The 54640-nt window shown below is 63.2% G+C and carries 65 protein-coding genes (2 of these 65 only partly in view); 15 read left to right on the forward strand and 50 right to left on the reverse strand.

Features of this window, described 5'->3' with window-relative positions; all coding sequences use genetic code 11:
- A protein-coding gene (locus JP75_RS20830; RefSeq protein WP_035086588.1) for an FAD-dependent oxidoreductase crosses the window boundary here: on the forward strand, window positions 1-884 show its end. It extends 1063 nt beyond the left edge of the window; the window shows 884 of its 1947 coding nt (coding positions 1064-1947); the start codon falls outside the window, past its left edge; it ends in the stop codon at window positions 882-884.
- On the opposite strand, the gene JP75_RS20835 is transcribed toward JP75_RS20830, so the two are convergent.
- The 31 genes from JP75_RS20835 to JP75_RS20970 form a co-directional block, all read right to left on the reverse strand.
- The gene (locus JP75_RS20835) at window positions 881-2092 is read right to left on the reverse strand and encodes a hypothetical protein (protein WP_035086589.1); all 1212 of its coding nucleotides are present in this window, start codon (window positions 2090-2092) and stop codon (window positions 881-883) included. The genes JP75_RS20830 and JP75_RS20835 overlap by 4 nt on opposite strands.
- A gap of 121 nt (window positions 2093-2213) precedes the next feature.
- Window positions 2214-2687, reverse strand: a complete 474-nt coding sequence (locus tag JP75_RS25560) for a hypothetical protein (RefSeq protein WP_051961055.1) — start codon at window positions 2685-2687, stop codon at window positions 2214-2216.
- A 59-nt stretch (window positions 2688-2746) separates the two neighbouring features.
- The gene (locus tag JP75_RS20845) at window positions 2747-4177 is read right to left on the reverse strand and encodes an ATP-binding protein (protein WP_051961057.1); all 1431 of its coding nucleotides are present in this window, start codon (window positions 4175-4177) and stop codon (window positions 2747-2749) included.
- A gap of 8 nt (window positions 4178-4185) precedes the next feature.
- A complete protein-coding gene (locus JP75_RS20850) occupies window positions 4186-4842 on the reverse strand; it encodes a response regulator transcription factor (protein WP_035086590.1) in 657 nt (218 codons plus the stop codon).
- Window positions 4843-4864: 22 nt separating this feature from the next.
- Window positions 4865-5164 carry a PepSY domain-containing protein gene (locus tag JP75_RS20855; RefSeq protein ID WP_035086591.1) on the reverse strand — a complete coding sequence of 100 codons (300 nt, stop codon included), beginning with the start codon at window positions 5162-5164 and terminating at the stop codon, window positions 4865-4867.
- 97 nt (window positions 5165-5261) lie between these two features.
- Window positions 5262-5999 carry a glycoside hydrolase family 108 protein gene (locus JP75_RS20860; protein WP_084587840.1) on the reverse strand — a complete coding sequence of 246 codons (738 nt, stop codon included), beginning with the start codon at window positions 5997-5999 and terminating at the stop codon, window positions 5262-5264.
- Window positions 5989-9738: a baseplate multidomain protein megatron gene (locus JP75_RS20865; protein ID WP_035086592.1), complete on the reverse strand. Its 3750-nt coding sequence runs from the start codon at window positions 9736-9738 to the stop codon at window positions 5989-5991. Before JP75_RS20865 ends, JP75_RS20860 begins: the two co-directional genes overlap by 11 nt.
- 204 nt (window positions 9739-9942) lie before the next feature.
- The gene (locus tag JP75_RS20870; RefSeq protein ID WP_035086593.1) at window positions 9943-10359 is read right to left on the reverse strand and encodes an NlpC/P60 family protein; all 417 of its coding nucleotides are present in this window, start codon (window positions 10357-10359) and stop codon (window positions 9943-9945) included.
- On the reverse strand, window positions 10356-11246 hold the full coding sequence (locus JP75_RS20875; protein WP_035086594.1) for a DUF2163 domain-containing protein: 891 nt from the start codon (window positions 11244-11246) through the stop codon (window positions 10356-10358). The genes JP75_RS20870 and JP75_RS20875 overlap by 4 nt, the downstream gene beginning before the upstream one ends.
- Window positions 11243-11863 carry a DUF2460 domain-containing protein gene (locus JP75_RS20880; RefSeq protein WP_035086595.1) on the reverse strand — a complete coding sequence of 207 codons (621 nt, stop codon included), beginning with the start codon at window positions 11861-11863 and terminating at the stop codon, window positions 11243-11245. Before JP75_RS20880 ends, JP75_RS20875 begins: the two co-directional genes overlap by 4 nt.
- 196 nt (window positions 11864-12059) lie before the next feature.
- On the reverse strand, window positions 12060-12599 hold the full coding sequence (locus JP75_RS20885) for a phage tail tape measure protein (protein WP_035086597.1): 540 nt from the start codon (window positions 12597-12599) through the stop codon (window positions 12060-12062).
- Window positions 12589-12780 carry a rcc01693 family protein gene (locus tag JP75_RS20890; RefSeq protein ID WP_035086598.1) on the reverse strand — a complete coding sequence of 64 codons (192 nt, stop codon included), beginning with the start codon at window positions 12778-12780 and terminating at the stop codon, window positions 12589-12591. The genes JP75_RS20885 and JP75_RS20890 overlap by 11 nt, the downstream gene beginning before the upstream one ends.
- Entirely contained in the window at window positions 12777-13091 is a 315-nt protein-coding gene (locus tag JP75_RS20895) for a gene transfer agent family protein (RefSeq protein ID WP_035086599.1), read from the reverse strand. Before JP75_RS20895 ends, JP75_RS20890 begins: the two co-directional genes overlap by 4 nt.
- 7 nt (window positions 13092-13098) lie before the next feature.
- A complete protein-coding gene (locus JP75_RS20900) occupies window positions 13099-13512 on the reverse strand; it encodes a phage major tail protein, TP901-1 family (RefSeq protein WP_035086600.1) in 414 nt (137 codons plus the stop codon).
- An 11-nt stretch (window positions 13513-13523) separates the two neighbouring features.
- Window positions 13524-13919: a DUF3168 domain-containing protein gene (locus JP75_RS20905; RefSeq protein ID WP_035086601.1), complete on the reverse strand. Its 396-nt coding sequence runs from the start codon at window positions 13917-13919 to the stop codon at window positions 13524-13526.
- A complete protein-coding gene (locus JP75_RS20910) occupies window positions 13916-14257 on the reverse strand; it encodes a phage head closure protein (RefSeq protein ID WP_035086602.1) in 342 nt (113 codons plus the stop codon). Before JP75_RS20910 ends, JP75_RS20905 begins: the two co-directional genes overlap by 4 nt.
- Window positions 14254-14820: a head-tail connector protein gene (locus tag JP75_RS20915; RefSeq protein ID WP_035086603.1), complete on the reverse strand. Its 567-nt coding sequence runs from the start codon at window positions 14818-14820 to the stop codon at window positions 14254-14256. The genes JP75_RS20910 and JP75_RS20915 overlap by 4 nt, the downstream gene beginning before the upstream one ends.
- A 156-nt stretch (window positions 14821-14976) precedes the next feature.
- Window positions 14977-16197, reverse strand: coding sequence for a phage major capsid protein (locus JP75_RS20920; RefSeq protein WP_035086604.1), 1221 nt, complete (start codon window positions 16195-16197; stop codon window positions 14977-14979).
- Window positions 16198-16209: 12 nt separating this feature from the next.
- Window positions 16210-16686 carry an HK97 family phage prohead protease gene (locus JP75_RS20925; RefSeq protein WP_051961058.1) on the reverse strand — a complete coding sequence of 159 codons (477 nt, stop codon included), beginning with the start codon at window positions 16684-16686 and terminating at the stop codon, window positions 16210-16212.
- Window positions 16686-16817: a hypothetical protein gene (locus tag JP75_RS27250; protein ID WP_280114008.1), complete on the reverse strand. Its 132-nt coding sequence runs from the start codon at window positions 16815-16817 to the stop codon at window positions 16686-16688. Before JP75_RS27250 ends, JP75_RS20925 begins: the two co-directional genes overlap by 1 nt.
- The gene (locus JP75_RS20930; protein WP_035086605.1) at window positions 16818-17009 is read right to left on the reverse strand and encodes a hypothetical protein; all 192 of its coding nucleotides are present in this window, start codon (window positions 17007-17009) and stop codon (window positions 16818-16820) included. It lies immediately after the preceding gene.
- Between the two features lie 62 nt (window positions 17010-17071).
- Entirely contained in the window at window positions 17072-17491 is a 420-nt protein-coding gene (locus tag JP75_RS20935) for a hypothetical protein (protein WP_035086606.1), read from the reverse strand.
- Window positions 17488-17832, reverse strand: coding sequence for a hypothetical protein (locus tag JP75_RS20940; RefSeq protein ID WP_035086607.1), 345 nt, complete (start codon window positions 17830-17832; stop codon window positions 17488-17490). Before JP75_RS20940 ends, JP75_RS20935 begins: the two co-directional genes overlap by 4 nt.
- A gap of 97 nt (window positions 17833-17929) precedes the next feature.
- Window positions 17930-19090, reverse strand: coding sequence for a phage portal protein (locus tag JP75_RS20945; RefSeq protein ID WP_035086608.1), 1161 nt, complete (start codon window positions 19088-19090; stop codon window positions 17930-17932).
- Between the two features lie 78 nt (window positions 19091-19168).
- On the reverse strand, window positions 19169-19291 hold the full coding sequence (locus JP75_RS27255) for a hypothetical protein (protein ID WP_280114009.1): 123 nt from the start codon (window positions 19289-19291) through the stop codon (window positions 19169-19171).
- Window positions 19288-19518, reverse strand: a complete 231-nt coding sequence (locus JP75_RS26030) for a hypothetical protein (protein ID WP_084587841.1) — start codon at window positions 19516-19518, stop codon at window positions 19288-19290. Before JP75_RS26030 ends, JP75_RS27255 begins: the two co-directional genes overlap by 4 nt.
- A 71-nt stretch (window positions 19519-19589) precedes the next feature.
- Window positions 19590-20831, reverse strand: coding sequence for a DNA-packaging protein (locus JP75_RS20950; protein ID WP_035086609.1), 1242 nt, complete (start codon window positions 20829-20831; stop codon window positions 19590-19592).
- A gap of 45 nt (window positions 20832-20876) precedes the next feature.
- Window positions 20877-21281, reverse strand: a complete 405-nt coding sequence (locus JP75_RS20955) for a hypothetical protein (RefSeq protein WP_035086610.1) — start codon at window positions 21279-21281, stop codon at window positions 20877-20879.
- Window positions 21282-21378: 97 nt separating this feature from the next.
- Entirely contained in the window at window positions 21379-22638 is a 1260-nt protein-coding gene (locus JP75_RS20960) for an Hsp70 family protein (protein ID WP_035086611.1), read from the reverse strand.
- Between the two features lie 359 nt (window positions 22639-22997).
- The gene (locus tag JP75_RS20965; protein ID WP_084587842.1) at window positions 22998-23627 is read right to left on the reverse strand and encodes a diguanylate cyclase domain-containing protein; all 630 of its coding nucleotides are present in this window, start codon (window positions 23625-23627) and stop codon (window positions 22998-23000) included.
- A 174-nt stretch (window positions 23628-23801) separates the two neighbouring features.
- The gene (locus tag JP75_RS20970) at window positions 23802-24257 is read right to left on the reverse strand and encodes a YcgN family cysteine cluster protein (RefSeq protein ID WP_051961060.1); all 456 of its coding nucleotides are present in this window, start codon (window positions 24255-24257) and stop codon (window positions 23802-23804) included.
- A 134-nt stretch (window positions 24258-24391) separates the two neighbouring features.
- Here JP75_RS20970 and JP75_RS20975 point away from each other — a divergent pair, with 134 nt between their 5' ends.
- The 7 genes from JP75_RS20975 (at window position 24392) to JP75_RS25565 (ending at window position 29592) form a co-directional block, all read left to right on the forward strand.
- Window positions 24392-26557, forward strand: a complete 2166-nt coding sequence (locus JP75_RS20975; protein WP_035086614.1) for a transglycosylase domain-containing protein — start codon at window positions 24392-24394, stop codon at window positions 26555-26557.
- Window positions 26558-26682: 125 nt separating this feature from the next.
- Window positions 26683-26934 carry a hypothetical protein gene (locus tag JP75_RS20980; RefSeq protein WP_035086615.1) on the forward strand — a complete coding sequence of 84 codons (252 nt, stop codon included), beginning with the start codon at window positions 26683-26685 and terminating at the stop codon, window positions 26932-26934.
- Window positions 26935-27203: 269 nt separating this feature from the next.
- Window positions 27204-27779, forward strand: a complete 576-nt coding sequence (locus JP75_RS20985; RefSeq protein ID WP_051961062.1) for a DUF1214 domain-containing protein — start codon at window positions 27204-27206, stop codon at window positions 27777-27779.
- Complete coding sequence (locus tag JP75_RS20990) at window positions 27776-28321, forward strand: DUF1254 domain-containing protein (RefSeq protein ID WP_035086616.1); 546 nt, start codon at window positions 27776-27778, stop codon at window positions 28319-28321. Before JP75_RS20985 ends, JP75_RS20990 begins: the two co-directional genes overlap by 4 nt.
- Entirely contained in the window at window positions 28321-28656 is a 336-nt protein-coding gene (locus tag JP75_RS20995; RefSeq protein WP_084587849.1) for a YnfA family protein, read from the forward strand. Before JP75_RS20990 ends, JP75_RS20995 begins: the two co-directional genes overlap by 1 nt.
- Window positions 28657-28660: 4 nt before the next feature.
- Complete coding sequence (locus JP75_RS21000; RefSeq protein WP_035086617.1) at window positions 28661-29017, forward strand: VOC family protein; 357 nt, start codon at window positions 28661-28663, stop codon at window positions 29015-29017.
- Between the two features lie 2 nt (window positions 29018-29019).
- A complete protein-coding gene (locus JP75_RS25565) occupies window positions 29020-29592 on the forward strand; it encodes an NUDIX hydrolase (protein ID WP_051961065.1) in 573 nt (190 codons plus the stop codon).
- Between the two features lie 177 nt (window positions 29593-29769).
- On the opposite strand, the gene chrA is transcribed toward JP75_RS25565, so the two are convergent.
- Both chrA and JP75_RS21015 read right to left on the reverse strand, forming a co-directional pair.
- Window positions 29770-30960: a chromate efflux transporter gene (chrA, locus tag JP75_RS21010; protein ID WP_152565942.1), complete on the reverse strand. Its 1191-nt coding sequence runs from the start codon at window positions 30958-30960 to the stop codon at window positions 29770-29772.
- Between the two features lie 15 nt (window positions 30961-30975).
- Complete coding sequence (locus JP75_RS21015) at window positions 30976-31860, reverse strand: hypothetical protein (RefSeq protein WP_035086619.1); 885 nt, start codon at window positions 31858-31860, stop codon at window positions 30976-30978.
- A 277-nt stretch (window positions 31861-32137) separates the two neighbouring features.
- On the opposite strand from JP75_RS21015, the gene JP75_RS21020 reads away from it, so the two are divergent.
- Complete coding sequence (locus tag JP75_RS21020) at window positions 32138-33304, forward strand: DUF2336 domain-containing protein (RefSeq protein WP_035086620.1); 1167 nt, start codon at window positions 32138-32140, stop codon at window positions 33302-33304.
- 37 nt (window positions 33305-33341) lie between these two features.
- Here the strand turns inward: JP75_RS21020 and JP75_RS26035 are convergent, their stop codons facing one another.
- Genes JP75_RS26035 through JP75_RS25570 form a run of 3 tightly spaced genes read right to left on the reverse strand, consistent with a single transcriptional unit; the run spans window position 33342 to window position 36708 of the window.
- The gene (locus JP75_RS26035; RefSeq protein WP_084587843.1) at window positions 33342-33689 is read right to left on the reverse strand and encodes a DUF1491 family protein; all 348 of its coding nucleotides are present in this window, start codon (window positions 33687-33689) and stop codon (window positions 33342-33344) included.
- Window positions 33689-34903, reverse strand: a complete 1215-nt coding sequence (locus JP75_RS21030) for a peptidoglycan-binding domain-containing protein (protein ID WP_035086621.1) — start codon at window positions 34901-34903, stop codon at window positions 33689-33691. The genes JP75_RS26035 and JP75_RS21030 overlap by 1 nt, the downstream gene beginning before the upstream one ends.
- Window positions 34900-36708 (reverse strand): PAS domain-containing sensor histidine kinase, encoded by a 1809-nt coding sequence (locus JP75_RS25570; protein ID WP_051961067.1) that lies wholly within the window; start codon window positions 36706-36708, stop codon window positions 34900-34902. Before JP75_RS25570 ends, JP75_RS21030 begins: the two co-directional genes overlap by 4 nt.
- A 312-nt stretch (window positions 36709-37020) precedes the next feature.
- Here JP75_RS25570 and JP75_RS21040 point away from each other — a divergent pair, with 312 nt between their 5' ends.
- Both JP75_RS21040 and JP75_RS21045 read left to right on the forward strand, forming a co-directional pair.
- Window positions 37021-37317: a hypothetical protein gene (locus JP75_RS21040; protein ID WP_035086622.1), complete on the forward strand. Its 297-nt coding sequence runs from the start codon at window positions 37021-37023 to the stop codon at window positions 37315-37317.
- 145 nt (window positions 37318-37462) lie between these two features.
- Entirely contained in the window at window positions 37463-37891 is a 429-nt protein-coding gene (locus tag JP75_RS21045) for a SufE family protein (protein WP_035086623.1), read from the forward strand.
- Here the strand turns inward: JP75_RS21045 and JP75_RS21050 are convergent.
- The 11 genes from JP75_RS21050 to mbhE all read right to left on the reverse strand — a co-directional run bounded on the left by JP75_RS21050 (window position 37885) and on the right by mbhE (window position 46549).
- Entirely contained in the window at window positions 37885-38922 is a 1038-nt protein-coding gene (locus tag JP75_RS21050) for an acyltransferase family protein (protein WP_035086625.1), read from the reverse strand. The two genes, JP75_RS21045 and JP75_RS21050, sit on opposite strands and share 7 nt — an antisense overlap.
- Before the next feature lie 73 nt (window positions 38923-38995).
- Window positions 38996-39493 carry a DUF6456 domain-containing protein gene (locus JP75_RS26660; RefSeq protein WP_051961069.1) on the reverse strand — a complete coding sequence of 166 codons (498 nt, stop codon included), beginning with the start codon at window positions 39491-39493 and terminating at the stop codon, window positions 38996-38998.
- Entirely contained in the window at window positions 39486-39845 is a 360-nt protein-coding gene (locus JP75_RS21060) for a helix-turn-helix domain-containing protein (RefSeq protein WP_244446374.1), read from the reverse strand. Before JP75_RS21060 ends, JP75_RS26660 begins: the two co-directional genes overlap by 8 nt.
- A gap of 266 nt (window positions 39846-40111) precedes the next feature.
- A complete protein-coding gene (locus JP75_RS21065) occupies window positions 40112-40534 on the reverse strand; it encodes a Ros/MucR family transcriptional regulator (RefSeq protein WP_035086627.1) in 423 nt (140 codons plus the stop codon).
- Window positions 40535-40663: 129 nt separating this feature from the next.
- Window positions 40664-41017: a monovalent cation/H(+) antiporter subunit G gene (mnhG, locus tag JP75_RS21070; protein ID WP_035086629.1), complete on the reverse strand. Its 354-nt coding sequence runs from the start codon at window positions 41015-41017 to the stop codon at window positions 40664-40666.
- The gene (locus JP75_RS21075) at window positions 41014-41325 is read right to left on the reverse strand and encodes a cation:proton antiporter (RefSeq protein WP_035086630.1); all 312 of its coding nucleotides are present in this window, start codon (window positions 41323-41325) and stop codon (window positions 41014-41016) included. Before JP75_RS21075 ends, mnhG begins: the two co-directional genes overlap by 4 nt.
- Entirely contained in the window at window positions 41322-41801 is a 480-nt protein-coding gene (locus JP75_RS21080) for a Na+/H+ antiporter subunit E (protein ID WP_035086632.1), read from the reverse strand. Before JP75_RS21080 ends, JP75_RS21075 begins: the two co-directional genes overlap by 4 nt.
- Complete coding sequence (locus JP75_RS21085) at window positions 41798-43375, reverse strand: proton-conducting transporter transmembrane domain-containing protein (protein WP_035086633.1); 1578 nt, start codon at window positions 43373-43375, stop codon at window positions 41798-41800. Before JP75_RS21085 ends, JP75_RS21080 begins: the two co-directional genes overlap by 4 nt.
- Window positions 43376-43377: 2 nt before the next feature.
- Window positions 43378-43755, reverse strand: coding sequence for a Na+/H+ antiporter subunit C (locus tag JP75_RS21090; protein WP_035086634.1), 378 nt, complete (start codon window positions 43753-43755; stop codon window positions 43378-43380).
- Complete coding sequence (locus JP75_RS21095) at window positions 43755-44180, reverse strand: MnhB domain-containing protein (protein ID WP_035086635.1); 426 nt, start codon at window positions 44178-44180, stop codon at window positions 43755-43757. The genes JP75_RS21090 and JP75_RS21095 overlap by 1 nt, the downstream gene beginning before the upstream one ends.
- Window positions 44177-46549, reverse strand: coding sequence for a hydrogen gas-evolving membrane-bound hydrogenase subunit E (gene mbhE, locus JP75_RS21100; RefSeq protein ID WP_244446375.1), 2373 nt, complete (start codon window positions 46547-46549; stop codon window positions 44177-44179). The genes JP75_RS21095 and mbhE overlap by 4 nt, the downstream gene beginning before the upstream one ends.
- A 209-nt stretch (window positions 46550-46758) precedes the next feature.
- On the opposite strand from mbhE, the gene JP75_RS21105 reads away from it, so the two are divergent.
- The 3 genes from JP75_RS21105 to JP75_RS21115 all read left to right on the forward strand — a co-directional run bounded on the left by JP75_RS21105 (window position 46759) and on the right by JP75_RS21115 (window position 50252).
- A complete protein-coding gene (locus JP75_RS21105) occupies window positions 46759-48840 on the forward strand; it encodes a S9 family peptidase (RefSeq protein WP_035086636.1) in 2082 nt (693 codons plus the stop codon).
- A gap of 97 nt (window positions 48841-48937) precedes the next feature.
- Entirely contained in the window at window positions 48938-49546 is a 609-nt protein-coding gene (locus tag JP75_RS21110) for a superoxide dismutase (RefSeq protein WP_035086637.1), read from the forward strand.
- Between the two features lie 151 nt (window positions 49547-49697).
- Entirely contained in the window at window positions 49698-50252 is a 555-nt protein-coding gene (locus JP75_RS21115; RefSeq protein ID WP_035086638.1) for a response regulator, read from the forward strand.
- 202 nt (window positions 50253-50454) lie between these two features.
- Here JP75_RS21115 and JP75_RS21120 read toward each other — a convergent pair whose 3' ends face one another.
- Both JP75_RS21120 and JP75_RS21125 read right to left on the reverse strand, forming a co-directional pair.
- Window positions 50455-50997, reverse strand: coding sequence for a hypothetical protein (locus JP75_RS21120; protein WP_035086639.1), 543 nt, complete (start codon window positions 50995-50997; stop codon window positions 50455-50457).
- The gene (locus JP75_RS21125) at window positions 50994-52490 is read right to left on the reverse strand and encodes a helicase HerA-like domain-containing protein (RefSeq protein ID WP_035086640.1); all 1497 of its coding nucleotides are present in this window, start codon (window positions 52488-52490) and stop codon (window positions 50994-50996) included. Before JP75_RS21125 ends, JP75_RS21120 begins: the two co-directional genes overlap by 4 nt.
- Window positions 52491-52598: 108 nt before the next feature.
- On the opposite strand from JP75_RS21125, the gene JP75_RS21130 reads away from it, so the two are divergent.
- On the forward strand, window positions 52599-53882 hold the full coding sequence (locus tag JP75_RS21130) for a TIGR03808 family TAT-translocated repetitive protein (RefSeq protein WP_035086641.1): 1284 nt from the start codon (window positions 52599-52601) through the stop codon (window positions 53880-53882).
- 6 nt (window positions 53883-53888) lie between these two features.
- On the opposite strand, the gene JP75_RS21135 is transcribed toward JP75_RS21130, so the two are convergent.
- Window positions 53889-54640, reverse strand: partial view of an asparaginase gene (locus tag JP75_RS21135; protein WP_035086642.1) — the 3' portion only. The gene runs 247 nt beyond the window's last position; 752 of the gene's 999 nt are visible here — the last part of the coding sequence; its start codon lies off the right edge, out of view — the gene reads right to left on this strand; its stop codon occupies window positions 53889-53891.

Here is a 54640-nt window from a genome sequence, read left to right on the forward strand (position 1 = left end):
CCGGCGCCGGTGGCCGCCTTTCGGTCGAGCTGCCGCATGGCGAGCCGGTTGCCGTCGACCGCCTCGTGCTCTGCGGCGGCTGGCAGCCGGACCTGACGCTCTGGCACCTGGCCGGCGGCGAAAGCCGCTGGAATATGCGCAGGGAACGCCTCGAACCCCTGGGCGAAGTGCCGGGCCTCGTCCTCGCTGGCTCCGCCGCGGGACATTTCACCCGACGCGGCTGCGTCACGAGCGGCATTCATGCCGTCGATCGCCTGCTCGGTCGCCCCGGCCAGGGTGTCGACGATCCCGTCATCGACGCCTTTTATGAAACCCCCGACCGGCAGATGTACGTGGGCGATAGCGAAGACGCGCCCGCGCCCACCTATCTCGATGCCGACAATACCTTGATGCTGCGTCCGGCCCCGCCACCACGACGCCGCTGGACGCAGATTTTTCGTGGCTCCCATACGGGACCGGTGCGAGTCCTGTCGGAAGCACCACAACCGCTCTCCATCGGCGCCATTTGTGCTGGGGTCAGCATCGGCCTCATCCCGCCGGACTCTGCCGGGGTGGTCGCGCAGGAGCGCGTTGCGCTCGTGCCTCTCACAGCCGTCGTCCCGCCGCAGCAAACAACCGCGGAATACAGCATCGGGGCTCCGCCCTATCTCGCGGATCGCTTTGGCCATGATGCCGTTGTGGCGACCCTGCGCCACGACCCGTCGCGCCAGCTTGGCAGCGGCGCCCTGATTTTCGAAGGGGAAGATACGCTTGATCCGCGACGAGCAGTCGGCGTCGTCCTGCGTACTCGCAACGGCAAGACCGAAGCGCTTGTTGCCGCTTCGGTTCGCGATGCCGTGGTACGCGATCTCGGCCAGGCCGTCCCGGCCGAGGTGGAAACCTAGTTCCGCCGCTCTGCCGCCTGCCGCGCACGCTTCAGCGTATCGGCATATTCCGGCGAGAAACGCACCTGCGCCATCTGAATGACGGCATCGAGGCGGGCGATGGTATTGGCGTCGTCCGGATTTTCCTTGAAGAGATCCATATTGCGCTGGATGTGAATTTCGAGCGCCTGTCCCGACTGGTGCCAGGCTTGCTCATAGACCGTGTTGAGCGCCAGGGAATCGCGGCAATCGCGCACGGTAGCGAGGAGATAAATCCCACCCACCGCCGCCAGCAGCTTGTCGGTATCGAGCCGGTCGGTAGTTTCGCGCCGGCGCATGGCCTGGTTGAGGTCGGTGACGACCTCCTTGAGCCGAGGCTCGATGCGGTCCGAGACATGCTTGGTGATGGCCGACAAGACGGCCGTCGCCTGGCTGCCGCGGGAGAATTCGAGGTAGCCGGTCAGGGCGCGCACCAGCCTATGGAAACGCTCGAGCGCCCGGCAGATCAGGTCGACATCGGCGAAGGGCCCAATGGCCTGGAAGTACCGCAACTGGTTCTGCGCATGCGACACACAGGCATCGATCAGCGGCCCCAGGCCCGAACGGCGCACCGAAACTTCGGTGGCGGCGCCGGAAACCTTGATCGCGGCGAGGATGAGTTTGGTGGGCTGCGCCACCTGCCCCATGGCCGCCTGAAAAACCAGTGCGGCGAGCGCCGGGTCCTGCAGCGGCATGGCCTGCATGGCGGTGCCGAGTGCGGTTTCGTCGGAGATCGTATTGGTCGCCTTGCCAAAAGCCTGGGCTTTGCCCAAAAGCGCCCGGTTGCGGAGGGCCAGCATCACGGTCGGCAGGTGATGTCGCGCGTCCTCGCGGCCCAATTGCGCCGAAAGACGCCGCGCGCCTTCGGCATCGGCCTGGCCCTGGGCGAGCCCGGCCTTCATGCGGCCGAGAATTTCGGGCATGGCCGCTTCGACATCGGCAGCCATCAGCGTGCCGCTGCTCAGCTTTTCGGGCGCGAAAATGTCGTTGCAGAGGTCACGCGTCACCCAGACCCATATGGCCTGGGCCGCTTCGGCATTCACCGATCCGGGAAAATTCTCGATCACCGGTTCCTGCACAAGAACGGCATCGATGAGGCCGCAGAAGGGCCCCGAAGCCCTGGTGGCTGCGGCACCCGAGTTTGTCGGGGCCGACGCACTCACGTCCGCGCGGTTGGCAAGCTGTGTCATCAATACTATCGGTCAGAGGGGTGTTTGCCTGCGAGCCTAACGCCCGCAGGTAAACAATCCTTAACTGCCGAGTGCGGACTTATCGCGAAGACCGGCCAGCATCACCAAATGGCTGAGGTTTTCAGGCCGCGCCCTGGACCACGTTCCAGTTGCCGGTCTGCTCGCGGCAGGCGGTGCCCTTCTTCACGTAGTCCTGGCCATTGACCTTGACCGTGTGGGTGAAGTCGCGGCAGTCGAGATTGTTGACGCGAACATAGGGTCCCACGGAAACCGAACCGGTCGTGCCCTTGTCGCCGGCCCACTGGCGCGGGGCGCCCGGGCGGCCGAACTGCAGGGCGTAGAACTGGGCGCTATTGGCTTCGTTCGAATCCTTGGCGGTCATCACGGCGAGGGCTGCCGGATCAACGAAACCGTTCGAGATATTGGTCGTCAGGCGCGCCTGCTGCACGTTCTGGGCCGAACTCGGCACCAGCGGCTGGGCGATGACGGGAGCAGTGACAACCGGCGCCTGGGCCACCTGGCTCGTCCCGGTGCTGGAGCAACCGGCGAGAACCAGAGCAAGAACTGGCGTGGCAAACAAGGCGAAGCGATTCATTGATATGGACCTTTTCAGCATATGGTCGGTACTTGTTGAGCCAATGCGGCGAAAGTGCGTCAGGCCGCAGGGGATCGAACCAAACCGCCCAGCCGTGCCGTGGGCAGGCGGAGTTCGACCAGAAGCCCGCCAAGCGCGGAACGCTTGAGCTCGAGACTTCCGCCGTAGACATCAACCAGTTCCTTGACGATATCCAGCCCAAGTCCGGATCCCGGCGTTTTCTCGTCCAGCCTGACACCGCGGCGCAACACTTTGCGCGCGTCGTCCTCGGAAAGTCCGGGGCCGTTGTCATCAATACGAATCAGCAACTGCGTGCCCTTGGCGTTGCGCTCGCTCGAGAGCCGCACCCCTACCTGCCCCTTGGACCACTTGCAGGCATTGTCGAGCAGGTTCCCCGCCATTTCCTCGAGGTCGGCCTCGTCTCCCCTGAACCAGGGCAGCGAAGCATCCGGCCGCTGGAAAGCCACGGTCACATCGGGATGGATTTTGCGCATCACGCGTGTCAGGCGCAGCATGATCATGGTCGAGTCGGCCTTCTTGCCGACAATGGATGTACGGGCTGCCAGCCGCGCCCGTTCGAGATAGGTCGAGACCATATTGCTCATTTTCTCGGTCTCGGCCTGCACGACGTCAGCCAGCGCACCCTTCTTGGCGCCTGCCTCGTTGCGAAGCACTGCAATCGGCGTCTTCAGCCCATGGGCAAGATTGCCCACCTGATTGCGCGCCCGCTCGATGATCTGCGCATTCGAGCGCAGCAATTCGTTGACCTCTTCGGCCAAAGGCGCGATTTCGGTGGGATATTGCCCGGTGATTTCGGTGCTTTCACCCTCGCGCACGCTTTCAATGGCAGCGCTGAGCTTGTCGATCGGCCGCAGCGCAAAGCGCGCCACGATCACGCTCATGATCGCCAGCATGGCCCCGACCGCGCCGAGCACGATAAAAGTCTGCCCGCGGAAATCTTCGACGAGGCCGAGAATTTCGGTGAGATTGCCCGCCACCTCGATGCGATAGGTTTCGCCATCGAGCGTCACGCTGCGTTCGAGAACGCGGAGCTGGGTGCCGAACGCATCCGCCACGACGCCCGTGCGCCGCCCGAGTTCATCGAGCGACCCGGTCAGTTGCGGCAGGTCGATGCCGACCACCGACGTCGAGAGATTGACGAGCACACCGTCGCCATCGCGAATGATCCAGTACCAGCCCGAACGCGGCCGGTCGAAACGCGGGTCGGCCAGAGCAATATCGGGATCACGCGGATCGCCCACTTCGAGCAGGATGCCGGCAAGGCTTTCGACGTGAAAATCCAGCGTCTGCGACAGCGTCGTATCGAGTGCGCGCGAATAAAGATCGGTGAGCAGAAAGCCAGTCGCGAGCAGCGCTACGACGAGCCACCCCACCGTCAGCCAGAAAAGCGAGGCGGCAATGGAGCCCTTGCGCAGCCAGTTCTTGGCCGCCTGGGGTTGCGGCGCCGGTTTCTCGGCCTCGCTGGACAAGGCCGAACCTACTCGATGATCTGGTAGCCGAGGCCACGCACGGTCTGGATGCAGTCTTCCGGCAGCTTCTTGCGCAGGCGCCCGACAAACACTTCGATCGTGTTGCTATCGCGATCAAAATCCTGGTCGTAGAGATGCTCTGTAAGCTCGGTGCGCGACACCACCTTGCCCTTGTGGTGCATGAGATAGCTGAGGAGCCGCAATTCGTGGCTCGTCAGCTTGATCGCCTGCCCGTCCACGGTCACCCGGCCCGAACGCGCATCGAGCCGCACGGGTCCGGCCGTGATTTCATTGCTGGCATGCCCCGCGGCGCGGCGCACCAGCGCGCGGAGGCGCGCCAGCACTTCTTCCATATGGAACGGCTTTGCCACGTAGTCATCGGCGCCGGCATCGATGCCCTGCACCTTGTCGCTCCAGCGATCGCGCGCCGTCAGCAGCAGCACGGGCAGGGTCTTGCCCGCCCGCCGCCATTCTTCGAGCACGGAAAGGCCATCCATCTGCGGTAGGCCGATATCGAGCACCACCGCGTCATAGGGTTCGGTATCGCCGAGGAAATGTCCCTCTTCCCCGTCAAAGGCCACGTCCACGACATAGCCTGCTTCGGTCAGAGCTTCCTTGAGCTGCCTGTTGAGATTGGTATCGTCTTCGACAACTAGAATACGCATGACTGCCCCCGCCGCTCAGCTGCTATTGCGCGTTCAGAACCAAATTCTGCGCCTGACCGTCAGCCGTCAAGACACCAATGATATAAACCAGTTGCCCGCCCTGGTCACAAACCTGAACGTTCAGGATTTCAGCAGAGGGATCGACCCCGGCCGAGGCCAATACCGCATCGAGCGACATGATCTGGCCGGAGGTGACCGCCTCCTGAATTTCCTGGCGGCCAAGGCAGGCCTGGGCCTGGCTCGTTCCGGTGCCCGCAAGGGCAAGGGCGAGCGCCAGGGCGATGGCAGCAGCAGCGGAAGGTTTTGGGGCTTTGGTTTTCATGAGGCCAAACTAGCGGGGTCTTACTGAATGGGACATGAATAAGGCAATTCATCTTGGCGTCCACAGTTCCCATTATGCGCGGGGCCCCGCGCGCATCTCACGCTGCGTCGCTTTTGAGCCCCTTGCGCAGGAAGATGATGGCCAGGGCTTCCAGAATGAGGCTGCCCGCCGAACCGCCGTCGAGCGCGGGCAGCTCCACCCCCAGCACCTGCGCCAAACCGGCCACCAGCATGAAAGCCGCGACAATATAGGTCCGGTAGCCCGACAACATGGTCATGATTTCTCTCCGTTGCATGGATGAAGGAAGTTTCACATCAATCAGCGCTGCCGCCCTGATTTCGGCCACGCGGCGCGTCCAGCCCCGGCCAAAGACCGCAAAACTGGTCAGCCGCTGGAGAAAGCTCAGGCGCCGGTCGCAGAGCATATTGATAAGTCGCCTTGGATCGGCCGCTTCGACCGCCGCCAGCGTTACCGGCCCGATCTCGCCATCGGCCGCGACGCCAAGCGCCGCCTGCAGCACACGCGCTGCCCGGTCCGGACCCGAATTGACGGCAAAGTCGAACAGCGCCAGGTCGACCCCGCTCGGCATGGAACCGGCCTTAGCCGTGTTCCAATAATTTGCCCGATAGATCAGCGCCGCTTCATTCCGCGTCAGCGCTGCGACTGCCGTCTTGGGCAAACCCGTCCAGGGCGTCACCTTTCGCCAACGCGCCAGCGTCTTGCGGGTAATCCCCATATTGGTGGCCCCGCCGGGATCGCTGGGATGGTCGACATAGCCGCCCTCGTGCCGCAGAATTTCAGTCAGGCAGCGCTCGAACCGCTCGTCATTCGCCATAGATCCCCTCCGCCGCATGACCTGCGCCCAGCGCCGCACTCACCTGCGCCACCGAAAATCCGAAACTGGTAGCAAGGCCGCCGAAATCCGCAGCCTGTTCGGCTGCGCCATAGCTCGCCGAAGCCATCGAAACCTCGATGCTGCGCTTGAGCGTCAAGCCATCAAAAATGGAAAGCCGATAGAGCTCGGGCGTCACTTCCAAAGCCGGCTCCGCCGCCCCCCAGGCATCGTCCTCGGCTCGGCTGCGCCGCATCCAGGAAAAGACAACTGCGTCCGCCCCATTCCTTTCGGCTCGCAGATGGACCGGCGCCAACGGCAATCCCGGTTCGGTTGTCGTCGAAACGGTGAGCACCTGACCGACGAGATCGGCCGTACCGGCATAGGCGTGAATATCCCGCGCCTCTCCCAGCCGCCCGGCCTCGACCGGCACCACGCCCACCTTGCCATCGAGCACGATCACCCGCCGCCCGGGCGACACCGGCCCCATGGCCCAGTCCGTGCCCTCCAGCCCGCGCAGCAGTTTCGTCAGCCGATAAAGCCCCGGGTCGACCAGCTCCGCCTCGGCAAAACCGATCACCTCCCAGAACCCGGCATCGGTCTCCATCGCCAGCCGATTGCTTCCGGCGAGCACCCCCGCCTCCGCCCCATTGGCAATATGCCCGCCATAGAGCCGGATGCTGAGATCGCTCCCCCGATCCCAGACCGCGACCGGCCCCGGACCAATGCCCTCGACCACTTCGCCCAGGGCCGCCGCCCGCGTCAGATCGAGCAACCCGGCACCCGTCGCCACATCGACCAACCGCACCGTTCCCGGCCAGGGTTTTGCATAGGCGCCAAATACCAGCCGGCTCCGGCCGGGATCGCTTGCCAGCGGCGGCAGATGTGCGGCAAAAACCACCGGCGCCACCGCCAGTCCAACCACCGGTGCCGTCGCCGGCGCCCGATCAATCCCCGTCGCTGAAGCCGTGCCCGCCGAAACCGCCCGCGCCGTTATCCGCCGCACCGCGCCATCGCGGATCTCGGTGACTTCGTACGGCCCCTCCCCGTCGACCACCACCCGATCCCCCGGTTCGATCGCCACGAGATTGGGCGGCAGGGAAAACTCCACCGTATCCGCCGACGCGGCGCGATCATCCAGTAGCCGCTCCGCCGCGAGGCGCGCCGATGCCCCATCGAGCACCATATTGACGCTTTCGCTGACCAATTGCCCCGCGCCCGGACGCACCGCCGTCGCCGAGGCAGAAAGATAGTCGCGCCCCTTGTCGAAATGCACCAGCGCCAACCGCCCCGGCCGTTCCACCGCCGCCGCCCGGCGCTGCGAGAGCACCGCGCCCTCGTCCTGCGCCAATTCCTCGCGCTCGAATCCGACAACCGGGCCCCCGCGCGCCGAAATGGCCACGAGCACGCCCCCACGCGCCACCAGCCTTTGCCCGGTAATTTCGAGCAGCGGTTCCAGCGCATCGCGCGCTGTACCCGGCCCCGAAAGGATCACACCCGCAACCATGGGATCGGACGCCCCGGCATGCACTACCGCGCCATGCTCGGCCGCCATGGCCGAAGCCATTTCGTCATTGCTCATGGCCCCGAGCCGCCCGGTCAGCCAGTGCCCCGTGGCATGATTGACGCCGTCGGCCCAGACATCGGTCCGTGCCGGAAAAGCCGGATACGGCCGCGCATCCCAAGTCCAGCAATAGATCCGCTCGGGATCGACCATGCCCGCCGGATTTTTGGCCGGGCTCCCCCAGTGCCGGTAATGCGCCCGCAAAAACTGTCGCTGGATCAGCGGGTCCGACAGCCCATTGGAAAAGTACGGTCGCCCGCCCTCAGAACTCTTCGCGTCACCGAAAATATTGGGCTGGTTCGCCCCTTTGTCGACTGCGGCGCACCCAAGCTCTGTTAGCCAAATCGGCTTCGAGCCCGGCACCCAGGCCGTCGGCGATCCTGCCCTTACGCCACCCGGCCGATCATAATGATACTGGCCCCAGAAGGCCGAAATATCCTTGTATCGCCAGATCCAATGCTCGCCATGCGCCCCATCGGCAATCGGTGTGCGCACCTGCGCCACCCGATCCGCATCGCTGGCATAATACCAGTCGAACCCCTCACCCCCGGCAATATTGCTGCCGAGATAATCGGGGTCATGCGTACTCCCCGCCGCCGCATCGAGATGCCCCTGGCCATCCCGCCAATCGGCCGCCGGCATATAGCAGTCGATCCCCACCGCATCGATATTGGGTGAGGCCCAGAGCGGATCGAGATGAAAGAACTTTTGGCCGCCCCCCGGCTGATAGCCCGAATACTCGCTCCAATCCGCCGCATAGCTGAGCTTCGTCGACGACCCGACGATCGCCCGCGCATCCGCCGCCAGCGCGACCAGCGCCGCAACGAAGGGAAACGAATTCCCCGCCCCGCGCACGGTCGTCATCCCACGCATTTCCGAGCCGATAAGCAGCGTCTCGACACCCGTCTCAGCCGCCATCTGCGCATAGTGGAGGATCATCGCCCGATAGCCCGGCAAAAACGCCGCCACCTGGCTCGTCGCCGTCGCAGTACCATCCGGCGATCCGGAAACACCCACCGCCGGATGACAGGTAATGCGCCCGCGCCACGGATAGCTCGCCTGCTGGCTCCCGCCATAGGGATCAGCCAGACCATTGCCATCAGGCACATCCATCATGATCAGCGGATAAAGCGTCACAGAAAGCCCGCGCGCCCGCAGGTCCGCGATCGCCGCGCGCACCGCCCCATCCGAGGGCGTCCCGCCATAAGCGGGCCCGCCCCCATGGCTCGACACCACCGGCACGGACCCGCGCGAAAATCCCGCGACGCTCCAGGAAACGCCCTGCACATCCCGGCTCGCCGCCTCGACCCGCGGCCCGATCTGGCAAGACCCGCAGCGCAGGTCATTGCCGAACCAGCTCACCACCAGCGACACATGTTTGAGGTTCGGGCAAAGCTCCTGCAGCTCATTGATGGACACGGTCCAGTCGCTGACACCGGGCTGCACATGCGCATTTTCCGCCGCGCCCGTCCCCATGCCCAGCACGCGCAGGCGCGGCACCGGGTCATAGCCAAACTCCGTCGCCCCCGGGATCACCGTCACCGCGCGAATGGACGTTTCAAGATCCCCCACCGGCCGGCAAAGCTCCGCCGAAATCTGCGGAATGCGATTGCCGAAGCGCGAGAGCGGTAGGTTCTCAAATACCATGTAGCAGAGCCCGCGATAGGCCGGCGCATTGCCCGCCCCCTGCGTCGCCTCGATCAGCCCATCCGGCATCTGCCCGTTGCTGCCGTCATAGAAGCGGTAGTTGATCCCCCTGAGATCAAGCAGTTGCCCATCCGCCCAGACCCGCCCCAGCCGCGTCACTCGCCCCTCGCAAAACCCGATGGCAAAGCTCGCGCCGATCTCGTCTTCCTTTTCCTGCTGCTGGGGCTGCTGCCCCCAACCCTTGGCGCCCGCCGTCTCGCCGCCCAGCACTTCCAGCTCGCGCGCCCAGATGATGTTCCCAGAAAGCCGCCCCCAGCCATAAAGCCGCGGAATGGCCGCCCCCTCGACCGACCCGCCAATCCTGACGTCAAACGTCGCCTGCTCGCGCTGCTTCGGCGTCTCGCCAAACAGCCAGCTATCGATGGCGCTCCCCGCCAGCGCCCCCAGCGCCCGCCCCACCGTCGCGCCAATCGGCCCACCAACGAGCCCCCCGGCGAACTGCCCCGCCAGAGATAAAGCCAAAGTCGCCATGTTTTTGGTCCTTTATTCGTGAGCCCGCCTCTTCCCTCGCCCCTTGAGGGAGAGGGACAGGAATTTCTTCGTTCAGAAGAAATTCCAGGGTGAGGGGTTCTCTCCTCCGCAGAGGAGCGAGTAGTAACATCGCATACCCCTCATCCGCCCCTTCGGGGCACCTTCTCCCGCAAGGGGAGAAGGCAGGCCGGCGTCTGCGAACTGCTACGGAAACCAGAACCGCCCGCTCACCCGCTTCGCCCAGCCGTCGGTCAGATTGGTTTCAACGACACCGAGCTTTTCCTGCGCATGAATGAACCGCTCACTCGACACCATGATCCCGCAATGTTTTGGTTCTTCGAGCCCCGCCAGCCGAAACAGCACCACCTGCCCCGCCTCAACCGACCCCTCCGCCGGCAACAAGAGCCGCTCCGAAGCCGCCCTCAGCGCCCCGGCATTTTCGGGATCGCGAATGCTCGCCCGATAAGGCGGCGGCGCAATCGGCTCGTCCCCATAAAGCACCCGCCAAACTCCGCGCAGTAACCCCAGGCAATCGCACCCTGCCCCCAGCGTCGAAGCCCGATGCCGATAGGGTGTCCCCAGCCATTCCCGCGCCGCCGCAACCACCAGCTCCGCCTTCATGGCACCACCGCCCGTCCATCGAGCGCATCGCCCTCGCGCGGATAGCGCAGCACATAGTCGCTGCCCGGTACATGCGGAAAACCGCGAAAATTGACCCCATTGCCGAACTTGGCCTTGCAGGTCGTAAACCGCCGATCGCACCCCGCCGTCACGGCAAACACATCGCCCGCGACAACCCAGTCGCCCACGCGCTGCCCAAAACCCAGCAGATCGCCTCCAGCCCCCTTGCGATGCGTCAGCACCGCATCCTTCGACGCCATCCGCTTGCCGCCCGACCACTGTCCCATGCCAAAGGCAAACCAGTCCTCGGCAAAACCCGAAAGCCCGCTGACCAGCACGCGAAACGGATCAACCACCGACACAACCGTCGCCACCCCCGTCCGCCCCGGCACGGCAAGGGTCACGCCACAGCGCGCGTCTCCCACCACGGCATCGCAAAGCCCGTGATAGAGCCGCCCGCGCACGGCATTCAGCGCCTCCTGCGCCGAGCGCAATTCGGCGCGAAACGTGCCGTCCTCGCGCACGATCTCGCCGATCGTATCCAGCCGCAGCAGCAGGTTCTGGCTCGGCTCCGCCCAGTTCACCAGCCAGGTTTCCACCCGCGCGCCATCATAGCGCCCGAGCGCAATATCCTCGTCGTCGATAGCGTCATGATGCAGAATGCCGAGCACTTCCCCGGTCTCCACCTGCGCCCCCAGCCGCGCCGGCACCTCGCCGCCCACCAGACCATGCATCGGCCGGCAAGCCGTCCCCGACACGACCAGCTCGACATCATGATCGGTAAACCCGAGCACCACGCCATCCCCGCGCAACACCCGCCAGCAATGCGCCAGCGTCGTCTCGCCCTGGTCGAGATGCGCCGCCAATCCCGCGCCCACCGTCTTCATGGCAAGATCTCCACCAGCGGAATGTTCGGCGCCTCGGCCCCGTCAAAACTCGACCACTCGATATCGAGCCGATCCGTATCGAACCGCACCGGCACGTCGAACAGAAACCCCGCACTCACCGCCGCCCCCGCCGCCGGCGCAACAGCAAAACTGACGACACCCGTCGTCACATCCACCGTCCAACCACTCGTCCGCTCGACCCCGGCCACGGCCAGCCGCACCGAGCCCTCAACCGGCTTCCCGATCGGCCGAAAATACGGATCAAACGCCGCGCCATAGCGCTTCAGCAGTTGAAACCCGACCTTCACACCATCGCCGGTCCCGATCGCCTGATCGCCCGGCAACGGCACCGCGCCGCCCGAGGAATGGTCGATCCCATCGCGCCACAAGAACCCATGCAGCCGCCCGCGCCTTTCCTCGAAAAAGGCCAACACCGCCTGCATGTCCGCCCGCGATTTCACCCCATAGCCAGCATTGTAGCGCCGCCGCGAATGCGCCCAGCGCCCATTGCGCTGCTCGCCCCCACCCGCCAGCGTTACGACATCGGTCTTGCGCTCCGGCCCACCCCTCGCGCCCAGCGCGATATCGAGCGGAAACCGCACATGATGAAATGCCATTCTTTTGTTCCCCCACTCTCGGTCCCTCCCTCGCCCCTTGCGGGAGAGGGACAGATTTTCTGCGTTCAGCAGAAAATCAGGGTGAGGGGTGCTCTATCCTCCGCAGAGGAGCGTTTTGCTCGTACGGAAAGAATACCCCTCATCCGCCCCTTCGGGGCACCTTCTCCCGCAAGGGGAGAAGGGAAGACGGGGGGGGTTAACTCCCCCGGGTACCCCTGCGAACCGCCCTCAGCAGCATCGCGCTCATTTCCGCCTCGCTCGCCGCAAAGCTGCGCGCATCCGTCGCCGTCACGTTGAACGTCACATGCACCCCGCCCCCACCGCCCGCGACACCAAGCCGACCATCCGGCCCGCGCGCCAGCGGCATGATCGCCTCCGGCCCCGCCTCGCCCGCCAGCCCCAGATTGTTACCCAGCGGAAAATAGGTCGGCGTCGCAATCACCCCGCCCTTGGCATGCGGAATGATCGCGGGATTGAGGCCAGCAAAGAGCCCCTCCAGCGCATTGCCGGCCAGCGTCTCCAGCGGCTTGAACGCCGCCTTCAGCGCCATATCGGCAAACGCCCTGCCGACACCAACAATCACCGACTCCAGCGATTTCCCATCCGTCAGCGCGCTGCGAAAACCCGACGAAATCGACCGCGCCACCCCATCCGCCAGCGAATGGATGCGCCTGATCTCGACCGACACGTCGCTCAGCTCATTCCTGAAATCTTCGTCAAAAAGATCACCGGCCATCTGGGAATCTCTCCATCAAAGCCTCGAGCCCCGGCCGATCGAGCGGCCCCGCCCGGTCCCCAACAACCGCGCCCCAGGCTGCCGCCAGCTCGCGCGGGCTCATCTTCCAGAAAGCCTCCGGCGGCAGTTTCAGCACGCCCAGCCCGAATTGCATCGCGTCGCGCCAGGGAAAGGGCTTCATGCCGCCTCCCCAAACGTCGCCTGCAGCAGCCGCACCGCAATGTCGGCCACCCCGCGCAACCCGCCCTCGACGCTCATCTGCGCCAGATCGTCGTCGGAAATGGCATTGCCACCTCCGCGCAGCCCCGCGCCGATAATCGCCGTCAGATCCCGGGCCGACACCTTTCCGCCCGCAAATCGCTCCGCCAGCCCCGCCAGATCCCCCGCGCCCAGCCGCGCCTCCAGCTCCGCCAGCGCTCCCAGCGTCAGGCAAAGCACCCTCGTCTCGCCCCCGATCTCGGCAGCGATTTCCCCACGATGAATATTTGCCATTGGTCCCTCAGATCGCCGTAAAGCCCACTTCCCCAGCGCTTTCCAGCGCCAGGTCAAACGTCACTTCGCCCGCATGATCAGCCGAAAATTCCAGCGCCACGATCTGGAACGGACCTTCCACAGTGCCGAAATGCGGCAGGATGAGCTGCCAATTGCGAATGGTCCCGGCAAAGAAAAGGCTCCGAATGAGCCCATCCGAAGCCTGGTCCTTGAACACCCCCGAGCCTGAAAGCGAGGCCCGCTTCACCCCGCCACCCGCCAGCAATTCTCGCCAGCGCCCGGCACTTTCCTGGTCCGTCGTGTCAACGCTCGCCGCATTGAACGCCAGGCTGCGCGTGCGCAGACCCGCCACGGTGAGAAAACTCCCCGACCCCGTCTGGTCGAGTTTCAGAAGCATATCCTTGCCACTCTGGGCTGCCATTTTGTCCCTCGCTATTCGGTAAGAAACCGCAGCAAAACCGCCGCCCGCGCCTGCCCCGTCGCAGCGTCGATAGCCGTCTCGGTCCGCACATGCTCGGCCAGCGTCACGACCAGCCCCGCCTGCACCAGGCCCGTCCGCGCCGCCATCACCCGCTCGGCAATCGCCAGCGCCGCCTTGCGGCTCGGCCGATCCGCCCAGCAGTTTACGAGCACTCGATGCTCCTGCCCCGGCGTGCCATCGCCATCGACCTGCCTGATGTCATGCCGGTCGATCACCACATAGGGCGCTGGCCGGTTCTGCGGCGGCGCATCGAAAACCCCTGATGCTCCCACCAGCGCCACAAGCGCCGCATCCGCCTCCAGCGCCGAAACCAGCGCCGCCTGCAAAGCCACGATCGGATGGGTCATCCCGTCACCTGCGTCTCGCTACAAGCGCAGCTCAAATAAGCCCGCCGCCCATTCAAGTCCGCAGCGCTCACCACATCCAGATTGCGCCCCCGATAGACAATGCGGTCCCCCGGCCCCAAATCAGGCCGAAACCGCAACACCACGGCATGCGAAATCGCCACCGCCCGTCCATCGGCATTGGTCCCCTGCCGCCCGGTCAGGCTCCGCACCCGCGCCCAGGCATTCCCCAGCGGCACATAGAGTTTCCCGTGCCCGCCCTCCGCTTCGGCCACGCTTTCGCGGCGCCGAAGCTGCACCCGATCGGTCAGCGTCCCGATAGGCGGAATCTTCTCGCTCACAGCCGCACCCGCTTATGCGCCGCCACCAGCCGGTCGAACCCCGAAGGCACCACCGAGCCGGCGCCCGCAACGATCACCGCATCACGATGCTCATGCCAATGCACCACCAGCCCCATCAGCGCCTGTTTGAGGTCTGCCGGCACATCCTCGGGCTCTATTCCGAACCCCGCGACATAGTCGATCTCGATCCCCTGCCGCTCCTGCAGCATAGGCATGCCGACCACCACACGCGGCACGATCAGCCGATCGGGCTCCGACCTGAACTGATCGAGCGGAACCTCATGGCTCGCCCCGTTGCCATCCGTCGCCGAAATTTCCGTGATGGCAATCAGCGGCGAAACCGGCAGTTTCACCACCCGGTTTTCCGGCCAGTCGTCGAGCACCACCCGCCAACTCTGCGCCAACAGCGCCTTACCGGTAATGCCCTCAACATGCAGCCGCGCTGCCCCGATCAACGTCGTAATCAGCCCGTCTTCCGCAGTGTCATCGACCTTGAGAAAAGCCTTGGCCTCGACAAGCGAAACCGGCTCCTCGGCGGGCCCCGCCAGGAGATAGGAAGTCATTGTTTTGTCCTTGGATTTTGTTGAAGCGCCAACACCTCAACACCCACCGGCTGTCACCCCGGCGAAGGCCGGGGCCCATCCTGAGATGTGTGGAGGTGACGCTATCTCAAGATGGATCCCGGCCTTCGCCGGGATGACATCGAGTGTGTGGGGAGATCAGCTCACGCCAAATTTGAGCAGCTTGATCGCATCAAAGTCCGCCACCCCGCCGCCCACGCGCTTGGTCGTATAGAACAGCACATAGGGTTTGCTCGAATAGGGATCGCGCAAGACGTTCACCCCCTGGCGATCCACAATCAAATACCCGCGCCGGAAGTCACCAAACGCCACCGACAGCGAATTCGCGCCGATGTTGGGCATGTCCTCCGCCTCAACCAGCGGAAAGCCCATGAAGCTGGCGCGACCATCCGCCGTCGCCGAAGGTTGCCAGAGATAATTGCCGTCGGAGTCCTTCAGCTTACGCAGCGCCCCCTGCGTCTTGCGGTTCATCACCCAGTTCGCATTCTGGCGATAGCCGGCCTTGAGCGCATAGACGAGATCGATCAGCACATCGCTACCATTGCTCGCCGGCAGCGCGCCGGAAGTCCCCGTCGCCACATAGCCGAGGTTCCCCCAGCTCCAGCTACTTTCCGCTACCGTGGTCGACGCCAGAAAACCCTTGGGCTTGTTGGTGCCATCGCCATTGACGAAAGCCGTGGTCTCCTGCGCCGCAAAAGCCGCATTCACCTCATCGGCAATCCACTGGCCGACATCAACCGCCGCATCGTCAAGAAAGGCCGTGGTCGCCGCCGGCATGGCATAGAGCTCGGTCGTCGGATAGCTCAGTTCGGCCAGCGTCTGGCTCGTGGTCGTCGGACGGCTCGCTGCTTCGCCCACCCAGCCCGTCTGCGGCCCCGTCAGCGTGATCGGGCGCTTATAGACCGAAGCCGAAACCTGGCGCACACCGGCAATGGCGCGAATGGGCGAAATCCCCGTCATCAGCCGGGTGATTTCCGTCTCGACCTCGGCCGGCACCACATAGCCGCCATCGGCACCAACGCCGACCTGCAGCGCCTTTTCCTCGCCGCGCTTCACATAGGCCGAAAAGGCCTCCTTGTACTCGCCATTGGGCACAAAGCCTTTGCCCTCGAGCGCCGGACGCGCCCGCTCTGCACTCACACGATCCAGCGCCGCCTTGTGCCCGTCGAGCACGGCATTGAGCCGTTCGAGCTTGCCTTCCAGCAAGCCATCAGCCGTGCCGCGCTTTTCGATATCCTTGAGGCGCTGGTCATTGGTGCGCTTGAATTCCTCGAACGCGGAGGAAAATTCGTTGAACAGCGCGGCAACGTCAGTCCCCGCGCCGGCCTTGGTTTCAAGGCCGTCGTCAATCCGATCCATGTCGGCATCCTTCTATCGGTTACGGATAGTCCTCGTAGCAGCCGCAATGGCGGCGCCGGCCGAAACGGGAGCGGCAATCCGCGCCGCCTCCATCATCGGAAAGGTCACGATCGAAATTTCATAAAGATCGATCTCGTGCAGCAGCCGGTTCCCCGCCTGCCGGCTGGCTTTCACGGTGCGAAAGCCGATGGAAAGCCCGTCGAGCGCCTCAGCCTCGATCAGGCGTTTGAGCGCATCCGCCCGCGGCACGCCCGGCACCAGTTTTCCACGCGCAAACAGCCCATGGGCGTCCTCGCGCAGCTCCTCCCAAAAGCCCACCGGCTCCTTGGGATCGTGCTGAAACAGCAGCCGAATCTGCCCCGCCCGCGCCTTGAGGCTCTTCGCAAAAGCCCCCGGCAAAACAATATCGCCGCCACTATCGAGCCGGTTGAACACGCTGGCATAGCCGGCAAAACGCCCATCGGCATCGACGGGAATTGGTCCCGCCATCAGCGCTTGCTCCCCGCCCTGCCTTGGGGCTTGGCCACGGGCCTCCCCTTGTCAGCCAGCGTTCCCGCCAGGTTCCAGGCAAATTGCCGAAACGTCTGCTGCGCCGTTTCCCGGTTTTGCTTATCCGCCATTCAGTCGTCCCCCTTGCGAAACAGCCTGTTCAAAGAGGCAATTTCGGTCACGAAATCATTGAAGCGCTTATTGGCCGAAGCCATTTCCTTGAGGCTCCAAACCAGGAGCGCACTCGCCCCGCTCGCCCACAAAAACAGCGCCAGATGCGCGAGATCCCCGCGCTCGATAATGGTCTTGGTGAGGTCGTCCATCCGGGTCCTCCTGGCAATAAAAAAGCCCGCCGGAGGCGGGCCTTGGTGTGCAGTGGTTCACATTACTTTTCGACAGCCCTAAGCCTCTGCATTCGCTCTACAAACGCCTCCGTTCCTGGAAGCAAGCGGGTTTCAAAGAACTCTTTGTGGCTAAGAATGAGATGAATTTCATCCTCAGTCAGCCTCGTGTCCGGATATTCCGGCTTCGAGCGAATCCTGCGGTCGAGCGCGATCGCGACGTCACGTTGCTCGGGCGGCAACGCGGCCGTCGATACGATCGTGCACGAGCCATCATCAGGTGTCCAAGTGGCTTCGCCATCTCGACCAAACTTTGCCGTCGATTGTGACGTCATATGTCGCGCCCAAAAGCCGCTCTCGTCGGCTTCGTAGACCAAAAGCAACTTTGGTTGTCCGCCGCCAGCAATGCCGTAGATGATGTCGCCTACCTTTACTGCATCGAGGGCTTGCTTCCGAGACATCATCGAGAAACTGGCCCGATGGAGAGCAGCCCAAACGCTTCGCTTGCGACATCGACCAAATACAGTTCGTCGTCCCGCCATTCGAATTTGGGCATGAACAGAAATTCCGGAGCACCCTCTGGCTGCGCAAGGGCCCACATCGCGTTCAACCCGTGAGGCGAAACAGAGTCCGCGGAATAGCCAGGGCGAAAGCCCACGACCGTTGTGCCATCAGGCTCAACAAAACTCGAGACAAAGGTCAGCGCAAATGCGTCACCGATGGTCCTTGGTGTAAACAGGACCAGATGTCGATCGAGGATTTCGGCAGCTCTAGCCGTGGCAGAAATATTCGTTATTCGCTGCATCACAGGTTCCATCAGATGGCGGCCTAGACCATCAACAAACAAATCTTCGATGCATCTACTCCGGGCGTCAATTGAGGCAGGTACTAAGCTCCGACATTTATCCAGTTACCCCTACCATCTCCCGCTTCTCCGCATCGCTCAAAAATTCCGCCCCGCCCACACGCGCCCACAGCGCCCCACGGTCCTCCGCCAGCGCCTCGACCCCGTCAAAATCCGGCGCCACTTCCGCGCCTTCGAATGCCGGCCCCAGCCACAGGCTGAGTTCCTGGGCCACCCGCACCACCAACGGCACGAGCGTTTGCCGCCAGAGCGCCCGATTGGCCTCGGCCATGTTGGCATAGGTATTGTCGCCGGGAATGCCGAGCAGCATGGGCGGCACCCCGAAAGCGAGCGCGATATCGCGCGCCGCTGCGTGCCTCGCTTCAATAAAGTCCATCTCGCGCGGGCTCATGGCGATGGCCTTCCAGTCGATCCCGCCATCGAGCACCATGGGCCGCCCGGCATTGGCGGCGCCAGAAAAATTCTCTTCCAGCTCGTCCTTGAGCCGCCGGAACTGCTCTTCCGTCAGCGTGCCGCCGCCCGCCGAATAGACCAGCGCGCCACTCGGCCGCGCCGCATTGTCGAGCAGCGCCTTGTTCCACTGCGCCGAGGCATTGTGAATATCGAGGCTCGTCTGCGCCGCCTCGAGCGGTCCCATGCCATAGTGGTCGTCCATGGGATGAAACAGCGCCATGTGCAGAATGCCCGGCAGCGGCGCGCTCTCCTGCGAAATCCGCACCGTGCGTCCGCCCGCCGTATAGTCATAGCCCACCGGCCAGCCATCGCCCCCAGCCACCACCCGCATGCGATCGGGCCGCAGCACGAACAGCGCCTTGACGCCGCCATCGACTATCCCGGCCTGCAAATAGGCATTCCCCGCAGTCTGCAGATAGGCATAAACCGCCTCCAGCATTTCAGCGCCCGATTGCCGCCCATTGGGCCTCGTGAGCAGGCTTTTCAGCGGATGCTCGCTCACCGCCTTGCCATCGACCCGCACCGTTAGGGGTACCCGGTTCGCCGTCTCCGAGATCAATCGCACGCAGCGATAGACCACCGGATTGCGCATGAACCCCTGGTTGACGAGGCTCGCATAACCCCGCCCGCTCCACTGCGCCGCCCCCAGCGCACTCAGCGTCATCAGCGTATGCCCGGCAAAATTCTTGGTTTCATTGGGCGTGTTCGTCCATCCGCCGAAAAGGCGGCCCATCCACTTCGGCATTTTTCATTCCCTGCATAGCGCGCAAAAGCAAAAGCCCCGGACGATGCCGGGGCTTTCTTCATTCTCAGGTCGTGCAGCCTATTCGGCGGGGTGATGGCTGTGGCGTTTGAGATCGCGCAAATGCAGCCAGGCGCCAGTTGCGCCGATCGCAACGACCACTACGGGCATCACGATGAAGGCGTAGATGTACATGAGGGTCATGACTTCAGTCCTCCGAGGACCAATCTTGCTACCCAATGTAGTGCAATCGCCGCCGAAAGCCAAATCGCACCGCCAAGTGCAAACGCCCACAATTCGAGCCTCGTTCCAGACGCTCCGTACAAAACAGCGGCAACTGGCGCCAAAACACCTACGGTGACACAGGCGGTCGATGCGCGATCCAATGCGTTCGCGAGCAGTTTGGTGCGCTCGTTTTCGACAAGGCTCATAACCCGCCCTCCCCGCATGCATTTGAACAATGAAGGCCAGGGAGAACGCAAGCCTCTGAAACCAACGCAGTCTAAACCCACCGCACCCGCGGCCCCACGCCTTTCAGCAGTAATTCCGTCAACGCCCAGACCAACGCATCCACCCGGTCCGGCGAATGCCCATCCGCCTTGCCGTCCGGCCCAAACGCACAAAGTTCATCCTCGAGCGCCGCCAGCCCCGGCACATGCCCCACCAGTCCGCGCCCATAAAGCGCCGCCACCGGCTCCGCCCGCAGCCATTTTCCGCGCGTCGCTCGCACCTCGATCACCGGCACCGAAGCATCCACTTGCCCAATCAGGTTCTTCACCAGGTCCCCGCCCTGATTGACCTCAACGACAATCGCATCCGCCGCATGCGCCTCGAACGCCGCCACGGCCCTTCGCGCCCAGGTCAGCGGCGCGACACCCTTCAGCGTCGCGTCCTCCAGCACCACCGCGCCTTCCCCGCTCCGCCCCGCCACCACAATCCCACAAGCGTCCGACCGCGCCGTCCCTGTCACCGGCGGATCGACCGCCACCACGATCCGCCCATCGACCGGCCCACCCTCGCAAAACATCCCCCGCTGCCAGAGCGCATCGGGCCGATCCTCAATCAGTTCGCCATCGAGCTCCTGCCGCCCCAGCACCGTGCCGCGATAGCGCGCCACCACGGCATCCAGGAACTGCGGCGCCAGTTGCGCCTGGTTCTCGACCGTCGTCATGCGCACCGTCACCGTATGCGGATCGGCCAGCAGCCGCTTGATCAGCCGCGTCGGCCGCGGCGTCGTCGTCACCAATTGCCGTGGCCGTTCTCCCAGCCGCAGCCCGAACTGCAACTGATCAAAAGCGTCTTCCGCATGGGGCCATTTGCCGGCCTCATCACACCAGGCTGCGGCAAATTGCGGCCCGCGAAACCGCTCCGGGTCCGAAGCGGTCATGATCCAGGCCTCGACCCCATTGGGCCAGACCAACCGATTGCCACCGCGCAGGATCGGCCGGTCATCGTCGGGATGCACGGCAATGATGCCGCTTTCGCCCCGCACCATGATGCTCAGCGCCTCGGTCATGGTTTCGCCCACCAAAGCGATTGGGGTCACCCTGTCCCGCGCCAGTTCGCGCACCCATTCCGCCCCGGCCCGCGTCTTGCCCGAGCCGCGCCCGCCCATCAGCAGCCAGGTGGTCCAATCCCCCGCCGGCGGCAATTGCTTGGGGAGGGCCCATTTGTGCCAGTCAAAAAAGCGCTTTTCAGCCTCTTCATCCGAGAGCGCAGCGACTTCTTTTTTGGGCGTGAGCATAGCGGTCCTCAGCGGTCTTCATGGTGAGATCTCCGAGGTTCGGCCTCACCGCGCCTTGAACTGCTCCATGCGCTTGACCAGCTTGGCCCGCAGGTCGGTCATATCCTTGCGGCTCGCCGGCTCGACATTGGGCTTGGCCGCGCCGAGTTCGATCAGCTTGTCGAGCGTTTTCACCTGTGTGGCCAAAACATTGGCCTGTTTGTCGATCGGCTCGTTCACCGCCGCCTCCAGTTTTCTGATCTGCTTGTCGAGCACCTTGAGCATGCGCGCCACAAGGTCGGCCTGTTTGGGCACCCTGGCCCGCGCGCTCAGCCAGCCTTCCATTTCGCGGCGATAGCGCAATTGCGCCACGCTGATCCCATGCCGCCGGCAGATCACTGTCGGCAGAAACTGGCGGCCCTCATATTCCTCGCGAATGGAGGCCCAGTCCGGCATTGCCGTCTCGCTCATGCCTGCCTCCTGCACTGTCGAAACCCAATTGTTCGACCATGCCTGAAGACTAGCAGATCACCGTGACGCGGGGATTAGTTGGATAAGCTGGATAAGTTCAGGCGCCGAAAACGCGCCTTGCTTCCATGGCCAGGCCCAGCCCCACCGAGCCCAGCACGTCGGTACGCACCACTTCCGCCTCGGGAAACAGCGCCTGCAACCGCCCAGCCACCGCCGGCACCAGCGTCGAACCACCCGTCAGGATCAAGCTGTCCACCCCTTCGGCTTCCACGCCCGCCCGCCGCAACGTTTCGCGAATGGTGGCTTCCAGCCGCCGGATCGACTCGGCGAGGGCGAGGCCCAGCTCATCTGCGGTAATCTCCGTCGAAATTTCGCGGTCCCGCACCGGAAACACGAATTGCGTCGCCTCAGCATCGGAAAGCGCGATCTTAGCTTCTTCCACTCGCCCGATCAGCCGGTGCCCCAGCCGATCCTCGACCAGCATCACCATGGTTTCCACCATGTCCGGCTCAGAGGCTTCCCGCACGGTCGAGCGCAGGTCGCGCATGGCCTTGGCGTCATAGAGCCGGTTGATCCGGTGCCAGGTGGAAAGATCGACATAGGGCGCGACGGGCAGGTAGCGCTTCTTGTCGTGCGTTTCCGTCCCGAGCCCGAGTTCGGGCATCACCTTGGCCATGGCTAGCAGCCGGTCGAAATCGGTACCACCGATATGCACGCCCGCCGTCGACAGGATATCGCCGCTGCGATCCGCCAGCCCGCTGCGCTCGGGCGAAACCCGCACCACCGAAAAGTCCGAGGTACCGCCGCCGAGGTCGACGATCAGCGCCAGCTTTTCCCCGCTCACCTGCCGCTCATAGTCGAGCGCCGCGGCAATCGGCTCGAACTGAAAGGCTATGTCCCTAAAACCCTGCGCCCGCACGGCCGCCTCAAGCTGCCCCTGCGCCTCGGCATCGGCCACCGGGTCGTCATCGACGAAATGCACCGGCCGGCCCATCACCACCTGGGTCAGTTCCCCACCCAGTTCCGCCTCGGCCCGCCGCTTCAATTCACCCACAAAACTGCCGATAATCTCGCCAAAACCCAGCCGCCGCGCCTTTACGCGCGTCGTATCGCCAAAGAGCGCAGTGCCCAACACGCTCTTGAGCGAGCGCATCAAGCGCCCATCGGCGCCCGAAACATATTCGGCCACCGCGGCGCGCCCAAAATAGAGCGTGTCGTCTTCAAAATTGAAAAAGAGCACGCTGGGAATGGTCCGGCTCCCACCCTCGAGCGCCAGAAGATCGGGATGCCCGTCGGCGCCGACGCGTCCGAGGGTCGAATTCGAAGTGCCGAAATCGAGGCCACAGCCAAGCGCCATTTTGAGCCGTCCATCTCTAGGGAAAGGCGCGGCAGCCGCGCGGGGGACGGCCCCTATAAGGGGTTGGGGATGGATTGGCAACTTCGAACCGTCCCACAGGGCAAATCGCTCCAGTGGAGCGATTTGAGGCGAGAAGGCCACGACAGCTACGCTCGAATGGCGAATGCCAGGAAAACTGGACCTACTGTCCGGCGCGCACCCACTGGTGACTGAGCGCCGCCGCCCCACCCCGTCCGTCGTCATTGCCGGGCTCGTCCCGGCAATCCATCTCGCCTCCGCTGGGACTACCGGGATAAACCCGGTAGCGACGACTAAAGACAAATCTCGGTTGAGATCGAGCGGGGGAAGCTCGCGGCCTCTTAAGCCGCCACTTCCCGCTTCTCGCTCACGCGCATATCTGCAATTTCCAGCCGTCCCAGCCCGCGGCGCTGCGCCTTGCGCAGGGCGATCTTGGCGGTGTCGAGCACGTCCTTGTCGAAAGGCGGCTCGGGATTGACCACGGCCAGCCCCGCACCCAGCGTCACGGCTCCAGCGTGGCTTTCCTTGTTGACCAGACCCTCGCGGCGCACCGCCTGGTTGATCTTGTTGGCGAGGTCACGCCCCATCAGCATGGGCATGTCGGGCAGGACCAGAAGAAAGCCGCTCTGCCCCAGGCGCAGACAGCAGTCTTCCTCGCGCTTCAGCAGCGAGACAACAATCCGTTCCAGCGTTTCAAGGCAGTCTTCCGCGGCGTCACGCCCATAGGCGGCGAGATATTCGCCAAAGCAGTCGATTTCGAGAGCCACGACACAGAGCGAAACATTGCGCTCGGCCGCCAGCATCCAGGCCCTTTGCAGCTCTTCCTCGATCGGCCGCGCCGCCGAATGCCGTTTGGAACTGCTCTCCGGCGACATCGGTCGCCGCGCATCCCGCCTCTCCGCGTGACGTCCGAGCAGGGATCTAACCATCTGCCACAGCCCGTCTTTCTGGAAAGCTTCGGTCATGCTCATTATGCCCGCCCCCGGCGCAGTCTTCTTGCTGCCCGATCTGGTCACACTATAGTTAATGAGAAGTTACTATCATTAATGATTTGGCAAGATGTCGTTTTGCTTAAATGTAAAGCAATTGTCACACGGCATGTCTTGTGTGGCATTTTCGACTCAATAGAGAGCCTCGGATTGGCCCTAAAGATGCTCCGGCGGCTCGTATTCAGGCCAGTCCACGGCATGCTCTTCCCACTCTTCGGGGTCGACCTCGGTCTCGAGAAACGTGCGCCCGGAAACAGACACACCGACATCGATCACCGTCTGCGGATCGCCCGAAACCAGCGGATGCCACCAGGCCAGCCCCTTGCCCTCGGCCAACCGCCTATAAGCACAGGTCGTCGGGATCCACTTGATCTCGACCACATTCTGCGGCGTCAGCTTGATGCAGTCGGGCACGATCTTCTGCCGGTTGGGATAGTCGGTGCAGCCGCAGGTGTCCCCGTCGAGCAATTGGCAACGCACGTCCGAGGTGATCAGCGTCCCCGTATCCTCGTCCTCGAGCTTGATCAGGCAGCACCGGCCACAGCCGTCGCAGAGCGCTTCCCACTCCGCTTGGGTCATTTGATCGAGCGTTTTTTCTTCCCAGAAGGACATTGGCAAGGGGTCTCGTTTATCCTGTTTCCGGTTTGCGCTTGTCTTGGCCCCGGCGCAATCATATTCCAGCGATGCAATTGCATTGGCCCGGGGCTCAAGACACATTCGCGAGACTGGGGCCCAGGGGTTTTAGCGTGCAGGATCCGTTCTATAGCAAGCAAAAGCGGCAAAAGCGCGCCGGCGGCATGCTGGCGGCAGACGCCTGGCTTGACTCCTCGCTCTATGAATTCTGGCAGACGCTCGGCCGCTGGTACACGCGCTACCAGGATTTCATGAGCCGGTTCCACGTCACCGGCATCAAGCGCTTCTTCGTCGAAATCCTGTCCGACGCCTTCACCTTCGGCGCCATCGGCGCTGTCATCGTCACCGCCTTTGCCCTGCCCGCCTTCAACATCATCGATCGCGGCGCCTTCAACAAGGCCGAGGACTATTCCGTCGTCTTCCTCGATCGCTTCGGCAATGAAATCGGCCGCCGCGGCATTCGCTCGGACGATAGCGTGGCGCTCGACCAGATGCCGGACTTCCTCATCAAGGCAACGCTCGCCACCGAAGACCGGCGTTTTTACGACCATTTCGGCATCGACATCGTCGGCACGCTGCGCGCCCTTGCCTCCAATGCCCAGGGCGACAATTCCACCCAGGGTGGCTCCTCGCTCACCCAGCAATTGGCGAAAAACCTATTCCTCTCCTCGGAACGCACGTTTGAGCGCAAGATCATCGAGGCCTTCCTCGCCGTCTGGCTCGAATGGCATTATTCCAAGGACGAAATCCTCAAACTCTACTTTGACCGCGCCTATATGGGCGGCGGCAATTTTGGCGTCACCGCCGCCGCCGAATTCTACTTCGGCAAACGCGTGCAGGACATCAACCTCGCCGAAGCCGCCATGCTCGCCGGCATGTTCAAGGCGCCGACCCGCTACGCACCGCATGTCGACCTCGCCGCGGCCCGCGGTCGCGCCAATCTCGTCCTCACCAATCTCGTCGCCGCCGGTTTCCTCACCGAAGGCCAGGTGACCGCCGCCCGCCGCCATCCCGCCGCCCCCATCGATCGTACCGCCGACGTCAATTCCCCGAATTATTTCCTCGATTGGGCTTTTGAGGAAGCCAAACTCAAGATCGAGGAAACCAATGCGCCGGGGAACAATTTCCTCGTCCGCACCACCATCGATACGACGCTGCAAAAATACGCCGAGGAAGCCGTCACCTCGGTCGTCCGCGAACAGGGCGAGCAATACAAGGTCAGCCAGGCCGCCATGGTCGTCACCGATACCCAGGGCGCCATCCGCGCCATGGTCGGCGGCATGGACTATGGCAAGAGCCAGTTCAATCGCGCCATCGTCTCGACCCGCCAGCCCGGCTCGGCCTACAAGATCTTCGTCTATTCCGAAGCCTTCGAGCAATTGGGCCTAAAACCCTCCGACCCGATCACCGATCGCCCCGTCTGCATCGGCGACTGGTGCCCGCAAAACTATGGCCGCAGCTACAAAGGCTCGGTGAGCCTGCAAAGCGCCTTCGCCCAGTCGCTCAATACGGTCCCCGTCACCCTCTCGATCAAGACCGGCCGCGAACCCATTGCTGCCCTCAGCCACCGCATGGGCCTGCGCGCCGATTACCCCGTCACCCGCTCGCTGGCCCTCGGCGTCGCCTCGGTTTCGGTCATCGACATGACCTCGTCCTATGCCGTCTTTGCCAATGATGGCTACAAGACTCCGGCCTTCGGCATTACCCGCATGACAACGCTTTCCGGCGATCTCGTCTGGGAAGCCGATCCCGACGCCGCGCGCGAACGCGTGCTGTCCGAGCAGACCGTCGCCTATATGAACCAGATGATGTATGCCGTGACTCAGAACGGCACCGGCACCCGCGCCCGCATCGAAGGCGTGCCGACGCTGGGCAAGAGCGGCACGACCTCTTCCTATCGCGACGCCTGGTTCTGCGGCTTTACCGGCAATTATGTCGCCGCCGTCTGGTTCGGCAATGACGACTACAGGCCCACCAACAATCTGACGGGCGGCAGCCTGCCGGCCATCGCCTGGCAGAAATTCATGGCCTATGCCCATACCAATATCGAGATCAAGCCGGTCTTCGGCGTCGATTTCGTGCCCCAGCAGACCGTCGTTGCCGATGCCAGTGCCGAAGCGCCGGCCGAGGACGTGGTCGAGCGCCCGCCCAGCCTGACCCCGGCCGCGGCGCGAAAGCTGCTCGATCTCGCCGGTCGCCTCGATACGGCCATTCGCGATCTTGAACCGATATCGGATCAGGCCCGCGCCGCCCTCAGCGGCAGTTCGGCGGGCCTCTAGGCGCCTACTTTGCTAAAAATGTAGGAATTAAACCTCTGAGGCGTCCACATTTTCGCCTCATGCGCTGGCCATTGCCTTGATGTCCTCACGGCCTCGTGAGGATTCGTTCAATCAAAGGACAAGTCATGAAGACGTCGATTCTCGCACTTGGTTTCATCCTCGCCACCTCGAGCGCAGCCTTCGCCTGCACGGCCGAAGAATTGCAGGCCAAGGCAATGGAAGTGTCCACCAAGGTGCAGACCGTGATTGCCGCCCACCCGGAAAAGGCCTCCGAAATCACCGAGAAATTCACCGCGCTGCAGACCAATCCGCCCGCCGATGTGGAATCGGCCTGCAAGGTCTATGACGACCTCCTGGTCGAGATCGAAGCGCTCTAAGCTTTTGCGGAAGGCGGGCGCGCGGCGCGCCTGCCTTCCCACCGCCAAATTTACCCCCTCCCCCTCTCAGACGCTTCCTCCTCCATCGTTCCGTTGCTATAGCCTAAACTGTTCGCAGCGCTGCCGGTCCAGCACCCTATGCCCAACCCAAAGCATGTCTCCCGAAAGTGGACGCCGGTTTCGGGAAAGAGGCATGCGTCAAACAAGGACTAAGGCTACTGAAGCGAATCCGAAGGATTGCGAAGTGCTTTAGAGGTTGCTGAACCAATATGCGGTTTGTCCTTCTGCTCCTCGTGTCCATCGCCATTGCCCTCGCGACGGGTTTCGGCCTCAGCTATTACGCGCTGACCGATGGCCGCCTCTTCGGCGCTGCGCAGCTTGGTCCCTGGATTTCCTGGCCCGATCTCGGTTCCGCCTCGCCCAATCCCTATTCACGTGGCCATCTCACCCGCGAAGCCGAATTGCAGCTCGGCCGCGCCGAAGGCCTCAAATTCGTCGCCACCACCGACAGCGCCGGGGAAGCCCTCGATCTTTCCTGCGCCTATACGCTCGAAGGTCATGTTCCTGTCTCCAGTTTCTGGACCCTCGTCGCGGTGAACAGCGAAGGCGTCAACCTTGCCGCCCCCGGCACCGATCTTGCCCTGCGCTCGAGCGAACTCGCCCGCACCAATACGGGCAGCATGGTCATCCATGTCGGCAAAGCCCTGGCACCGGGCAATTGGCTCGAACTCAGCGGCAGCGGTCCCTTCGCCCTCGAATTGACGCTTTACGACACCACCGCCTTTTCCGGCTTCAGCTCGGACAATGACACCATGCCCACCATCACCCGGGGGAGCTGCGTATGACCCGGGTCATTCTCTGGCTGCTCGGCGGCGTGCTCCTCGGCGGCATCATCCACATTCTCGTCATCCTCACCCTGCCGCTCCTCGCCGAGGAAACCACCTGGTCGCGCGTCTCCGCCCTCGAAGCCAGAAATCGCATGCTGATCCTGCCGCAGGTCGAAGCCGGCAAGCCCAATCCCCTGGGTCTTGATCCCGAACTCGTCTATGGCCTCTGCCAGGTCGATCTCGCCGAAGGCCCGGCCTATCTCCGCGGCATGCTGCCCGACGCCTTCTGGTCCCTCGCCCTCTTCAACGAAGCGGGCGCCGTCATCTATTCGACCACCAATCGCGACGGCATCGGCCAAACCGTCGATCTCGGCATTTTCAATGCCGCCCAGACCCGCCTTCTCGCCCAGCAGCAGCTCGATATCGAAGAAGGCCTGCTTGTGGTCGAAGCCCCCGCCGATCATCTCTTCGTCCTCGTCCGCCTCTCTCCGCCCCACGAAGTCATGCGCACGCGCTTTGCCGAGCGCCTCGCCGCCGTCCAATGCGGGCCAAGACGCTGATGGCCATGCCATTCTCCGCCATCCTCCTCTACGCCCTCGCCGCCCTGGCTGAAATTGCCGGTTGCTTTGCCTTCTGGGCCTGGTGGCGTCTCGACAAATCTCCGCTCTGGCTCGCCCCGGGCCTGCTTGCCCTCATCGCCTTTGCCTGGCTCCTGGCCCTAGCACCCGCCGATCATGCCGGCCGCGCCTATGCCGCCTATGGCGGGGTCTATATTGTCGCCTCGCTGATCTGGCTCTTTGCCGTCGAAGGCCGCCAGCCCGACCATTGGGACATCGCCGGCGGCCTCCTCGCCCTGGCCGGCGCTGCCATCATCCTCTTCGGCCCGCGGAGTTAAGCGAATGATCCTCCATGTCGAAATCGCTGCCACCGACCTCGATCGCGCCATGACATTCTATCGCGCTGTATTCGGCGTGGCGTTCGCCCAACCCATCGACCTCCATGAAAGCCGCATGGCCTATGCCGAAGGCGCCATGGAAGGCGCAAGCTGGGCCCTCTGCCAGGGCGAGGTCTATGTCCCGACCCAGAACGGCACCATCCTCTATTTCGCCGTCGATGACATCGACGCCGTCCTCAGCCGCGCCGAAACTCTCGGCAGCGCAGTGCTCTTCCCCAAGACCACGCTTGCCGATGGCAGCCATGTCGCAGAAATCGGCGACAGCGAGGGCAATCGGATTGCCCTCCAAACCCGTGGCTGACCATGACCCCCGAAGTTTTTCCATCTGCCCTCGCCAAGGCGGTTTCCCGCTACCGCACTGAAGTCGCCGCTCGGTCCGAGCATCTTTCCCTGCTCCTCTGGCAAATGGGCGAAGGCCATCGCCTCGACCTGCGCGAGACCATGCCGGGGCACCTGACCACCAGCGCCATCGTGCTCTCGCCCGATCATGCAAAAATCCTCGTCATCGATCACGTCACCATCGGCCGCTGGCTGCAGCCCGGCGGCCATTATGAGCCGAGCGCCTTCTTCCACCATTCCGCCCAGCGCGAAGCCGAGGAGGAAACCGGCGCCACGGGCCTCAAACTCCATCCCTGGCATCAGGGCCAGGACCTGCCCTTCGTCATCGACAGCCACGACGTCCCCGGCAAACGCTCCCGCAACGAGCCGCCGCATATCCATCACGACCTGCAATATCTGTTCATTGCCGATCCAACACTTCCGCTCGTGGCCCAACTCGAAGAGGTTCACGCGGCCCAGTGGCGCGAGGTGGAAATGCTGGCTGAATTTGCACCAAAGGCGGCGGCACGGCTGAAGTCGGTTGGGGCGCCGGGCTAAGCCACTGCCCCACAGTTTGGCCGCGCTCCGGATTTTCCTTTTATCGCTGTGTCATTCCCGCGAAAGCGGGAACCCCTGTTTCAAACGGAGGTCCCCGCTTTCGCGGGGATGACACCGTAGAAAGAACGAAAAGAACCAGGCGTGTGACAGCTTCCCAAAGGGAAAGGCGAAGAGCCCTCACAAAACCCCAACCACCCCGCCAACCGCCGCCAGTGCCGCAACCACCCACAGCGGCGGCAATTTCCAGCTCACCAGCGCCACAAACCCCGCCAGCGCCAGCGCGAAATCGAGAGGCGACAGCACCGCGCTCGTAAACACGGGGTCGTAAAGCGCCAGCGCCAGTACCCCGACCACGGCTGCATTGGCGCCGCGCATCGCCGCCTGCGCAAACGGGTTGCCCCGCAGCCCATGCCAGAACGGCAGCGCTGCCACGAGAATAAGAAGCCCCGGCAGGAAGATCGCCACGAGCGCAATCGCCGCTCCCCAAATACCATTGGGCGGGACGGAGCTCGCCGCCCCCAAATAGGCAGCAAAGGTGAAAAGCGGACCCGGCATGGCCTGCGCCGCGCCATAGCCAGCAAGGAACGTACTGTCGCTCAACAGACCCCGGCCAACCGTTCCCGCTTCAAGCAGCGGCAAGACCACATGGCCGCCGCCAAACACCAGCGCACCGGCCCGATAGAACGCGTCGAACAGCGCCAAAGCCGGGTTGACCCCGGCAAGAAGCGGCAGGGCGACCAGCAGGCCGATAAACAGCAACAGCGCAAAAATGCCAAAGCCGCGCGATACCGGCGCCTTGGCCTCCGGCACAGCGCCATTGCCCTTTTCCTGGCACAGCGCCAGCCCCAGCGCCACGCCGAGCACGATCGCGCTGACCTGTCCCAAAACCCCGCCAAAGGCCACCATGGCCAGCACAGCCAGCACGGCAATGCCTGCCCGCGCCCGGTCCGGCGTCAGGCTTTTTGCCATGCCCAGCACCGCCTGCGCCACGACAGCCACGGCGACCAGTTTCAATCCATGCAGAATGCCCTGCGCCAGATCGCCATCAAGCGCCGCCGCACCCAGCGCAACCGCCACCATCAATAGCGCCGATGGCAGGGTGAACCCGATCCATGCCGCCGCCGCACCCAGCGGCCCGGCCCGCATCAGCCCGATGGCAAAGCCAACCTGGCTCGAGGCCGGTCCCGGCAGAAACTGGCAGAGCGCCACGAGATCGCCATAGGCCTTGTCGTCGAACCAGCCGCGCCTCGTGACGAACTCGTCGCGAAAATATCCCAGATGCGCGATCGGGCCGCCAAAACTCGTGAGACCAAGTTTGAGAAAGGCCCCAAAGACCTCCCCGGCTGACCCGGTCTTCTCGACGCCCACGCTTGGCTCCAGCAACTACTTGATTTGAATGACTTCCGTATCCGGGACCATGGTTTGGAAGCGTGACGGTATGGTGACACCGCCCTGCCCCGGCCGCGTGCCGCTCCCCGAACAGAAGTCGTGCCGGCTCGCCCGGTCGGCCCAGGCGCGCAATTGGCTCAGGGAATTGTCGACCGCGATCGACTGCTCGTGCGGGGTTTCGACGAGGAGATTATCGAGCGCATAGGAATAGCTCTCGTAGCGATAGTTCACCGCCCGCACGAACCACTCGATGTAATGGGTATTTTCGTAACGCCGCGCCGCGACATCGGCCGCCGCAGTCGGCGCCACATTGGTCAGCGAAGCCAGCGCAATCTCGCGATTCCGGTCAACCTCGATCACCGCGCAGACGCTGGCAAAAGTCGAGGGCAAGGTATCGAGATCAGCCAGGATATGCCGGCCCAGCGTCGCATAGCGCACCCGCGAAGACTGGTAATGCTCGCGCTTCAGCCAATTGTAATAGCGGTCGGTCGTGAACTTCCAGTCCTTCGCCCGCGTGATTCGCGTGCGCTGCATTTCCGCTTCCGTATCGAACATCCAGTCCCGCGAATGCGCGGCAACAAGGAAGCGCCAGGTGCGATCATGCATTTCGCGTTCCTGGTCGGTCTGGTTGAAGTTCGAGACAGGCTCGCGCTGCTTGGCCATGAAAGTGCCGACAGCGGGCAGCACATCGTCGTGCAGCACGCTCGGCTTGGCCCTGCCGAAATCGCCAACGGGCCGCGACGCACAAGCGACCAGCAGCCCGGCTAAAAGTGCCGTCCCGAGAAAACCAAAAAACCGCGGCATGAATTCAGCCGCGTTTACGACGACGCCGTGAGGGGTCGAGACGGTCAGTGGGTGGCGGCGTCGGACCGCGTTCATAACGTACCCCGGTGAAGAGAAATATCTGTGCGTCGCCGGACTGTCGCGGTCCGGATTTTGCGGGTCGATCCCGCCTTTCGAATTTCAGCAGCTTGCCCAAGCTGACCTCCAATGCGGCTCCCCCGTCCCTAGTGGAGGCAGCCAGTTCAGTGTGATTCTCCCGGCACGATGACGCACCTCGTGCTGGCCCTATTAAGAGATCGTCAAGGTTAACAGTCTGCTAACGAATTACAGGCAAATTGATCATCAGAACGCGCCGGGGGCGCGCAATTAGTCGATGGTCCTGCCCAACATGCTCGGTTTTCAGCCTTACGAAACCTTCCAGCTTCTCATTGAAACCGGCGGTGTGGACCGCACCAACACCCTGCTGATAGCGGCCTGCGACGCCTATGCCCGCCGCGGCCGTCCGACCGTTCCCGAAATGGAACAGTTCGAAACTTTGGCCACCCGCCTCTTCCAGTCGGCCAGCCCCCAGGCCCGCGCCAAGGCCGCTGCAATCCTCGGCCGCAGCGAACTGCTCTCCCAGGCGCTCGAACAGCTAGTCGTTGAAAACATTGGCGAAGATCTCGTTTCCTTCCTCGCCAGCGCCGAAGAATTGTCCGACCGGACCCTCCTCGACGTGCTCGGCCGCTACGATGTCGCCGCCGCCGCCACCATTGCCGGCCGCAAGAACCTGACCAATGTGGTTCTCGCCAAACTCTTCCAGATGAACTCGCGAAAAGTCTATCGCGCGCTCGCCACCAACATGGACATCACCCCGCGCGGCGCCTATCTCAGCGCCCTCGCCCGCTCGGCGCAGATGGACCACCTCGTCGCCGAAGCCCTTGGCGAACGCAAAGATTTCGACGCCGCCCTCCTCGCGCCGGCCTTCTTCGATCTTTCCGATGCACAGCGAATCAAGGTCATCCAGGCCTTCGCCAATCGCGAAACCCCGGCCGCCCCGATTTCGCGCACCATCGAGCAGCTTTCGGTCGCGACCCCGGAGCTGACCAAGGCGCTGATGAAGCTCTTTTCGGAAAACCGCCGTCCGGAAGTCACAAAACTTCTCGCCCAGATCACCGGCCTCGACGAAGTCCGTTGCGGCCAGATCGCCCATGACGTCACCGGCGCCTCGACCTTCGTGGTGCTCCGTGGTTTCGGTGTCTCGGCCTATGACGGGCTGAAAGTTCTGATCCACGCCACCAGCCACGACAGCGAACGCTCCCGCGCCCTGGCCGATTTCGCCTCGCTCTTCGCTACCGTCTCGGCCGATGCCATGGCCTATCTGATGAGCGCATGGCGCGGCGAAGTGAACCTCTTGGATCTTTCCAAGCCCCAGTACCGTCCGGTCAACATGCCGAGCCGCCGCACGCCGCAGCCGGCCGCAGCCAGCGGCTCGGGCAATGCCGTGGTGGAGCAGGCCATGGTCGCCCTCTCCCGCATCGGCGCCCGCCGCGCCGGCTAAGCCGAAATCTTGGAATTCCTTCGACCCGGGCTGTTCTTCAGCCCGGGTTTTTCACGACCTCGATTCCGAGGTCGTCCCCTCGCAAGTCGATGCTGAGCACCCAGAGATCGGGGTCAAAGTCCACTTCCCGAGCAATGCGCTGGCGAACCGTATCGGGCTCGACATGCGAGAAGCGGGTCTGGAACACCAACCCCGCCCCATCTCCCCGACTGATCACAGGCGCCGGCGTATGGAGCGAGCGCGTGCCATCGAGATGATCGACTTCGATAAATACCTGCCCGGCAATGGGATCACCCTTGCGGGCTACCACGCACATATGGCCGAGGTCATTGTGGCGCCGGACAAAGGCCATGCACCACAGATCGCTGCGGATCGCGCCGGCCACTAGATGGTCGCGCCGGCCTTGCGCAGCAGGTCGATAAGGTCGGGCTGCACCTGGCCAGTGATCTTGTAGCGATGGAAGTTTTCGAATTCGCGGATGGCCCGCGCCGTTTCCGGCCCCGGATTGCCATCGATCTGGCCGCGGAAGAACCCCAGGCTCGCAAGACCCCGCTGAATATCGGCAACGAGTTCGCCATCCGTCGCCGGGCGCGCGGCCCGTGGCTGGGAGGCCGGCGTCGTATTGGCGACGGTCTGGACAACCGGCTGGGGCTGCGGCGCGGCCTGGACCGGAGCGGGCATTGCCTGGCTCGGCAGGCTGGCGCTCGGCGTGGGCGGATTGGCAACCGGCGTACCAGTACCGCGCGTGCCATCGACAGCCGCGACAATCGAATCAATGGTATTGGCAGCGGCGACACCAACCGTATCGACAGCCTGTTCGACCGGCGAAAGTGCGGGCAGACGGGCCACGACGCGATCCTGCTCGACAGGGGCCGCCTGCTGAACCGGCGCCGAAGCCGGCGCAGCGGCAACCGCTACCGGTTGGGCCACGACGGGAGCCGGTGCCGGAGCGACGACGGCCTGAGGCTGCGGGGTCGCCTGAACGACAGGCTGCGGCGCAGACGTTGTCACCATTCCCGAAGCATTCGAGCCAAGGATGGCATTGACCACATCGGCCGAGAGCGCACCCTGCGGTGCAAAACCGTTACGCTCTTCAAAGGCACGAATGGCGCGGGCGGTCATCGGGCCATAATAGCCGTCGACCTTGCCGTCAAAAAGCTGCAGCTCGGCGAGCTTCTTCTGCACGGCGAAAACTTCGGAATTGCCCACGGGCTGGTCCGGAATGACCTGCGGCACCGCCGCGACGCTGCCCGTCGTTTGCGGCGACACGACAGGCGCTGCAACCACGGCCGTCTGCTGTGCGTCTTCCACGGCCTGTTCGCGCATTTCGACCGGCGCGGGCATGGGGGCGGCTTGCGGCGAGACGGCATAGGGCACGCTGCGGTCAGCGGCAAAGAAGGGCGAGGGATGCATCCCGGTCTGGAAATAAAGCGCATTGCTGCCGGCGAGAGCGCTCATGGTCACGAGGGCAAAAACGCCCGTCGAGGCCAGCGGGGCCTGCATATAGCGGTTGAATGCCCAATACGCCCCACGACCAAGCTGGTTCATGAGGACGCTACCGGCCATCAGCGGCAGTTGGGACAGGGTCGATGCTGTCATTGCGCTTTTCTTTTTTCGTTTTGCCATGAATTGATAGGCGCCGCCGCAGGCTCCCGATGGAGGGGTAGAACTGCGACAGTCTCTTCCAACTTCGTTGCCGGACCGTTTATCGGCAGAAGAACGGTCATGGTTGTCCCCGCTCCGATTTCGGACATGGCCCGGAGCGCACCGCCATGGAGTTCCGCCAGGCCCTTGACGATCGAGAGGCCGAGGCCCGTGCCTTCATATTGCCGGTTCAGCCCATCCTGCGCCTGGAAGAACGGCTCGCCGATCCGTTCCAGCGCCATTGGCGCCATGCCGATGCCCTGGTCGCGCACGGCAAAGCTCAGCGACTGGCCCTGGCGCTTGACGACCAGCGTCACCGTATCACCCACATGGCTGAACTTGACGGCATTGGAGAGGAGGTTGATCAGAATCTGCCGGCAGGCGCGCTCATCGGCCAGAATCGTCGGCAGACCCGATTCGATCTGCGCTTCGAGCGTGATCGAGCGCGCCTTGGCCATGGTGTCGACCATGGCAAAGCAGGCCGGCACGATCTCGTCGGGCTGGAAACGCGCGGTGCTGATTTCAAACTTGCCGGCTTCGATGCGCGACATGTCGAGCAGCATGCCCACCACATCGAGCAGGTGCTTGCCGCTCTGGTGGATGAGACCGGCATATTCGCGATGCGTCGGCGACAGCTCGCCGCCAATGCCCGACGTCATCATTTCCGAAAAGCCGACCACGGCATTGAGCGGCGTGCGCAGCTCGTGCCCGATGGTGGCGAGGAAGCGCGACTTGGCTTCCGAGGTTTCCTCGGCCGCGCGCCTTGCTTCGCTCATGGCGGCTTCAGAATCCTTGCGCTCGGTCACGTCGCGCAACAGCGCCGTCACTTCATAGCGAGTACCGACCATCTGGTCCCTGATCGGCGAGAAATGTGCTTCTACCCAGATGAACTGGGGCACGCCGCCCGTCGCATGCGGGTCGTCGCGGCGCATGCGCACTTCGATCGATCGGCTCTTGCCGCCCTGATTGGCATCGGCAAAGGCGGTGAGATAGGCGGGCCGGTCCATGACATGGAGGCGCTCGCCGAGCGAACCCGTGCTCAATTGATAGCGCGGGCAGCCAAACAGTGTCTCGGCCGAGCGCGAGGCCGAAAGTAGTTCGCCTTCGGTCGAAAAGCACAGCACCGTGTCCTGCACGGTCTCGACCAGGTGCCGATAGGCATTGAGTTGGGCCTTGTCGTGCACAACATAGCCGGCATTGATGTGGTGCGTCGTATGCGCGACGAGCAGCGCGGCGAGGCAGAATGCTGCCGTGCCCGATAGCATGGCCTCATTGGCCAGCGCGGCATCCGAAGGCAGGCTCAAGAGGGCTCCGATCGCCCCCAGCACCAGCGCGGCCACAACAGCCAGCCAGCTCCATAGTCGAACCTTCTGCCCCATCAGCAGCGCCGCCAGCACCGGGCCCATCACGATGACGATCAGTCCCATATCGGCGAGGCGCATATCGAGCAGCGTCAGGACGAGGCCCGAACCCATGACCGCGACGATCTGAGCGAGTGCAGCATCGTCATAGCGGGCGCGGTGATAAAGCGAGAGGCTGAGCATGCCGCCGCCGAGGCCGATACAGGCCATTGCAAAGCCCGGGGCCGCCTGGCTTGCCAGCGCCCACATGGCGAAAGGCATGAAGACGACGGAGAGGGCGATCATCAGGCGGGCATTGTTGGCAATGGTCTTGCGGCGCAGCACGTCGGGACGCTGGCAAGACGCCGCAGGCGTGCCGTCATCCCTTCCGCCGATGCCGAAAATACCAAGGCTACGCATCACTTTACTCATATTCGAGACGCCACTCTTGCCGGCCCCCAAAGCCGTTGGACACGGTCCGAATCCGAACCCGCCCGTCTGATTTGCATCAGATCTTGTATGCTCACACTCGCGCGGCAGGAGCTAAGACAGGCTTAAGTGCGCGCCCATGCAGGGGGCTTTCGCCGGTTAGCGTAAACAAGGCGTTGCCCAATTCCGAAACTGCGACAACCATTTGTTTCAAATTTTAAGAACTGACCCCAGTTCGCCTTAACAAGCGCCACCTAGTGTTAAGACCGAAGAGCGGGAGAGGCCCGTTCGGAAGCCACGGTTATGATGTTTCTCCTGCGTTCGGCATTCTGGCTCACTGTCGCCTTCGTGGTCATCCGGCCCGAAGTCGATGTGCGCGCCTCTGCCGGGTCGGTGGCTAACGAGGCCCTGGCTCGCGGCAGCCAGTTCGTTGCCAACCAGATCGAGGCGATCGAGTGCGATAGCCTGCAATGTCTTGGGGGCAAGGCAATTGTTGCCGCCGCCCTCCCCCCTATCCCGCCCTCCGGCACACCCATGCATGTCGCGCCGCAGGACAATCCGGTTCCCTATCCCCGACCTCGACCGGATTGGGCGGGCTGACGGACGCCTGCCCCGGCGTCCGATTGATCTATCCAGTGGCACGCGTCTCTTGCCCAAGCGACGCAACTCCAGCGTCCACTGGCCCCTGCCGCAAGCACCTTGCCCCGTGCTTGCGGCTTTTTCTTTCTTTACCTAGATAGAGGGCATGACCCAGCCCCAGCCTTTCCAGGACATTGCCGACAATCTTTCCTTCCTCGATGATTGGGAAGACCGGTATCGCTATCTCATCGAACTCGGCCAGGCTCTGCCGCGGCTCGAAGCCGACGAGCGCGTCGACACCAACAAGGTCAATGGCTGCATCTCGCAGGTCTGGCTCGTTTCCGAGCCCGTCGAAGCGGATGGCTCCGTGTCGCTTCACATTCGTGGCGAAAGCGATGCGATGATCGTGCAGGGGCTCGTGGCGATCCTTCTCGCGCTCTACTCGGACCGTCCGGCCCGCGAAATCGCCGAGACCGATGCCATTGCCATTTTCGACGAACTGGGTCTGCGCGAACATCTCACCGCCCAGCGTTCCAACGGCCTCGTCGCCATGGTCAACCGCATCCGCGCCGAAGCGCGGGCCAAGGTTCACTGATCGGCTTTTTGCCGCTGCAATTTTCTGAGGAGCGGCTGCTCGACGAAACGATAGAGCAGCAGCCCCATCCATACCCCGGTCGCGATGGCCAGCACGGTCACAACCGGCACGATTCCCGGCAGGTTCGGCCCGATCAGCTTTAGGCCGACCCCGGCCATCAGAGCCACGGCAAAGATATGCACGAGATAGATCGAGTAGGATGCATTGCCCATCCGCTCGAGCCAGACCATACGCGGCAACCGCCCCTCGCTGCGCAGCGCCAAGATCACGGCCACGCCTGAAAAGCTGAGGAAGCCGGCAAAGGCGGTGACGTCCTCGACAAAACCGTGATTCCACAAAAAGCCTTCGGCAAGGCCAGCCACGCCGATCACGACGAGGGTAATGGCCACCGGTTTCGGCAACCGGGAAATCCAGCCCTCCATGTGCCCGAGCCCGATCCAGCAACCGACGACAAAGGCCAGCGGCAGGAAACTCGTATAGAATTGTGGAATGGCTGACTGCGGAGCGAGCAGAAAGCCCACGATCGCCAGCGCCGCATAGGCGAGGGTCAGCCCCACCACCCTGCTCCGCGCGGTGAACATGGCAAGCAGCGCAAAGCAGGCATAGAAGAACATCTCGTAATTAAGCGTCCAGCCCAGCTTATAAAGCGGGTGCAGCCCATGGCTCGCCCCGTTGTAAAACGGGATGAAGGCGAGCGAGAGTGCCAACTGGTTGCCGTCAAAGCTGGTGGTCTTGAAGAGTTGCGGCGCAAACAGCGCCAGCGCCGCGGCGATCAGCGTAAAGGCCCAATAGAGCGGCACGACGCGGAGGATACGTCGGCGCATGAACTGCCGCCCGTCGAAGCGGCCGATATCGGTCACGCTGACCATGATGAAGCCGGAAATCACGAAGAACAGGATGACACCGAGCCAGCCCAGCCGCCCATAGGCAATGTTCTCTCCCACCAGCGGGTAGAGCAAGGCATGCGAGGCCAGCACCAGCAGGGCGGCGATGGCGCGCAGATATTGGACGGAGACGATTTTCCCGGGCATGGTTCGGTCACGATTGCGGCTGACATTCTTATCACGCGTACCATTTCCCAGAACATTACAGACGCTTACATCGTTAAGAAGCCTCTGCCGGCGGAAACATCGGCGCCCGCTCCGGCAGCCAGTGCCGCTGCCTTTGCGCCTCGCGCCCCCGTGCTTCAGCATCGAGCCCGTAATGGGCGGCGAGATGGGAGAGCGCGATGCGCAGCACCAGCTTGCCGCCGCGCCGCGGCCAGTCGCGCTCCAGCTCGACATCCTGCAAACCCCGATCGAGCCCGCAAATGTCGAACAGCACGGCCCAACACTCGGCGGGCATCGTGGCCGCCAGATCCGCCAGATGTTTTCGCGCATCCGCGGCGCTGGCCGAAAGCGTGCCCTGCACCGGGCTGCCGCTGCCCCGACCACCGGTTCGGGTGGGATCATAGGACATGGTCACGCGCTGGCGCAGGCGGGCGCGCTCGAAAACCTGCGCCAGGCGCCGCGCCGCCTCGACGTGGTGGGGCAAAAGAAACGGCGCGCTGTCCCGCCGGGCCGCCGAAAGGCGACCCACCGCTTCAGGCAATCCCTCACTCATTCTCGCCTCCTGCCATAAGCTGTGCTTCAAGCCGGTCCAATTCGGCATCAAACCTGGCATCGTCGCGCAAGTCTTCGATCAGGCTGCAGGCGTAAGAGACTGTTGTCCTATCTCGCCCAAAGGCCGCACCAATTGCAGTCAGGCTGATACCCTTCGACACATGGGCCAGATACATGGCCAGTTGACGCGCCCTTGCCGTATCGGCCTGACAGCGAGAAACGTGAACTAGCAAGCGGATAGGAATTTTCCGCTCGCGCGAAATCAAAGCAAGAACTTGGGCCAGGCCCGCATCGTCGTGGACCGAAGGCAGGCGCTCGCGCGGCGCATGGCTATGATGAGTTTCGATTCGCACGGTCATCCTCCACCGGATATAGGACAATATTCCTACACCCTGACAGAGGTTGTCCACCCCGGGGATAAGTTTTGAAATTTTCCGCACAAGGACGCATGGGACGGGCCAAAAACACTGCGGCCGCCCGAAGGCGGCCGCAAAGCAGGGGGACCAGCTTTTTGATGCATCGCAAGGCCGGCACGCAGATGCCTTGGTCAATTGCGAGGCAGTATGAGGGGGTTAGGGCGCTCGCTTCGGTCCCTCCGAAGCGTCCGCTCTAGGCGAAATCAGCCAGCCTTGCGGCCGAGGCCATTGTCCTTGGCGAGCTTGGAGCGCGTCGCCGAGTAGTTCGGGGCAACCATGGGATAATCTGCGGGCAGACCCCACTTCTCACGATATTCCTCGGGCGAGAGGTTGTAGTGCGTGCGCAGGTGGCGCTTGAGCGACTTGAACTTCTTGCCGTCTTCGAGACAGATGATGTAGTCGGCAGCGACGGACTTGCGGACCGGCACGGCGGGCTTGAGATCCTCGACCACGGCGGGCACTTCATTGCTCCGCAGCGCGCGCAGGGCACCGTGAACATCGGCAATCAGCCGTGTCAGGTCCGAGGGGCTCACGGCATTGTGGCTTACATATGCTGAGACGATATCGGCACTGAGTTCGACGAGGTCGAACTCACCCACATCCGCCGGAGCGGTATTGTCGTTCATGATCTAACCTTCCGTAATTTTTTTATTGGGCAGCAACAGGGGCAGTCACAGCCTTGCTGCATTCCTAAGTCTGTTTACTGCCGCAGGCAACTGCCGCTAATCCAATTAATTGGATGCATTACAGATTATTCATGATCCAGAATTTTGTTCCAATCGTGTCTTGATATCGTCACGCACCGTACTTTCCCCGGCATGATAACCCGCAATATAACTAGCGCGGGCAAGGAGATGCGCGGCCACGGGCGTAGTCAAAAGCACGAAAATTACGCCGATGATTGCACGCAAAGCCACGGCAGCATCCATGCTGATCACGGCAACAGCGATGAGAACTAATCCACCACCAACTGCGCCTGCCTTGGAGGCGGCGTGCATCCGCGTGTACAAATCAGGCAAACGGACCACACCGACGGCGGCGAGAAGCGTGAAAATCGCCCCCAGAATCAGCAGACCGCCCCCAAGGCAGAGTGCGATATCGCCGATCATGATTGCGCCTCCATTGCGGCGGCGTCAGTCTTGAGGCCTCGCCGCAAAATATAGCGGGCCAAAGCCACGGTCGCGAGGAAGCCGAGCAGCGCCAGGGCAATGGCAATGTCGAGATAAAGCATCCTCCCGGTGCGCACGGCCACGGCGCCGATGAAACCCATGGCAACCACGGTCATCAGGTCGAGCGCCAGCACCCGGTCGGGCAGCGTCGGACCGATAACGATGCGCACGATCGAGACGAGCAGGGCGAGCCCCAAGAGAATCAAGGCGATCAGGCTCGAAAGGTCGACAAAAGCGGCCACGGTCATTGAAACACCTCCTTGATCCGCGCTTCAAAGCCATTGGCGATCCCGGCAATCAGCGCGGTATCGCTCTCCATGGTCAGCGCATGGACGTAGAGAACCGAACGATCCTCGGCGACATCAACGCTCAGCGTCCCGGGTGTCAGCGTGATCATATTGGCGAGGAGCGTGATTTCCGCGTCCGACTTGACCGTCAGCGGCACCGCCACGATGGCCGGCTTCAGCGCCGATTTGAGATCGGGACGCAGGACGATCAGCGCGACATTGATGGCGCTGACCATCAATTCGTAGAGAAAGAGCGCGATCAGCGAGAGCACCTTGCCGGCCCGGCCCAATGCGCCCTGCTGGCGGATCGAATAGCGCAAAATCAACAGGGCGCCGCCCCCGACGAGACCGCCAAAGAGCAGGTTCAGCCCAGAAAAATTGCCCGTTATGCCGGCCCAGCCGAGGGCAAGGATGACCACAAGAAAGGCGCCGCTCATGGCTCAACCTCCGCAAGGCCAACCGCCTCGACATAGCGACCGGGATCGACGATATCGGCCGCCGCGCGCTGCCCCACTTCAATAAGTGGATTTGGCCAGAGGCCGATCAATACCACCCCAAGCACCAGCGCGCTGACCGCCCCAAAGGCCAGCCGAACCCGCGGCGTCGGCGCAACCAGCGGCATCGGTTCGCCCGAAGCCGGCTGGCCCTCCGGCCCATTGCGCCAGAACACATGCGACCAGAGCCGCGTGCCGGCAATCAGGGTCAGAATGGCATTGATTACCAGCGCCACGACCAAGGCACTACCGACCCAGCCCAATTCGGCGTCGGCCACCCCCGCTTCGAGCAACAGCAATTTTGGCCAGAAGCCGAGGAAGGGCGGCACGCCGGCAACGGCAAGAATGAGCAAGAAGAACAGGATCGAAAGCGGCGCGCTGGCGGCATAGAGCCCGCCCATCTGCCGCGTATCGCTCGCCCCGGTCCGCACTTCGATCAGCCCCACCACCATGTAGAGCGCCGTCATGGCCAGGATGGCGTGGAAAATATAGATCCCCGCCCCGGCAATGCCGATGACATCGGGCAGCGACAGGCCGGCGAGGATTGCCCCAATGCCGCCGATGACGAAAAAGCCCACGGCCCGGCGCAGATGCGTTTCGGCAATGGCGCCAAGCGGCGCGATCACCAATGTCGCAACGGCCAGCACGGCCAATACCGGCTCCAGCATTTCGCGGCTATCGGGCAGCACCGCCACCAGCGCGCGCAACAGCGCATAGGCGCCAACCTTGGTGAGCAAGCCCGCAAACAAAGCCGAAACCGCCGGGGTCGGCGTGTGATAGGAAGCCGGCAGCCAGGCATTGACCGGAAAAGCCGCCGCCTTCATGCCGAAGGCGAGCAGCAACAGCGCCGCAATCCCCGTCATCGCCGCGCGATTGGCGTCCGGCGCCACAAGCATGATGTCGGCCATATTGAGCGTCCCCAGCAGGCCATAGGTCAGCCCGAGCGCCAGGAGGAACAGCGTCGTCGCGAGGAAATTGAGGAAGCCATATTTCACCGCGCCATCGAGCTGCAGCGGACTGCTACCCGAAACGATCAGCCCGAACGAGGCAATCAGCATCACCTCGAACCAGACATAGAGATTGAATAGATCGCCAGTCAGGAACGAGCCGGTCACACCTGCCAGAAGCAGCAGGACCATGGAGTGAAAGCCATCCTTGCCGTCATTCCCCTCCCGGTCGATTTCGGCATAGAGCACGACGACCAGCGTCACGACCGCCGCGGCCAGCGCAAAGCCGGCACCAAAAAGATCGGCCGTCAGGCTGATGCCGAAGGGCGGCAACCATTTGCCCATGGTCATGCTGAGCGGCCCTTCGCTCACAATGCGGAGCAGCAGGCTGATTTCGCAGGCAATGATGGCGACTATGACCAGCACCGCGCCCAGCAGCGGCAGCCTATTGCTGCGCCGCACCACCAGCAGCGCGGCTGAGCCCATCAGCGCCAGCACAACAGGCAGCACCAGCACCCAATCGGCGGCTGATGTCGCAGTCTCGATCATAGCCTGAGGCAATTGGGTCATGGTCAGTAGCTCAATGGCGGCTGGGGCGCGTTTTCCGGCTCGGCCAGGCGCATGGTATCGGTATTGTCCGCATCGAGGCTTTTATAGGCGCGGAAAGCGAGCACCAGCAGGAAGCTGAACATGGAAAAGCCGATGACGATGGCCGTCAGGATCAGCGCCTGTGGCAGCGGATTGGCAATCGGCCCTGCGGGCACATCGAGCCCCCCTGGCACGATAGGCGCCACTTCGCGCGTCACCCGCCCGGCGGTGAAGATCAGCAGATTGACGCCATTGCCCAGAATGGTCATGCCGATCAACATGCGGATCACCGAACGCGACAGCAGCAGGTAAATGCCGAGCGAAACGAAGACACCGACGAGGGCGGCGAGGATATAATCCATCACAGATCCTCCTCGCGGTCGCTTTCGAGCGCCAAGGCAATGGCCGAGAGCGTTCCGAAAACGACGAAATAGACTCCGATATCGAAAAACATGGGCGTCGAGAACGGCACCACGGTTTCCCCGAGATCGAGATAGAGCCAGATCGAGGTCATGAACGGCGCTTCGATGAAGAGGCTCAGCAGCCCTGAAAAACCCGCCAACAACACGCCAAAACCGGCAATCGCCAACGGATCAACCTTCAGCGCCCGCCGCACCGCCGGCACACCCGAGGCCATGCCGAAAACCGCGATGGATGCCGCAGCGATCAATCCGCCGATAAAGCCCCCGCCCGGCTCATTGTGGCCACGCAGGCAAACATAGACGGAAAAGACCAACATGGTTGCCACGATCAGCGGCGCCGCCGTGCGGAAAATGACCGTGTTCATGGCCCTGTCTCCTCCGTCTTCTTGCGCCGCCGCAGCAGCGCTAGAATGGCGATGCCCGCACCCATGACCACCGAGATTTCGCCAAGCGTATCAAAGCCGCGATAGTCGACGAGGATGACGTTGACGATATTGGCGCCATGGGCGATCGGCACGCTGGTGGCAGTAAAGAAATCCGAGAGCCGCGTATCGAGCGTACCCGTCAGCACCAGCATGAGCAGCAGGCTCACCCCGGCGCCGCAAACGACGGCCAGCGTCCCATCGCGCGCCCAGTCCTCGAATGGCCGGTGATCCCGCGCATCGAGCCGAAGATTGGTCATGACGATGGTGAGAATGACAACAGAGAGCACTTCCACCATAAGCTGGGTAAAGGCGAGGTCCGGCGCGCCGAAGAGCAAAAAGATCAGCGCCAGGGCCGTGCCCTGAATGCCGAGCGACAGAATGGCAATGAGCCGGCTCTGCGCGATCAACACCGCCAGGAGCCCCAGCACCGCCAGCAATACCACGCCCCATTCATAGGGGCGCAGGTCCGGCAGAACCAGGCGCTTGGACCAATCGCCCAGCTCCGCCGTCGGCACGATCCAGTCGAGCCCACCCAGCGCCAGCATAGGCCAGAACAGCGCCACGGCCAGCGCAGCAAAGACCGCCAGCAGATAGAATTCGAGCTTTCCGTGATGCAGCGCCCGCGTCACCGTCGCGGCAAAGCGGATGAGGCCGAACATGACCGCATCGAAAGCCGTGTCAGCATTCCAGCCGATCCCCGCACTTAGCCGCCGCAACACCGTGCGGATCGCTTGAGCCTGCCGGAAGACCACAATACCGAGCAACCAGGTCAGCGCCGAAAGCCAGATCAGCGGGCTCGCGAGATCGAGCGCGAGTTTCAGATGCGGCTCCACCGCATGCCCCAGAATGGCCATCGCGCCCGGCGCCAGCACATCCGCGCTCAACCAATCCGGCAAGAGGCCCGCAACCACACCGACGCCACCGAGCAGGATCGGCCCCGCCAACATGGCCACCGGCGCTTCATGGGCATTTTTGGGCGTCGGCAAGGCATCGCCGAGAAACGGCCGGATCATCACGATCAGCGCCACGCCCGCCAGCAGGGCATTGCCCACCACCAGAACGGCCAACACAAAAAGCATCAGCCAGTCCCCGCCGACCAGCGCCAGATACATTTCTTCCTTGGCGAAATAGCCGACCGTCAGCGGCAGCCCGACCATGGAGAGCGCCGCCAGCGCCGCGCCGATGAAGGTCACCGGCATCTTGTCGGCCAATCCGCCAAGCGCGGTGATGTCACGCGTCCCCGCCTCATGGTCGACCGCGCCCGCCACCATGAAGAGCCCGGCCTTGTAGCAGGCATGCGCCACGAAATAGACCAGCATGGCCGCAATCGCCGCCTCACTGCCGAGCCCGATCAGCAGCACCAGCAGCCCCAGCGAAGCAATCGTCGTTTGCGCCAGGATTTGCTTGAGATCGGTTTCCCGAAGCGCGCCGAGCGCACCCCAGATCAGCGTGACCCCGCCAAAAGCCACGAGTACGCCGGTCCAGACCGCAGTCCCACCCAAAACCGGCGTCATGCGAGCAAGCAAATAAACGCCCGCCTGCACCATCGTCGCCGAGTGCAAAAATGCCGAAACCGGCGTCGGCGCCTCCATGGCATTGGGCAGCCAGAAATGCAGCGGAAACTGTGCCGACTTGGTGAAGGCCGCGCCCAGGAACAGCGCCAGCACCAGGCCATAAAGCGCATGATCTTTCAGCACGCCACCGAGCCCGCGCAATTCGCTGAGCAGCCACGTGCCTGACAGATGCTGCGCAAGGATGACGCCTACAAGCAGGCACATGCCACCGATATTGGTGATCACCAGCGCCTGAATGGCCCCTCGCCGCGCCGCCTGCCGATTATGGTAGAAGCCGATCAGCAGGAAGGAGGTGACTGACGTCGCCTCCCAGAACATGAAGAGCGCCAGCATATTATCGGCCAGCACCAGCCCCAGCATCGACCCCATAAAGGACAGCATATAGGCGAGGAATCGGCCCTTGTGTCTGTGTCCCTTCAGATAGGCGCCGGAATAGAGAATGATCAGCGTGCCCACGCCCGCAATGGTCAGGGCAAAGATCAGGCTCAGGCCATCGGCGAAAAAGCTCAGCGTCAGCCCATAGGACGGCACCCAGCCAAAGGAAGCAGCAATCGTGCCGCCGGCAATGACGGGCTCGCTGACGCCCAGCAGCAGGAGAAAAATCCCGGCCGGAACGGTCGCGAGAACCCAGCCCGAATAGCGGCCGGCGAGGCTATGGATGAAGGGCGTCAGCAGCGCCGCCAGAAAAGGCGCCAAAGCGGCAAGGGCGATGCTGGCTTCAAGGGACAGCCCCACTCGGCCCCTCCTCCATGCGATGTTCGTTCAGTTTGAGGAAACCTTAACCATGACACTCCCGAGGACAAGCCAAATCGGACCTGGGGCGACGATAGTTGCGGATATCTTCAATGGCTTAGGGGTCTGGCAATCCCGCGCCGTGCGGCCTATGTCCTTGTCACCTGTTCCGCGGCCTAAAATCCGCTTCTCTCGATCCCCTCGGAAAGACGATGAGCCCAATCACTCCTCCCCAAGCCAAACGCGTGCCCCATAGCCACACCCATCACGGCGTGACCCGTGAAGACCCCTGGGCGTGGCTGCGCGCCGAAAACTGGCAGGAGGTGATGCAGAACCCGGAAACGCTCGATCCGGAAATCCGCGCCTATCTCGACGCCGAAAATGCCTATTACGAAGACCAGTTCGGCAAGCCGACCGCGGACCTGCAGGAAAAAATCTACAAGGAAATTCGCGGCCGCATCAAAGAGGACGATAGCGGCGTCCCCTCTCCCGACGGCCCCTGGGCCTATAATTCGCGCATGCTCGAAGGCAAGCAGTATCCGCAAGTCGTGCGTACCCCGCGGAACGGCGGTGCTGAAACCGTCCTCCTCGATTGCAATGTGGAAGCTGGCGAGGACTATTTCGGCTTTGCCGGTGCCGATCACGACATGAGCCACCGCTATCTCGCCTGGGCCGCCGACCGCGCCGGCTCGGAATATTACGACATCGTCGTGCGCGATCTCGAAACCGGCCTCGATAGCCCGGAAGTCATCAAGGACACGGCCGGCGGCTATGTCTGGTCCAATGACTCCAAGGCGATCTACTACACCGAATATGACGATAACCACCGCCCCTATCGTGTGCGTCGCCACGTCATCGGCACCGAGCAATCCTCCGATCCGATCATCTATGAAGAAAGCGATCCCGGCTTCTTCGTCGGCGTCGGCAAGACGCAGAACGACAAGTTCATCATCATCGACGCCCACGATCACCAGACCTCGGAAGTCTACCTGATCGACGCCGAAAAGGGCGGCGAGCCGCGCCTTGTCGCCCCGCGGCTCACCGACCGCGAATATGATGTCGAGGAGCGCGACGGCCTTCTTTATATCCGCACCAATGCCGAGGGCGCGGAGGACTACAAGGTCGTCACCGCCCCGCTCGACAATCCCGGCGCGGAAAACTGGACCGACCTCATCGCCCACCGCCCCGGCGTGCTGGTTCTCGATACCATCGTCATAAAGAACCACCTCCTGCGTCTCGAACGCCAGGATGGCCTGCCGCGCATCGTCGTGCGCGACCTCACGACCGGCAAGGAAGACGTGGTCCGTTTCGAGGAAGAGGCATATGCCCTCGGCATGTCTGTCGGCTACGAATTCGACACCACCGTTTTCCGCCTCTCCTATTCCTCCCCGACGACGCCCAACCAGGTGTTCGACGTCGATCTCGCGACCGGCGCCCGTACCCTGCTCAAAACGCAGGAAGTCCCCTCCGGCCACGATCCCGCGCAGTATGAAACCCACCGCATTTTCGCCAAGGCCGCTGACGGCGCCGACGTCCCGGTGACCCTCCTCTACAAAAAGGGCACCAAACTCGACGGCTCCAACCCAGCCCTGCTCTACGGCTATGGCGCCTATGGCATGTCCATGCCGGCGAGCTTCTCGGTTTCGGTCCTGTCGCTTGTCGATCGCGGTTTTGTCTACGCCATCGCTCATATCCGCGGTGGCATGGACAAGGGCTATGCCTGGTACAAGAACGGCCGCCGCGAGTTCAAGACCAACACATTTACGGACTTTATCGCCGCCGGTGAGGCATTGATCGCCGGTGGCTATACCCAAAAGGGTAAGATCGTCGCCCAAGGGGGTTCGGCCGGCGGCATGCTGATGGGCGCCATCGCCAATCTGCGCCCCGATCTCTGGGCCGGCGTCATCGCCCAGGTGCCCTTCGTCGACGTGCTCAACACCATGCTCGACGACACCCTGCCGCTCACCCCGCCCGAATGGCCCGAATGGGGCAATCCCATAACCTCGGCTGAGGACTACAATCGCATCGCGGCTTACGCGCCCTACGAGGCCGTGTCAGCCCAAAACTATCCGCCGATCTTTGCCCTTGCCGGCCTCACCGACCCGCGCGTCACCTATTGGGAGCCAGCAAAGTGGGTGGCAAAGCTCCGGGCAACCGCCACGGGGGATGCGCCATTATATCTCAAGACCAATATGGGCGCCGGCCATGCCGGGGCCTCTGGTCGCTTCGACCGTCTCAAGGAGACGGCCCAGTGCTATGCCTTTGCGATAAAGTCGGTTGGTTTGGACGGTTAGTTCTCCCGCCGTCATTGTTGCGCCAAGGCAAAGTGCTTATACCTCGTCACAAATCCGATTTCGCTTAAGCGTCATCTTTCCAGAAACGGAGGCTACCATGTCCACCAAGTTTACCCTGCCGCCCCTGCCCTATGCTTACGACGCCCTGGGCCCCTACATGTCGGCCGAGACGCTTGAGTTCCACCACGACAAGCACCACCAGGCTTACGTCACCAATGGCGAAAAGCTGCTGGAAGGCTCGGGCCTCGAAATCCTGCCGCTCGAAGACATCGTCAAGGAAGCCTTCGGCAAGAATGCCGGCCTCTTCAACAATGCCGGCCAGCACTACAACCACGTTCACTTCTGGAACTGGATGAAGCCCAATGGCGGCGGCAACAAGCTGCCGGGCAAGCTGCAGGCTGCCGTCGATTCCGATCTCGGCGGCTTCGACAAGCTGCGCGCCGATTTCATCGCCGCCGGCACCACCCAGTTCGGTTCGGGCTGGGCCTGGATCTCGGTCAAGAACGGAAAGCTCGAAATTTCCAAGACCGCCAATGGCGAATCCCCGCTGGTCTATGGCGGCAAGCCGATCCTCGGCGTCGACGTCTGGGAACACTCCTATTACATCGACTACCGCAATGCTCGCCCCAAGTACCTCGAAGCCTGGTTCGATAACCTCGTGAACTGGGAACACGTCGAGCTGCTCTTCGAAGAAGCCACTGCGTAAGCTTCGGCCAATCGCTGAATTACCCAAACCCGCCGGCGCCAAGCGCCGGCGGGTTAACTTTTCCCAAGATTATCCGCGACTTGGTGGAATCCCCAGCTTCAAACTCGCGACGGGTCATGTTAACGCTCTATTTACCACAAGGGGGGATGCGTTGACGTCACGGCCAAAAACGGTCGCCATTCTGGCGGCCAATCCTGCGCTCACGTCTGTGCTGACCATGGTTCTGGCCGGCGATACGCGCCTGCGCGTGCGTCCCTTCGAAAGCGAAGCCGAACTCTTCGCCTATATGCGAATCGCTCCCTTGGACATGCTGGTCGTCGATTTCGACAGGGAAGGCCGCCCGGCCTATGAAATGGTCGAAGCCATTCGCCTCGATCCGCGCTTCGTCAGCCGCGAACTGCCCGTTATCGCCCTCACCCGCAGCATCACCCCGCCCATGCGCCATCAGGCGATCAGCGCCGGCATCGATGAAGTGCTGGTAAAGCCCATGTCGCCGCGCCACCTGTTGCAGCGCGTCCAGGCCCGCCTCATCAATCGCAGCGTGGTGGGCCTGCTTGGCTCCGGCTATCGCGGCCCCGAACGCCGCGACCGCGTTCCCATGCCCAAGCCTCAGCCCCATCAATCTCGCCGCTCGACCGACAACGTCGTGCCGCTCTTCCCCGACCGCCGCAAGCCCATGCATCCGGGGCTCGAGCCGCTGGCTTAGGCGTCATCCTCTCCACAGTAGACCTCATCCTGAGGCGCTTTGCGCAGGCAAAGCCTCGAAGGACGAGGCGTGGCAAGACGCCTCCACTCGCTCGACCCCGTGGTTCGAGGCTACGCTTTGCTTCGCGCCTCACCATGAGGTCTTTGGGCTTTTAGCTCAAAGAGAAGGTAAGCGTTTCTGCCCCCTGCCTCCCGGCAAAACCCTACCGCTTCTGCTCCAGCACCCAGCTAACCTTGTTCCAAAGGTCTTCCACTGAATCGGCAAACTGCACATTCCGGTCATAACCCGCGACCGAGTGCGACAGCACGTCGCCCGCAAAACCCTTCACCACCTCAAAAGCCCGGTGGCGGTTGAGCATGACCATGGGCTTTGCCCGCCCCTGCCGCGAAGCCCAGCTCCCGAACAAAGCCGAGGTCGACGCCAGCGAGCCCGGCAGCGCCACCAGCACTTCTGCCTCCTCGGCAAACAGCGCATGGCGCGCTGCGCGCTCCGGCAAAACCCGCACCGGCACCCCCGAAAGCGTCGGCGGCAAAGCCACATCGGCATCGGCCAGAACCGATACCGCCCCGCCAGCCGTCTTCGCGGCAGTCATCAGCGGCAGCGGTCCCCCGCCATTTTCCCAGAGGCACAGCAATTGCGCGCCGCGCCGGGCAAAGAGCGTTCCCGTCTGGCTCATCAGGCTCGCCCGTTCCGGATCGCCCGGCCCCTTGTCCGAGGCGAAAATGCCGATAACCGCCATGCTCATCGCCCCTTCATGCTGCCCAGAATGCCGCGGACAATGGCATTGCCCAGCTTGTTGGCCACGGTCCGGGCAAAGGAATTCATCGCCGCTTCCGCTGGCGTCTGCCGGCTCGAGGTCCGGCGTGGCTGGCTCGCGCGCTCTTCGCGCGCCTGCTTTTCTGCCGCAACGCGGTCTGCCTCGTCATACTTGGCCCGCTCCTCGGCCAATTGCCGATCGCGCGTCCGACGCTCCAGGATTTCAAAGGCCGATTCACGATCGGTAACGCTGTCATAGAGCCCGCCCACCGGCGAATTGGCCATGGTCGCGTCGCGCTCGGCCGGGTTGAGCGGCCCAACCTGCGCCGAAGGCGGCCGGATCAGCGTGCGCCCGACCATGGACGGAATACCCTTATCCTCCAGCACCGAAACCAGTGCCTCGCCGATCCCCAATTGAGTGATGACCTCTTCGGTCGAAAAGTCGGGATTGGGCCGGAAGGTTTCCGCCGCCACCTTTACCGCCTTCTGCTCGCGCGGCGTATAGGCGCGCAAGGCGTGCTGCACGCGGTTGGAAAGCTGCGCCAGCACGGCTTCGGGAATATCGATCGGATTCTGCGTGACGAAATAGACGCCAACGCCCTTGGAGCGGATCAGCTTGACCACCTGCTCCACCTTGTCGATCAGCGCCTTGGGCGCATCGTCGAACAGCAGATGCGCCTCATCAAAGAAGAACACCATTTTCGGCTTATCCGGATCGCCGACCTCAGGCAGTTGCTCGAACAGCTCCGAGAGCAGCCAGAGCAGGAACGTCGAGTAGAGCCGGGGCGCCTTCATCAACTGATCGGCCGCGAGGATCGAGATGAAGCCGCGCCCATCCGTATCCGTACGCATCAGATCGGCAATCTCCAGCGCCCGTTCGCCAAAGAAGTTGTCAGCGCCCTGCTGTTCCAGCACCAGCAGCGCCCGCTGGATGGCGCCGACCGAGGCCGTCGTCACATTGCCATAGCGCCCCGAAATCTCCTTGGAGCGCTCCTGAATGCTGACCAGCATCGAGCGCAGGTCCTTCAAATCCAGCAGCAACAGCCCTTCCTCGTCGGCCACGCGGAAAGCGATGTTGAGCACACCTTCCTGCGTATCGTTGAGATCGAGAATACGGCTCAGCAGCACCGGCCCCATTTCCGAAATCGTGGCGCGAACGGGATGCCCCTGCTGGCCGAAAAGGTCCCAGAAAACCACCGGAAAGGCGTCATTGGCATAGTCGGTAAAGCCGATATCCTCGGCCCGCTTGGTTTGCCATTCCTGGATCGGCTGGCCCTTTGCGACCCCCGAGAGGTCGCCCTTGATATCGGCCGCAAAGACAGGCACGCCCGCCGCCGAAAAACCCTCGGCCAGTGCCTGCAGGGTGACCGTCTTGCCGGTGCCCGTCGCGCCGGTCACGAGCCCATGGCGGTTGCCATATTTGAGGCTCAGATATTCCCGCCGCGTGCTCGTGCCGAGATAGATCTTGCCGTCCACGAGCATGTAGTCACCTCTTCGCGTCTTCTAAAGTCTTGCCCGTTATAGCCAAAGCCGTTCACCACGTCTTTGGGTTTTGCTCGCCCCGTGCGCCAAAGCTGGCAGAATGAGACCATGCGCCAGAAAACCCAAATCACCCGTCGCCATGCCCTTGCCGGTCTTGCTGGTCTCGCCGTCGGCCTGCCAGTGGCCGCACGGGCGCAAACGGCTGATCTCGTGCCAGACAGCGACGCCGACCAGAGCGCAGCGCTGCAGGCCGCGCTCGATGGCGCCACCGGGCGCCTCGCCCTGCCCCCCGGCCGTTTCCGAGTCAGCAATATCAATTTCCCGGCCAATCTCGTGGTCGAAGGCGTACCCGGCGCCACCGTGCTCGTTGCCTCGGGGACAGCCATTGGCGGCTTCCTGTATCAGTCCGGCCTCGTCCTCCGCGATATCGGCTTTACCGGTGATAGCGGCAGCGATCCGCTGTTCGGCGTCCAGGCCGCCGACAATGTCACCATCGAGCGCTGCCGATTTTCCGAAAACCCCGGCATCGCCCTGTCGCTCTTTGAAAGCGCCGCGACCATCCGCGATTGCACGTTCGAAAACCACGGCGACGCCGCGATCCATTCCCTCGACAGCACCGGCCTCCTTGCCAGCGGCAACACCATTTCCGGCTGCGGCAATGCCGGCATCCGCATCTGGCGCAACGAGGCCAGCCCTGATGGCTCGATCCTCGTCAACAACCGCATCAGCAAGATCGATTGGCGCCAGGGCGGCAATGGCCAGAACGGCAATGGCATCAACGTGTACCTAGCCGACGAAGTCGTCGTCGCCGACAACCATATTTCCGATTGCGCCTTCACCGCCGTGCGCCTCAACACGACGAAAAACTGCCAGGTCACCGGCAACATCTGCCGCACCTGCGGCGAGGTCGCGATCTTCTCCGAATTCGGGTTTTCCGGCTCGATCATCGCCGACAATGTTGTGGATGGCGCCGCCACCGGCATTTCCATCACCAATCTCGACAGCAACGGGCACCTCGCCGTCTGCTCGGGCAATATCGTGCGCAACATCTCGCCAAAATCCGAGGTGAACCCGGACACCGTCCCCGTGGGCATCTATGTCGAGGCCGAAGTTGCCGTCACGGGCAATGTAGTCGAAAACGTCCCCGGCGTCGCCATCGCGGCCGGCTTCGGCAGTTTCATGCGCTCCGTCGTCATCAGCAGCAATGTCGTCTATGCCAGCAATATCGGCATCGGCGTGTCAGTCGCCGAGGGCGCCGGCAAGGTGCTCATCGCCGACAACATGGTGCATGAGCCGAGCGTCGGCGAAATCGTCGGCCTCAAATGGACCGACATTGCCGAAACCGACCTCCGCGCCGTAGCCAACCGCTATCCGCATGTGACGATCCGCTAAGGGCGGTCAGAGCACCGCCCGCACTTCCCCCACCACGGCCTTCCGCACATTTAGCGTCGGCTGCCGCGCAAAGCCTTCCAGCACCGCCCGCTGCTTTTCATCCGGATCGGCGAATTTCAGCAGCAGCGCCGCGACCATGGCCTGGCTCGCCGCCATATTGCCGTCGTCGCATTTGAGCGCGTAGCCAAGACCCTTGTCGCGAATGGCGCCGCATTGCACGCCTTCCGCGCCGCCCTTCTGCATGACCCGGCTACCAAAGGCCTCCATCACCAGCGTATCGAGATGCCCCGTGCCGGCGACGAGATGCGGATGCTTGGTCGCTGCATCGAACAGCGCCCGAGCCCCTGCCGCATGTCCGGCATCGAGCCCCTGCCCCGTCGCCATGCGCGCAAAGCCATGCGCCCAGGCGCGGATCGGAGCCGCCCAGGTGGGAATGGAACAGCCATCCGTCCCGCAGCGATCTTCCGTCAGCCCCTCGCCGATCACCAGTTCCACTGCAGCCCGCACCGCGCGCTGCACTTCGTGCTCGCGCTTGACATAGTCCCGCGTCGGCACGCCCATGGCCAAGGCAACACTCAGCATGCCGGCATGCTTGCCCGAGCAATTGTTATGGAGCGCCGTCGGCTCCTCATGCCGCTCGCGCAGTTCCTCGCGCGCCACGCCATTGGTCGGCTGATGCGCGCCGCATTCGAGATCGGCCACCGACAGTCCCATGCGCCCCAGGAAATTGGCGACATTGGTCACATGGTCGTCCTCGC

It is taken from the genome of Devosia riboflavina (genome assembly GCF_000743575.1).
GTDB classification, from domain to species: domain Bacteria; phylum Pseudomonadota; class Alphaproteobacteria; order Rhizobiales; family Devosiaceae; genus Devosia; species Devosia riboflavina.

Bases quoted from the DNA above. Each gene is read 5' to 3' on its own strand.
- JP75_RS21130 (WP_035086641.1), top strand. From the start codon at position 52,599: ATGCGCCAGAAAACCCAAATCACCCGTCGCCATGCCCTTGCCGGTCTT.
- JP75_RS21085 (WP_035086633.1), bottom strand. From the start codon at position 43,375: ATGACCCAATTGCCTCAGGCTATGATCGAGACTGCGACATCAGCCGCC.
- JP75_RS20960 (WP_035086611.1), bottom strand. From the start codon at position 22,638: ATGGCGCTTGGCTGTGGCCTCGATTTCGGCACTTCGAATTCGACCCTC.
- JP75_RS27250 (WP_280114008.1), bottom strand. From the start codon at position 16,817: ATGGCGGATAAGCAAAACCGGGAAACGGCGCAGCAGACGTTTCGGCAA.
- JP75_RS21080 (WP_035086632.1), bottom strand. From the start codon at position 41,801: ATGAGCGGCGCCTTTCTTGTGGTCATCCTTGCCCTCGGCTGGGCCGGC.
- JP75_RS20835 (WP_035086589.1), bottom strand. From the start codon at position 2,092: ATGACACAGCTTGCCAACCGCGCGGACGTGAGTGCGTCGGCCCCGACA.
- JP75_RS20935 (WP_035086606.1), bottom strand. From the start codon at position 17,491: ATGATGTCTCGGAAGCAAGCCCTCGATGCAGTAAAGGTAGGCGACATC.
- JP75_RS20880 (WP_035086595.1), bottom strand. From the start codon at position 11,863: ATGGCATTTCATCATGTGCGGTTTCCGCTCGATATCGCGCTGGGCGCG.
- JP75_RS20875 (WP_035086594.1), bottom strand. From the start codon at position 11,246: ATGAAGACGGTGGGCGCGGGATTGGCGGCGCATCTCGACCAGGGCGAG.
- JP75_RS20860 (WP_084587840.1), bottom strand. From the start codon at position 5,999: ATGGCGAATGACGAGCGGTTCGAGCGCTGCCTGACTGAAATTCTGCGG.
- JP75_RS20970 (WP_051961060.1), bottom strand. From the start codon at position 24,257: ATGTCCTTCTGGGAAGAAAAAACGCTCGATCAAATGACCCAAGCGGAG.
- JP75_RS20950 (WP_035086609.1), bottom strand. From the start codon at position 20,831: ATGCTCACGCCCAAAAAAGAAGTCGCTGCGCTCTCGGATGAAGAGGCT.
- JP75_RS27255 (WP_280114009.1), bottom strand. From the start codon at position 19,291: ATGACCCTCATGTACATCTACGCCTTCATCGTGATGCCCGTAGTGGTC.
- JP75_RS20895 (WP_035086599.1), bottom strand. From the start codon at position 13,091: ATGGCAAATATTCATCGTGGGGAAATCGCTGCCGAGATCGGGGGCGAG.
- mnhG (WP_035086629.1), bottom strand. From the start codon at position 41,017: ATGATCGGCGATATCGCACTCTGCCTTGGGGGCGGTCTGCTGATTCTG.
- JP75_RS21050 (WP_035086625.1), bottom strand. From the start codon at position 38,922: ATGCCCGGGAAAATCGTCTCCGTCCAATATCTGCGCGCCATCGCCGCC.
- JP75_RS20925 (WP_051961058.1), bottom strand. From the start codon at position 16,686: ATGGCGGGACCAATTCCCGTCGATGCCGATGGGCGTTTTGCCGGCTAT.
- JP75_RS21015 (WP_035086619.1), bottom strand. From the start codon at position 31,860: ATGAACGCGGTCCGACGCCGCCACCCACTGACCGTCTCGACCCCTCAC.
- JP75_RS21125 (WP_035086640.1), bottom strand. From the start codon at position 52,490: ATGCTCGTGGACGGCAAGATCTATCTCGGCACGAGCACGCGGCGGGAA.
- JP75_RS20890 (WP_035086598.1), bottom strand. From the start codon at position 12,780: ATGAAGCCCTTTCCCTGGCGCGACGCGATGCAATTCGGGCTGGGCGTG.
- JP75_RS20885 (WP_035086597.1), bottom strand. From the start codon at position 12,599: ATGGCCGGTGATCTTTTTGACGAAGATTTCAGGAATGAGCTGAGCGAC.
- JP75_RS20965 (WP_084587842.1), bottom strand. From the start codon at position 23,627: ATGAGCATGACCGAAGCTTTCCAGAAAGACGGGCTGTGGCAGATGGTT.
- JP75_RS21090 (WP_035086634.1), bottom strand. From the start codon at position 43,755: ATGGATTATATCCTCGCCGCCCTCGTCGGTGTCTTCGTTTCGCTCGGC.
- JP75_RS20870 (WP_035086593.1), bottom strand. From the start codon at position 10,359: ATGAAGGCGGAGCTGGTGGTTGCGGCGGCGCGGGAATGGCTGGGGACA.
- JP75_RS20980 (WP_035086615.1), top strand. From the start codon at position 26,683: ATGAAGACGTCGATTCTCGCACTTGGTTTCATCCTCGCCACCTCGAGC.
- JP75_RS20985 (WP_051961062.1), top strand. From the start codon at position 27,204: ATGCGGTTTGTCCTTCTGCTCCTCGTGTCCATCGCCATTGCCCTCGCG.
- JP75_RS21040 (WP_035086622.1), top strand. From the start codon at position 37,021: ATGATGTTTCTCCTGCGTTCGGCATTCTGGCTCACTGTCGCCTTCGTG.
- JP75_RS20915 (WP_035086603.1), bottom strand. From the start codon at position 14,820: ATGACTTCCTATCTCCTGGCGGGGCCCGCCGAGGAGCCGGTTTCGCTT.
- JP75_RS20955 (WP_035086610.1), bottom strand. From the start codon at position 21,281: ATGAGCGAGACGGCAATGCCGGACTGGGCCTCCATTCGCGAGGAATAT.
- JP75_RS21045 (WP_035086623.1), top strand. From the start codon at position 37,463: ATGACCCAGCCCCAGCCTTTCCAGGACATTGCCGACAATCTTTCCTTC.
- JP75_RS20865 (WP_035086592.1), bottom strand. From the start codon at position 9,738: ATGGCGACTTTGGCTTTATCTCTGGCGGGGCAGTTCGCCGGGGGGCTC.
- JP75_RS26030 (WP_084587841.1), bottom strand. From the start codon at position 19,518: ATGAGCCTTGTCGAAAACGAGCGCACCAAACTGCTCGCGAACGCATTG.
- JP75_RS21020 (WP_035086620.1), top strand. From the start codon at position 32,138: ATGGTCCTGCCCAACATGCTCGGTTTTCAGCCTTACGAAACCTTCCAG.
- JP75_RS21120 (WP_035086639.1), bottom strand. From the start codon at position 50,997: ATGAGCATGGCGGTTATCGGCATTTTCGCCTCGGACAAGGGGCCGGGC.
- JP75_RS25570 (WP_051961067.1), bottom strand. From the start codon at position 36,708: ATGCGTAGCCTTGGTATTTTCGGCATCGGCGGAAGGGATGACGGCACG.
- JP75_RS20920 (WP_035086604.1), bottom strand. From the start codon at position 16,197: ATGGATCGGATTGACGACGGCCTTGAAACCAAGGCCGGCGCGGGGACT.
- JP75_RS20905 (WP_035086601.1), bottom strand. From the start codon at position 13,919: ATGACCCATCCGATCGTGGCTTTGCAGGCGGCGCTGGTTTCGGCGCTG.
- JP75_RS20900 (WP_035086600.1), bottom strand. From the start codon at position 13,512: ATGGCAGCCCAGAGTGGCAAGGATATGCTTCTGAAACTCGACCAGACG.
- JP75_RS20940 (WP_035086607.1), bottom strand. From the start codon at position 17,832: ATGCAGCGAATAACGAATATTTCTGCCACGGCTAGAGCTGCCGAAATC.
- JP75_RS21030 (WP_035086621.1), bottom strand. From the start codon at position 34,903: ATGACAGCATCGACCCTGTCCCAACTGCCGCTGATGGCCGGTAGCGTC.
- JP75_RS20945 (WP_035086608.1), bottom strand. From the start codon at position 19,090: ATGCCGAAGTGGATGGGCCGCCTTTTCGGCGGATGGACGAACACGCCC.
- JP75_RS20995 (WP_084587849.1), top strand. From the start codon at position 28,321: ATGGCCATGCCATTCTCCGCCATCCTCCTCTACGCCCTCGCCGCCCTG.
- JP75_RS20855 (WP_035086591.1), bottom strand. From the start codon at position 5,164: ATGAAAACCAAAGCCCCAAAACCTTCCGCTGCTGCTGCCATCGCCCTG.
- JP75_RS21000 (WP_035086617.1), top strand. From the start codon at position 28,661: ATGATCCTCCATGTCGAAATCGCTGCCACCGACCTCGATCGCGCCATG.
- JP75_RS21075 (WP_035086630.1), bottom strand. From the start codon at position 41,325: ATGACCGTGGCCGCTTTTGTCGACCTTTCGAGCCTGATCGCCTTGATT.
- JP75_RS20990 (WP_035086616.1), top strand. From the start codon at position 27,776: ATGACCCGGGTCATTCTCTGGCTGCTCGGCGGCGTGCTCCTCGGCGGC.
- JP75_RS21105 (WP_035086636.1), top strand. From the start codon at position 46,759: ATGAGCCCAATCACTCCTCCCCAAGCCAAACGCGTGCCCCATAGCCAC.
- JP75_RS20930 (WP_035086605.1), bottom strand. From the start codon at position 17,009: ATGGACGACCTCACCAAGACCATTATCGAGCGCGGGGATCTCGCGCAT.
- JP75_RS20850 (WP_035086590.1), bottom strand. From the start codon at position 4,842: ATGCGTATTCTAGTTGTCGAAGACGATACCAATCTCAACAGGCAGCTC.
- JP75_RS25565 (WP_051961065.1), top strand. From the start codon at position 29,020: ATGACCCCCGAAGTTTTTCCATCTGCCCTCGCCAAGGCGGTTTCCCGC.
- JP75_RS25560 (WP_051961055.1), bottom strand. From the start codon at position 2,687: ATGAATCGCTTCGCCTTGTTTGCCACGCCAGTTCTTGCTCTGGTTCTC.
- JP75_RS21095 (WP_035086635.1), bottom strand. From the start codon at position 44,180: ATGAACACGGTCATTTTCCGCACGGCGGCGCCGCTGATCGTGGCAACC.
- JP75_RS26660 (WP_051961069.1), bottom strand. From the start codon at position 39,493: ATGAGTGAGGGATTGCCTGAAGCGGTGGGTCGCCTTTCGGCGGCCCGG.
- JP75_RS21065 (WP_035086627.1), bottom strand. From the start codon at position 40,534: ATGAACGACAATACCGCTCCGGCGGATGTGGGTGAGTTCGACCTCGTC.
- JP75_RS21110 (WP_035086637.1), top strand. From the start codon at position 48,938: ATGTCCACCAAGTTTACCCTGCCGCCCCTGCCCTATGCTTACGACGCC.